This is a genomic window from Bradyrhizobium sp. 41S5 (assembly GCF_011516665.3).
GTDB classification, from domain to species: domain Bacteria; phylum Pseudomonadota; class Alphaproteobacteria; order Rhizobiales; family Xanthobacteraceae; genus Bradyrhizobium; species Bradyrhizobium quebecense.
The window spans coordinates 1,373,689-1,431,359 of the sequence record NZ_CP083721.1; the positions used below are offsets into that span (position 1 = coordinate 1,373,689).

45 protein-coding genes (1 of these 45 running past the window's edge) are annotated in these 57,671 nt (G+C 62.1%); 24 read left to right on the top strand and 21 right to left on the bottom strand.

All coding sequences use genetic code 11. The features are described 5' to 3' along the window. The first annotated feature begins 389 nt into the window (after positions 1-389). The 5 genes from HAP47_RS06480 to HAP47_RS06500 all read left to right on the top strand — a co-directional run bounded on the left by HAP47_RS06480 (position 390) and on the right by HAP47_RS06500 (position 6,872). A complete protein-coding gene (locus tag HAP47_RS06480; RefSeq protein WP_173638956.1) occupies positions 390-1,586 on the top strand; it encodes a polysaccharide biosynthesis/export family protein in 1,197 nt (398 codons plus the stop codon). A gap of 35 nt (positions 1,587-1,621) precedes the next feature. Next, positions 1,622-3,043: an O-antigen ligase family protein gene (locus HAP47_RS06485; protein ID WP_173638955.1), complete on the top strand. Its 1,422-nt coding sequence runs from the start codon at positions 1,622-1,624 to the stop codon at positions 3,041-3,043. An 86-nt stretch (positions 3,044-3,129) separates the two neighbouring features. Further along, the gene (locus tag HAP47_RS06490) at positions 3,130-3,759 is read left to right on the top strand and encodes a hypothetical protein (RefSeq protein ID WP_173638954.1); all 630 of its coding nucleotides are present in this window, start codon (positions 3,130-3,132) and stop codon (positions 3,757-3,759) included. A gap of 112 nt (positions 3,760-3,871) precedes the next feature. Beyond that, on the top strand, positions 3,872-6,109 hold the full coding sequence (locus HAP47_RS06495; RefSeq protein ID WP_210285258.1) for a polysaccharide biosynthesis tyrosine autokinase: 2,238 nt from the start codon (positions 3,872-3,874) through the stop codon (positions 6,107-6,109). A 4-nt stretch (positions 6,110-6,113) separates the two neighbouring features. Continuing rightward, positions 6,114-6,872 carry a hypothetical protein gene (locus HAP47_RS06500; RefSeq protein ID WP_173638953.1) on the top strand — a complete coding sequence of 253 codons (759 nt, stop codon included), beginning with the start codon at positions 6,114-6,116 and terminating at the stop codon, positions 6,870-6,872. A gap of 116 nt (positions 6,873-6,988) precedes the next feature. Here HAP47_RS06500 and HAP47_RS06505 read toward each other — a convergent pair whose 3' ends face one another. From HAP47_RS06505 to HAP47_RS06535, 7 genes are all read right to left on the bottom strand, one after another. Then, entirely contained in the window at positions 6,989-8,200 is a 1,212-nt protein-coding gene (locus HAP47_RS06505; protein ID WP_173638952.1) for a hypothetical protein, read from the bottom strand. Between the two features lie 117 nt (positions 8,201-8,317). Continuing rightward, a complete protein-coding gene (locus tag HAP47_RS06510) occupies positions 8,318-8,989 on the bottom strand; it encodes an acyltransferase (RefSeq protein WP_173638951.1) in 672 nt (223 codons plus the stop codon). 71 nt (positions 8,990-9,060) lie between these two features. Next, positions 9,061-9,813, bottom strand: coding sequence for a class I SAM-dependent methyltransferase (locus HAP47_RS06515; protein WP_173638950.1), 753 nt, complete (start codon positions 9,811-9,813; stop codon positions 9,061-9,063). A 33-nt stretch (positions 9,814-9,846) separates the two neighbouring features. Continuing rightward, positions 9,847-11,187 carry an O-antigen ligase family protein gene (locus HAP47_RS06520; protein WP_173638949.1) on the bottom strand — a complete coding sequence of 447 codons (1,341 nt, stop codon included), beginning with the start codon at positions 11,185-11,187 and terminating at the stop codon, positions 9,847-9,849. Then, positions 11,184-11,921, bottom strand: coding sequence for an FkbM family methyltransferase (locus tag HAP47_RS06525; RefSeq protein ID WP_173638948.1), 738 nt, complete (start codon positions 11,919-11,921; stop codon positions 11,184-11,186). The genes HAP47_RS06520 and HAP47_RS06525 overlap by 4 nt, the downstream gene beginning before the upstream one ends. A gap of 39 nt (positions 11,922-11,960) precedes the next feature. Further along, on the bottom strand, positions 11,961-13,097 hold the full coding sequence (locus HAP47_RS06530; RefSeq protein ID WP_173638947.1) for a glycosyltransferase family 4 protein: 1,137 nt from the start codon (positions 13,095-13,097) through the stop codon (positions 11,961-11,963). Further along, positions 13,094-15,163, bottom strand: coding sequence for a right-handed parallel beta-helix repeat-containing protein (locus HAP47_RS06535; RefSeq protein ID WP_173638946.1), 2,070 nt, complete (start codon positions 15,161-15,163; stop codon positions 13,094-13,096). The genes HAP47_RS06530 and HAP47_RS06535 overlap by 4 nt, the downstream gene beginning before the upstream one ends. A gap of 552 nt (positions 15,164-15,715) precedes the next feature. Here HAP47_RS06535 and HAP47_RS06540 point away from each other — a divergent pair. Further along, positions 15,716-15,982: a hypothetical protein gene (locus tag HAP47_RS06540; RefSeq protein ID WP_173638945.1), complete on the top strand. Its 267-nt coding sequence runs from the start codon at positions 15,716-15,718 to the stop codon at positions 15,980-15,982. An 88-nt stretch (positions 15,983-16,070) separates the two neighbouring features. Here HAP47_RS06540 and HAP47_RS06545 read toward each other — a convergent pair whose 3' ends face one another. Beyond that, positions 16,071-17,555, bottom strand: coding sequence for an exopolysaccharide biosynthesis polyprenyl glycosylphosphotransferase (locus tag HAP47_RS06545; RefSeq protein WP_173638944.1), 1,485 nt, complete (start codon positions 17,553-17,555; stop codon positions 16,071-16,073). 198 nt (positions 17,556-17,753) lie between these two features. On the opposite strand from HAP47_RS06545, the gene HAP47_RS06550 reads away from it, so the two are divergent. Together HAP47_RS06550 and HAP47_RS06555 are read left to right on the top strand one after the other, a co-directional pair. Further along, positions 17,754-17,918, top strand: a complete 165-nt coding sequence (locus HAP47_RS06550) for a hypothetical protein (RefSeq protein ID WP_173638943.1) — start codon at positions 17,754-17,756, stop codon at positions 17,916-17,918. Positions 17,919-18,115: 197 nt separating this feature from the next. Next, positions 18,116-18,853, top strand: coding sequence for a metallophosphoesterase family protein (locus HAP47_RS06555; protein ID WP_173638942.1), 738 nt, complete (start codon positions 18,116-18,118; stop codon positions 18,851-18,853). 45 nt (positions 18,854-18,898) lie between these two features. Here the strand turns inward: HAP47_RS06555 and HAP47_RS06560 are convergent, their stop codons facing one another. Together HAP47_RS06560 and HAP47_RS06565 are read right to left on the bottom strand one after the other, a co-directional pair. Continuing rightward, a complete protein-coding gene (locus tag HAP47_RS06560; protein ID WP_173638941.1) occupies positions 18,899-20,023 on the bottom strand; it encodes a hypothetical protein in 1,125 nt (374 codons plus the stop codon). A gap of 335 nt (positions 20,024-20,358) precedes the next feature. Then, on the bottom strand, positions 20,359-23,355 hold the full coding sequence (locus HAP47_RS06565; protein WP_231168793.1) for a hypothetical protein: 2,997 nt from the start codon (positions 23,353-23,355) through the stop codon (positions 20,359-20,361). A gap of 522 nt (positions 23,356-23,877) precedes the next feature. On the opposite strand from HAP47_RS06565, the gene HAP47_RS06570 reads away from it, so the two are divergent. Then, the gene (locus tag HAP47_RS06570; RefSeq protein ID WP_173638940.1) at positions 23,878-26,019 is read left to right on the top strand and encodes a type I secretion system permease/ATPase; all 2,142 of its coding nucleotides are present in this window, start codon (positions 23,878-23,880) and stop codon (positions 26,017-26,019) included. After that, a complete protein-coding gene (locus HAP47_RS06575; protein WP_173638939.1) occupies positions 26,003-27,415 on the top strand; it encodes an HlyD family type I secretion periplasmic adaptor subunit in 1,413 nt (470 codons plus the stop codon). Before HAP47_RS06570 ends, HAP47_RS06575 begins: the two co-directional genes overlap by 17 nt. Positions 27,416-27,436: 21 nt before the next feature. Here the strand turns inward: HAP47_RS06575 and HAP47_RS06580 are convergent, their stop codons facing one another. Then, positions 27,437-28,240 (bottom strand): FkbM family methyltransferase, encoded by an 804-nt coding sequence (locus HAP47_RS06580; RefSeq protein WP_173638938.1) that lies wholly within the window; start codon positions 28,238-28,240, stop codon positions 27,437-27,439. Between the two features lie 148 nt (positions 28,241-28,388). Between HAP47_RS06580 and HAP47_RS06585 the strand changes: the two genes are divergently transcribed. Together HAP47_RS06585 and HAP47_RS06590 are read left to right on the top strand one after the other, a co-directional pair. Beyond that, positions 28,389-29,699, top strand: coding sequence for an autotransporter strand-loop-strand O-heptosyltransferase (locus HAP47_RS06585; RefSeq protein WP_231168794.1), 1,311 nt, complete (start codon positions 28,389-28,391; stop codon positions 29,697-29,699). Positions 29,700-29,838: 139 nt separating this feature from the next. Then, positions 29,839-36,744 (top strand): hypothetical protein, encoded by a 6,906-nt coding sequence (locus tag HAP47_RS06590; RefSeq protein ID WP_173638937.1) that lies wholly within the window; start codon positions 29,839-29,841, stop codon positions 36,742-36,744. A gap of 162 nt (positions 36,745-36,906) precedes the next feature. Here the strand turns inward: HAP47_RS06590 and HAP47_RS06595 are convergent, their stop codons facing one another. Beyond that, the gene (locus tag HAP47_RS06595) at positions 36,907-38,424 is read right to left on the bottom strand and encodes an ATP-binding protein (RefSeq protein ID WP_173638936.1); all 1,518 of its coding nucleotides are present in this window, start codon (positions 38,422-38,424) and stop codon (positions 36,907-36,909) included. A 249-nt stretch (positions 38,425-38,673) separates the two neighbouring features. Here HAP47_RS06595 and HAP47_RS06600 point away from each other — a divergent pair, with 249 nt between their 5' ends. Further along, positions 38,674-39,963: an MFS transporter gene (locus tag HAP47_RS06600; RefSeq protein ID WP_173638935.1), complete on the top strand. Its 1,290-nt coding sequence runs from the start codon at positions 38,674-38,676 to the stop codon at positions 39,961-39,963. 28 nt (positions 39,964-39,991) lie between these two features. Here the strand turns inward: HAP47_RS06600 and HAP47_RS06605 are convergent, their stop codons facing one another. From HAP47_RS06605 to HAP47_RS06625, 5 genes are all read right to left on the bottom strand, one after another. Next, positions 39,992-40,702: an alanyl-tRNA editing protein gene (locus HAP47_RS06605; RefSeq protein WP_173638934.1), complete on the bottom strand. Its 711-nt coding sequence runs from the start codon at positions 40,700-40,702 to the stop codon at positions 39,992-39,994. Positions 40,703-40,776: 74 nt separating this feature from the next. Beyond that, the gene (locus HAP47_RS06610; RefSeq protein ID WP_173638933.1) at positions 40,777-41,946 is read right to left on the bottom strand and encodes an OpgC domain-containing protein; all 1,170 of its coding nucleotides are present in this window, start codon (positions 41,944-41,946) and stop codon (positions 40,777-40,779) included. A 185-nt stretch (positions 41,947-42,131) separates the two neighbouring features. Beyond that, positions 42,132-42,410, bottom strand: coding sequence for a hypothetical protein (locus HAP47_RS06615; protein WP_231168795.1), 279 nt, complete (start codon positions 42,408-42,410; stop codon positions 42,132-42,134). Further along, positions 42,398-42,745, bottom strand: a complete 348-nt coding sequence (locus tag HAP47_RS06620) for a TetR/AcrR family transcriptional regulator (RefSeq protein ID WP_231168796.1) — start codon at positions 42,743-42,745, stop codon at positions 42,398-42,400. Before HAP47_RS06620 ends, HAP47_RS06615 begins: the two co-directional genes overlap by 13 nt. Before the next feature lie 82 nt (positions 42,746-42,827). Beyond that, positions 42,828-43,019, bottom strand: coding sequence for an acyl-CoA dehydrogenase family protein (locus tag HAP47_RS06625; RefSeq protein WP_231168797.1), 192 nt, complete (start codon positions 43,017-43,019; stop codon positions 42,828-42,830). Positions 43,020-43,036: 17 nt separating this feature from the next. Here HAP47_RS06625 and HAP47_RS06630 point away from each other — a divergent pair, with 17 nt between their 5' ends. The 4 genes from HAP47_RS06630 to HAP47_RS06645 all read left to right on the top strand — a co-directional run bounded on the left by HAP47_RS06630 (position 43,037) and on the right by HAP47_RS06645 (position 47,492). After that, a complete protein-coding gene (locus HAP47_RS06630) occupies positions 43,037-43,204 on the top strand; it encodes a helix-turn-helix domain-containing protein (protein ID WP_231168951.1) in 168 nt (55 codons plus the stop codon). A gap of 60 nt (positions 43,205-43,264) precedes the next feature. Further along, positions 43,265-44,071 carry an MBL fold metallo-hydrolase gene (locus HAP47_RS06635; RefSeq protein WP_173638932.1) on the top strand — a complete coding sequence of 269 codons (807 nt, stop codon included), beginning with the start codon at positions 43,265-43,267 and terminating at the stop codon, positions 44,069-44,071. Positions 44,072-44,158: 87 nt separating this feature from the next. Beyond that, positions 44,159-46,036 (top strand): molecular chaperone HtpG, encoded by a 1,878-nt coding sequence (gene htpG, locus HAP47_RS06640; RefSeq protein ID WP_173638931.1) that lies wholly within the window; start codon positions 44,159-44,161, stop codon positions 46,034-46,036. A 307-nt stretch (positions 46,037-46,343) separates the two neighbouring features. Further along, the gene (locus HAP47_RS06645; RefSeq protein ID WP_173638930.1) at positions 46,344-47,492 is read left to right on the top strand and encodes a DUF3095 domain-containing protein; all 1,149 of its coding nucleotides are present in this window, start codon (positions 46,344-46,346) and stop codon (positions 47,490-47,492) included. Positions 47,493-47,565: 73 nt separating this feature from the next. On the opposite strand, the gene HAP47_RS06650 is transcribed toward HAP47_RS06645, so the two are convergent. The 3 genes from HAP47_RS06650 to HAP47_RS06660 form a co-directional block, all read right to left on the bottom strand. Further along, entirely contained in the window at positions 47,566-48,009 is a 444-nt protein-coding gene (locus tag HAP47_RS06650; protein WP_173638929.1) for a DUF2147 domain-containing protein, read from the bottom strand. A gap of 195 nt (positions 48,010-48,204) precedes the next feature. After that, positions 48,205-49,590, bottom strand: coding sequence for an MATE family efflux transporter (locus HAP47_RS06655; protein WP_173638928.1), 1,386 nt, complete (start codon positions 49,588-49,590; stop codon positions 48,205-48,207). Positions 49,591-49,726: 136 nt separating this feature from the next. Beyond that, positions 49,727-50,257, bottom strand: coding sequence for a GNAT family N-acetyltransferase (locus tag HAP47_RS06660; protein WP_173638927.1), 531 nt, complete (start codon positions 50,255-50,257; stop codon positions 49,727-49,729). Between the two features lie 141 nt (positions 50,258-50,398). On the opposite strand from HAP47_RS06660, the gene HAP47_RS06665 reads away from it, so the two are divergent. Beyond that, positions 50,399-50,998: a superoxide dismutase gene (locus HAP47_RS06665; protein ID WP_021078629.1), complete on the top strand. Its 600-nt coding sequence runs from the start codon at positions 50,399-50,401 to the stop codon at positions 50,996-50,998. 244 nt (positions 50,999-51,242) lie between these two features. Beyond that, positions 51,243-51,629: a fluoride efflux transporter CrcB gene (crcB, locus tag HAP47_RS06670; RefSeq protein WP_173638926.1), complete on the top strand. Its 387-nt coding sequence runs from the start codon at positions 51,243-51,245 to the stop codon at positions 51,627-51,629. 572 nt (positions 51,630-52,201) lie between these two features. Here the strand turns inward: crcB and HAP47_RS06675 are convergent. Beyond that, the gene (locus HAP47_RS06675) at positions 52,202-53,242 is read right to left on the bottom strand and encodes an IS110 family transposase (protein WP_173638925.1); all 1,041 of its coding nucleotides are present in this window, start codon (positions 53,240-53,242) and stop codon (positions 52,202-52,204) included. A 506-nt stretch (positions 53,243-53,748) separates the two neighbouring features. On the opposite strand from HAP47_RS06675, the gene tolQ reads away from it, so the two are divergent. The 5 genes from tolQ to HAP47_RS06700 form a co-directional block, all read left to right on the top strand. Further along, positions 53,749-54,462, top strand: a complete 714-nt coding sequence (gene tolQ / locus HAP47_RS06680) for a protein TolQ (RefSeq protein ID WP_016846954.1) — start codon at positions 53,749-53,751, stop codon at positions 54,460-54,462. A 34-nt stretch (positions 54,463-54,496) separates the two neighbouring features. Continuing rightward, on the top strand, positions 54,497-54,964 hold the full coding sequence (locus HAP47_RS06685; RefSeq protein WP_173638924.1) for a biopolymer transporter ExbD: 468 nt from the start codon (positions 54,497-54,499) through the stop codon (positions 54,962-54,964). Between the two features lie 52 nt (positions 54,965-55,016). Continuing rightward, positions 55,017-55,997, top strand: coding sequence for a protein TolA (locus HAP47_RS06690; RefSeq protein ID WP_173638923.1), 981 nt, complete (start codon positions 55,017-55,019; stop codon positions 55,995-55,997). A 71-nt stretch (positions 55,998-56,068) separates the two neighbouring features. Then, complete coding sequence (gene tolB / locus HAP47_RS06695) at positions 56,069-57,403, top strand: Tol-Pal system beta propeller repeat protein TolB (RefSeq protein ID WP_173638922.1); 1,335 nt, start codon at positions 56,069-56,071, stop codon at positions 57,401-57,403. Positions 57,404-57,585: 182 nt separating this feature from the next. Next, on the top strand, positions 57,586-57,671 hold the 5' portion of the coding sequence (locus tag HAP47_RS06700; protein ID WP_173638921.1) for a putative bifunctional diguanylate cyclase/phosphodiesterase. The gene runs 2,239 nt beyond the window's last position; 86 of the gene's 2,325 nt are visible here — the first part of the coding sequence; the start codon lies at positions 57,586-57,588; the stop codon falls past the right edge of the window.

Genomic DNA, 57,671 nt, shown 5'->3' on the forward strand with positions numbered 1-57,671 from the left:
CCATTCGGAAACTCCAATAGCTCCCAATCGAAGGGCGGCTACGCCGGTTCCGGCTCCAGCCGGTAATTCTCTTCGCTAGGGCGAGGTTCACGAGTTTCCCGACGCCAAGCCCAATGCATCCTGCCAGCGCGTCGATCAGGAAATCCGACACGCGTGCGCGGCGCGTTGGCGACGGGATATTCAATAGCCGAATCTGCCGCCTGTCCGCCCTTCGCCGTATAGATTCTTCAGTGCCCGGCGATCCAAATCGGCGCTGGTGTGCCAAGCTTGGTTAGCTGCTGGTTAAGCCCCGCAAGATCGTTGCAAATCAGCAACTGCCGTGACCCAAAAATCTGCTCCAATGCAGAATCACTTAGAGATTGCGCTGAGCCCATGATAGTTCCGAAGGCATGGGGACTAATTTTAAATTCAAATTTTTTGTCGGAATTGCCCTTTGCGCCACGATTGCTCTGGCCGGGTGCAGCTATTTGCCGACATCGGGGCCGTCCAGCCAAGCTGTAAAGAGCGAGGCGCCGGTCGATGAAAACAGCCTTCCGTATGCGCTGGTCCGCGTCAATTCAGACGTGGTGTCCGTACTTGCGCGCAATACGGGCAAGTTGACGGTTACCTATCCCGATCGTCAGCCCCCCCGCGAAATCAGATTTGGCGTGGGCGACGTCGTCAGCGTGACCATCTTCGAGGCCGCCGCAGGCGGCCTGTTTATCCCGGTTGAAGCGGGTGTTCGACCCGGCAACTTCATCGCCCTGCCTAATCAGACGGTCGACCACAACGGCAATATTTCGGTGCCTTATGCCGGCGCTGTTCGCGCGCAAGGGCGGACGCCTTCAGAAGTCCAGCAGGCGATTGCGGATTCGCTGAAGAATCGCGCGATCGAGCCCCAGGCAGTCGTCGCCCTCATTGATCAGCGGACGTCGCTCATCAGTGTTCTCGGCGAAGTGAACAATCCGGTTCGCTATCCCGCAAACGCTGCTGGTGAGCGCCTGCTTGATGCGATCACTCGCGCCGGCGGCCCCAAGGGACAAGGCTTCGACACTTGGGTCATGCTCGAGCGCAACGGCAAGCAGGCTACCGTGCCGTTCGGGTCGCTGGTGTACGAGCCGTCGAATAATATCTGGGTCCATCCGAACGATACGGTTTACGTCTATCGTGAGCCGCAGACGTTTGTGGCCTTTGGCGCAACCGGCCAGCAGGGTCAGTTCAATTTCGACGCCTGGCGAATTTCGGTGGCCGAGGCCGTGGGCAAGGCAGGCGGCCTGAACGATACGCTGGCTGATCCCGGAGCGATCTTCCTCTATCGCGGTGAGCGGCGCGAAATCGCCGCGATGATGGGTGTCGACGTGAGCCGTTTCACGACGCCGATCATCCCGATCGTGTATAATTTCAATATGCGCGACCCGTCGACATACTTCCTGGCGACCAAGGTGCTGATCCGGAACAAGGACGTTCTGTACACGTCGAACGCTCCAGCGGTGGAATCGGCGAAGCTGATGACGTACATCAGGCTGGTCACCGCAACGGTCAACGATCCGATAGTTGCAGCCTACAATGGTGCGGCCCTTCGGAACCTGGTTGTAACTGGTCCCTGATCCGCATGCGGTACGACCGGCGATACATCGTCGTCTTGAAGACGGCGGTGGTCGCCCTCAAACCGCGGCAGATTTCGGATGCATTTGGTGCGCTGCTGTTCGCGGTCGTGGCCATTTTGCCTTTCCCGTTTGCATCAGTGTCCTCCGTCGCCATTTCCCTTTGGTGCGGCTTGGTGGGTATAGCGGTGGTCGGGCTTGCCCTGCGACCGCCGGCCATTGCTTCACCGCTCTTTCTTGCAGCCATCATTGCCGTCGTCGTCGCGAGCTATGCGACCATCCTTTACCTTCAGGTCGTGCCCCGAGCGCCGTCCGATCCCCTGGTCCATCCGATCTGGGCCCAAGCCAGCCAGATTCTGGGAATACCCTTGGAGGCCAGCGCGTCTATTGCCAGGGGGCAGCCTTATCTCGCGATCGGCGCGCCGCTTCTGAACCTGCTGCTGTTCACGGGGGGCTACATGTGCGGCGCCGACGAGACGCTCTCGCGCCGCCTGTTCCGCACGATCGCTTGGGCGGGCGGCCTCTATGCCGTTTACGCGATTTGCTCCTACGCGCTCGAACCCAACCTGGTGCTGTGGCAGGAGAAGATCGCCTATGCCGGCAATCTCACCGGGACGTTCACGAACCGCAACGCCGCGGCGGTCTATTTCGGGTCGATCGCCATTGTATGGTTGCTGCTCACGTTCCGGCGTCTCAATCTGCGCAAGAAGCGCCGTTCCGGCAAACGCCGCCGCCCAGCGACGAGCCTCGTCAATTGGCGAGTCCTTGCGCTGCCGGGCAGCTTTTTTTGCATTTGCTTGCTGGCATTGGTCCTGACCGGTTCCCGTGCCGGGGTGGCGTGCAGCTTTGCCGGTCTGCTCGTGGCCTTTGGGCTGAATTTCAGATCGGAAATGTCGCCCAGGCTTCGCAACTGGCTGGCCTTTGGTGCTGCCGTCGTCGTCACCCTGGCGATCTACCAAATCTTCGACAGCGGTTTGGGCGAACGGTTGGAAACGGAAGGCACAGCCGGCGGTGGACGTGCCAGCGTCGTGGCCTCGGTCCTTCGCATGATTTCGGATTTTCCGTGGCTCGGAAGCGGGTTGGGCTCGTTCCGCTGGAGCTTCGCCGCCTATCGGAGTAGCCAGATTTCAGGCTGGGGCGTGTGGGATCGGGCCCATAACGTCCCCCTTGAGATTGCGGCAGAAGGCGGCCTGGTGCTGGCGGGCATCGTCGTTCTGGCTTGGATTGGCGCGATGGCGATCCTGCTGCGCGCCTGCCTCGACCCTCGACGCTCCCGTACCCTCCCGCGCGCCGCTCTGGCCGTCTCAACGGTCGCAGTGTTGCACTCCCTCATTGATTTTTCACTGCAAATCCCTGCGTACTCCGGTACCGTAGTTGTCCTGCTCGGCGCTGCTCTCGCACAAACGCAGAAACCAGTGGTAGAGCAGGTTGAGGCGGCTGAGCGGTTAACTTTGAAGTGAACCAAAGTCCGGAAAGCCTCGACTGACGTTGATGTCACGGCGCTATGCGGTTAAGATATCGTTATATTTTTGGAAGGGTTCACGGTATGTTCCGAATCGCTTTTAAGCAACAAATCACTGGCGTCGCAGCGTTTGCGATTCTCGCAATGAGCGTAACCGCTCTGGTGCCGACACCCGCGTCGGCCCAGCGTTCGCCTCAAGCAACTGCTCAATTCCTGAGCAATCCGGCAGAGCTTCTTGCCAAGAATCCCACCGGCGGCGCCGAGCTCGTCAGCGCCGTTCGCGAACTGGTCTCGGGTGACTCTGCCACACTTCAGCCGATCATCAATTTGATCGCGAATGCCAACAAGGACCAGAAGGCGGCAATCGGCGCGGGCCTGGCGCAGGCTGCCAAGGTCATCGTCCGAACCAACCCCGGTCTTGCCACGGAAATCCAACAGGCGATTCTCAACACCAAGGATCAGGACGTCGTTCTGGCCTTCGCCGCCGGCGCCGGCGACCGACCGATCGGAGCCGCAGGCGGCGGCGGTGGTGGTGGCGGTGCTGGCGGAGGTCAGACCAATCCGCTCCAGTTCGGCGGTGGCGGTGGTGGTGGTCCGCAGCCGATCGGCGGAGCCGCGACCAACACTCCGCTGTTCAGCTACACGTCGAGCGTGACCGGCTTGGGCAATACGTTTGCGAATTCCGGCGTCGTTTCGAGTTCAGTAAGCCCGTGAGAGCAATGCCGGGGAAATCCGGCATTGGCTACATTACCGGCTCGGGCCGGAATGAGCGACTGCTTGCGAAACAGGCGGCCGTATCGGCTTGCCGCATCACAATGATCCCAAAATGCTCCAGCTCCTGAAGCCCGAGGAACGCGAGATCGAACGCGCGGACTACGTGTCGCCCGATCAGATGTTCGCGGCTGCCCTTGGTTTCGTGCGCCGCCAGTATCCGATCTTTCTGGTCACGATGCTGTGCACCCTCGCATTGGGGGCGGCTTATCTCGTGGTGGTCCGATCGACCTATACTGCGCAGGCGACGATCATCATCGACACCCGAAAGCTTCAGCCCTACACCTCCCAGAACGCGCTCTTTACCGAAGTCCCGGTGGACTCGCCCGCCGTGGACAGTCAGCTCGAGCTGATCAAGTCCGATAACATTGCGCGATCAGTGCTCCGCGATCTGCATCTGGCGCAAGAGCCCGAATTCGCCCGTTATGGCGGAGGCTTCGTCGGCAATCTCCTCTACTATTTCTACCAGCTCTTCGAACCCGGCGATGAGTCCCAGGACGAGATCGAGCGACGCGCCCTGCGCGAGTTCTCGAACAATCTCTCAGCCAAGCGCGTAGGCGTTACCTACGTGATCGAGATAGCGTATCGCTCTGCCTTGCCGGGGCGGGCTGCCCAGGTGGCAAATGCCGTCGCCGAGGCCTACATCAACGATCAGCTCGATGCCAAGTATCAGTCGGCCCGCCGTGCGGGCGACTGGCTTTCCAGCCGTATCCAGGAGCTGAAGCAGCAGGCGATCTCCGCCGATCGCTCGATCGTCGACTTCAAGAGCAAGAACAACATCGTCGATGCCGGCGGACGGTCGATTTCCGAGCAGCAGGTCGCAGAGCTCAACAGCCAGCTGCTCGCAGCACGGACAGTCACCGCGGACGCGCGTGCACGCCTCGATCGCATCGAGCAGGTCATGAAATCGGACGTTCGCGACGCAACGGTAACGGACACTTTGCGAAGCGACGTCGTAAGCAAGCTGAGATCCCAATATCTGGAGATCGCCAATCGGGAGGCCGACCTTTCTGCGAAGTACGGGTCGACCCATCTGGCGGCAGTCAACCTGCGTAACCAGATGCGCGAGATCGCCAAGTCGATTACCGCCGAGCTCGGTCGCCTCGCCGAGACCTACAAGAGCGACTACGAGATCGCCAAGCAGCGCGAGGATGAAGCACAGCGCGCGCTCGATGCCGCCGTCGCCCGCTCTCAAATCGGTGGGCAGGCCCAGGTCCAGCTGAAGGAGCTCGAGAGCAACTCCCAGACCTACCGTTCGATGTACGAGACCTTCCTGCAGCGCTATACCGAATCCATTCAGCAGCAATCGTTCCCGATCACGGAGGCCCGCATCATATCGAGCGCGGGCCGGCCGTCCAAGCGCAGCAGTCCCAAGACCATTCTCGTTCTCTCGATGGCGGCCGCCGGCGGCCTGATGCTGGGCTTCGGCATCGGGCTTATGAGGGACCTGTCCGATCGCGTGGTACGCACCAGCGATCAGGTCGAGCGGTTGCTGGGAGCTGATTGCCTCGCAACCCTTCCCGTTCTTCCGGCGCTCGCTCTCCAGCCCAACGGCCCCCCTCCGTCACCGCATGAGATGCAAGCCGAGGCTGGCGCTTTCTGGGCCGTGGTCAGCTCGCCGTTCTCCAGATACGCCGAAGGCATCCGATCGATAAAGTCCGCGATAGACCTCAATAGTCGACTACGCAGCGGCCGTGTCGTGGGCCTCTCCTCGGCGCTTCCAGGCGAAGGGAAATCGACCACTGCCGCGGGCCTTGCGTTGCTCAGCGCGCAGTCCGGGCACAAGGTACTCTTGATCGACGCGGATCTTCGCAATCCGTCGCTCACGAAGTTGATGGCGCCAAAGGCCGCCGCCGGCCTCGTCGAGGTTGTCCTGGGGGAACGCAAGTTCGAAGACGTCGTTCTTCGGGAGAGTACAACCGGCCTGGATTTCCTGCCCGCGGTGATCCATGCCCCGATCGCGCACACCAGCGAGATCCTCGCGTCCGAAGGCATGCGAGCGCTCATCGAGCGCTTCAGCAACATGTTTGACTACATCATCATCGACCTCTCTCCGCTGGCGCCGGTGATCGATGTCCGCGCCACCGGACATTTCATTCCTACCTATCTCCTGGTGCTCGAATGGGGCAAGACCAATATTGATGTGCTTGAGCGAGCATTGGCGAACGCCCGGCTGGTTCGTGAAAATCTGCTTGGCGTGGTCATGAACAAGGCCGACACGAATCTTTTGAAGCGATACGAAGGATACGGGACGAGCTACTACTACGATCCCAAGTACTCGCAGCCGAGCTAGATCGTTGAGGAGCGCCGATTTCACCGGTGCAGCCGCGACCGGCATCACGTCTCTGCTTGCGGGCATCCTGGGACTGGGTGGGGTCGTTTGGTCCGCCATCACGTTGCCGACCTTTTGGCGACAACTGCCATTGGAGCAATTCTCGAACCGCATTGTTCGCGGGGAGACCTTCCCGGTCGACCGGCTGGAAGAGAAACTCCGGCTTTATCGCGAGGCTGGTAGCCCGGTCCGCTGCAATGCCACCGCGGCCCACGATACGGCTGTCGTAGATCTGGCGATTCTCCGGGAGCAGTTCGATGCATCTTCGGAAACCGACGCGCGCCTCGAGCGCAGCAGAAATATCGTCGTGGAAGCGCTGTCATGCTTACCCTCAGATCCGTATCTGTGGTTTTCGCTGTTTCAGATCGAAAGCCTCCGTATGGGACTCCGACAGGAATACCTTCGTTACCTCGACATGTCGTATCGGGTCGGTCCTAATGAGGGTTGGCTCGCGATTCCAAGAAACCGCGCAGCCTTTGCCATCTTTCCGGCCCTTTCAGAGGCACTCCAATCCAAGGTGATAGACGAGTTCTGCTTGCTTCTGCGAAGCGAGTTGTATGCGGAGGCTATTGAGATATTCCTTGGCGCGGCGCGACCTCACCAAGCCGAACTGGTGAGCCGGATGGGCGCGGTCCCAATCAGGAACCGACAGCTGTTTGCAGTTCAACTCGCGCGCAAGGGTATCGACCCTCATATTCCGGGGACGTCCGTGGTCGTTCGCTGAAACGCGCGACGCGACATGACATTCGCCCCGTCCGATCAGTGCATCCCGGGACAGCTACCTGCAGGATAGCGATCATCAAAATCGCAATGGAAGCCTGCTGCCCCCGCCAGTTGCAATCACGCGACCGCTGCCCTGAGCACGGAGTGGCTTCGGACAAATCTGATCATGATAGCGACACCTACACACATCACAGCATCCATGGCGAGCAGAACGCCCTCCTGGCCCCAGATCTTGAAGAAAACGCAAGCAATCGGCACATAGATCAACGACTGCCATACCTGCAGCCTCGCTGCTTCCCTGATATTGGACGTACCGATAAGCAAGGCGGAGAAGAAGAACTGCAAGGCGCTCAGAACGATGAGCAACGATGCCCCCGTCAGAAACAGATGATCAAGTTCGATCGTCGTATGCAGCCAGATTGACAACGCAAGATTACCGAACAGCCAGAAGCCCGTTCCTGCCAGGCAGGATCCTGCCAGCAGCATGATCCCACTGAGGCGCACGATCCGTGTGGCCGACAAATCGTCCCGCATCTTGAGCTTTGTCGCGACGATATTTGACAAGGGATACGTAAAGGCGATGACGAGCCCTCCATAGGACTGCATCAACCGCATGAATATTCCGAGTTCGGTGACAGCGTCTGGCCCTGCCATGAAACCGAAGAGTCCGGTAGCAAGTTGATATAAAATCCCTATCCCGAGGCTAATGATGGTGAAGTCGAGCGAGCTTAGCAGCAGGCGCCGGGCGATTCGGGGTTTCCACTTCCAGTCGCTTGAAAAAAGATTCCGGTTCCGGCGAACGACGTCCAGCGCATGGAAGACTGAACCCGGTAGAAAACCGAGACTGAGAAGGACAGCGGCAAAGACGATCGACGGATGGGTCGGAAATACAAAGAGCAGCAACACGAACGATAGGACATAACTCGCCAGCTGGAACAGATAGAGCCGATGCAACTGATGGTGCCCTGCATCTATTCCCTCAAAGATCGAGAGGAAGAACCAAAGGGCCAAGCCGAAAAACAGGACCAGAATCGTTGCAACAAACTCGCTGTGGTTTGCGAGAATCGCCTCATTCAGCGGCACCAGCCACATGAAAATCATCAGGGCAACTGCTGCAGCTCCAAATAACATGAGATTGAGACCTGCTGCGAGCACCACAGCAAGCGACACGGTCTCAGTCTTGAAGGCACTCGCACTCCGGCGCGTTCGAGCGACGGCATTTGCGATCACTCGTCCCATGCCGACATTGGCAAACCCGATCCACGAACTGATACTTAGAATAACAAGGAGCAGACCGAACCGCGATGGTCCCAGCTTGCTGAGAACCATCGGAGTGCCCACCAGATTCAACAGAATTGCGAGCAACCTCGCGAGCCACCCCGCAAGAGTCGATAACAATATCGGCTTCATATCGACCAGCGCATGCGTTGCAGCCCAAGTTCGCAATCAATAGATGATTGCGTCTGTGCGCGAGAAGAACTTTGCTGTCTCCGGTACCTTGCGAACATGAACCGCGGGATTTCCCGCAATGAGCGAGTAGGATTCCGGCTTTACATGACTCACAACCGAACCGGCGCTGACCAAACAACAGTTGGGAACCTTGACGCCCTTCGTAATAAGGCTGCCGGATCCAACCATCGTATAGTCGCCGACGATAATTGGCGAGCAAGTCTGCCTACACGACAGCGGCTCGATGCCGTGCGTTACCAATTGCGAGCGAACTCCTGCAAGTCCGCTGTACATACCGAATTCGATTCGATCGGAGCAATCGATATAGTGCTGGTGTGCAATCAGGCTCGCACGCTTCATTAGCAACTCCGATCGCCGCCCTGGGTTCTTCTTGAAGAATGGAGAGTTCAACTTTCGGGAAAGCCCGGTGATCCAATTGAAATTTCCAATAATCGCTCCCTCATGCATTTCGAGGTTGTCAAGGCGTCCGATGTAGTTGAAGTGACCGACGGAGGCTCCCTTCGCCAAACAAGCCTCATCGGCAAGGACAATCGAAAGGCCAATGCGAGAGTTCGCATCAATCGAAAAACCGAACAGATTTTTCAAGGCCCAGCGCCGAAGTGACCAAGGTACCAAGAACAACAAAATTTGAGTGCCCGCCTTCAACATTTCAATGCGCTCCTAAACTATGGAAACGGCCACGGCCGGTAACGGCGATATTGGATTTTGACGAACGGACATCACTTAGTACCGGAAATCGAATTCAGGGCTCCGGCATCCCATACGGCGAGTATTCGCCCGCCCGAAACCCCATCGTCCCTCAGCTGCAGCTTCGGAGCAGGAAGTCCGAATGGAGACCGCATCAGGTTGATTCTCCGGAAGTCTCCGTCCCGAATATCGGAATTGAACCACACGGAACTGTCGCTGGTCAGCAAGACGTACTTGAAGCCGGCGGACTTTATGTTGTTAAGGAGCGCAAGAGCATTTTTGAACGAGAGGTGGAAAAGTACTTCACGGCATATCACTACGTCGCCCCAGCGTTCGAGGGGTTGCTTCGTTGCATCCATACAGGCAAAGCGCCTCCTGGAATTTGCGTGGACCTCGTTGTGAGAAGCGATCAACGAAGGGACAATGTCGATACCGAGGTAATCGAACTCGCCGGCAACTCGAGACATCCAGTTAAAATCGCCGCAGCCTATATCGACGAGCCTGGTGCATTCGACATCCCGCAAGAACTGTGAGAGCTGATGGGTCAATGTGTCGGTAGCCATCGGCGAAGAACCCAAGCCTGAGAGACTCACCTGTTCCGCATTTTCGATCCAGGTTCCGTTTACGTAGATATCTGAAAATACCTGATCCAGCTGAGCCTTACGCATGTGGCTCGTGTCACGACCACGCACGCGTCTGGCGATATTGATGATTTCGTCCGCACCAAGGCGGAGCAATACGTGGCGAACAATTTCCTTGCAGGACTGCAAATGATCTAGCGGCATACGAAGGGATCCGACATTGAACTGCGCTGATGATTAGGAGACATCGGCCGCAGGCTGTAGCGATGGCTGCCCTTGCGGCAACCTCGCGTGACGCAGGCGAGTCGACGCGTACCGCCGTCTTGCCGAAGGCGTGTACGCCAGAAAGAGCATGAAGAAGAAAGAACCTATAAAACCGATATTGAAATTGTCCGGCTCAAACCACTGGATCAGCAGCGTGGTCGCGACCGCCAGCCCGCAGAGCAACGTCCTGCGATCATTGTGCTTCGTGCCAATCCAGACCAGATAGAGCCCGCGGCCGGCGACAACGAGCAGTAAAAGGCCACCGAGCAGCAGACCGAAGTCCATGAAGTAAGACAAGATGCCGCTATGGACCGCGTGCAGATTATATCGGCTGGAACGGAAGCCATATCCGAAGAACACATACTCGTCGATCGTGTCGAAGAAAACGTTCCACGATTCCGTACGACCGGTGAATCCCGAAAGAACCCCTCGATTCGGGTCGAACAGCGCCAGATCGTTCGTAACCTTGTCAATCAGCCGGTCGGTGTCGGTAAAGAAGGACAAGATCACAAGCGCGACTGGGAGCGTCATCATGAAGGCTGCGAGCATGCGAACGTTCATGATTTGCTGCGCGCGACTGAAGAGCGCTCGGTAGTTCGCAAAGGCGAGATACCCAAGGTAAAATAAGAGCGTGCCTATCATAATGGTTCGCGCACTGACTACGTAAGTTGCGCCGAAGCAAATCAGAAATACAGGCAAGCTCACACGCTTGACCGCCAAAGAGTGGAGCACCAAAGCAATATAGGCATATCGGGCATAGTGATTGGGGTGGATCAGACCGACCCATCGATACTCGTGAAATCCCTGAACAATCGCGGCGGCACTGAGGGATGCGGCCAGCGCCAGAAATCCCATCGCGAGCGCGTCGTCCACGCTCTGCGCAGGCGCCTGCCAAAAGCAGAGACAAAGCAGGAATGCTCCCAGCGTGATGACGTACTGGACAATTTGTGCTGACGACTCGATGTATTCGGCTCCAGCCACCGACGCGAGAACGATCAGGCCGGAGTAGATCAGGAGGAAGATCAGAATCGGTTGCGATCGGCGGATTGCCGCATACGCACCGTGACGGGCAAATACCAACAAGCCCAGCAAGAGCGCGGGTACCGCGATGAATAGGCTGAACCCTCCAACATCAGCCTGAGTGGTAAGGCCGCTGCGTAAATCCATCAGCTGGGCCGGCGTCGCCTTGATGCCGGGATAGCAGATTGCAATCACATAGAAACCGAAACCGAGCCCAGCCGCGTTGAATGCGCCTCCCTTGGCGAGGTTGCGCAGAATCGCGAGATTCTCTGTGACGAAGACCGGTAGTCTCATCGCGGGCCGGCCCCAGCGGGGGCAGTCTTGAGGAAAAGAAAATCCGCCTGCACCGGGCCATGCTGCGGATCAACATACTGATTATATACGCCTCCCAGCCGAAATCCATGTGCCTCCGTCCAGCGCGAGATATCGCCGAACAGCGGCTGGCCCTCATAGAGATGGATAAACGAGCACTCGATGTACAGAGCGTCGAATTGGTTAATGAGATCGGCAGATCCCTCCAGGACGTCCAGTTCACCGCCCTGAACGTCCACCTTCAGGAGCGCCGGCCCCCGGATGGCTCCCGCTTCCAGACAGTCCGACAGCCGGCGAACGGCTACCTCATCCATGCGCGCGGTCTGTTCCCCGAATATTTCGCGTTGGGCGGATCCCGGTTTCAGGAGCGACGAAGAATCGTCCTTGCTCGTGACGTAGATCTTAGCCGGCCCGGAGGTCGGGCCGATGGCGCAGGGGAAGAGCCGGACCCTGTCATCCCTGCCGAGAGCCTCGGTGAAGCGGGCGGCCGGCTCCGACAGGGGCTCGAAGGAGTAGATCTGCGCCTGCGGAAACAGCCGCCGCGCCATCACCGCGAATTGCCCCCTGTTCGCGCCGACATCCACGACCGTCTGAAAGGAAAGGCGCGACAGAGCCTCCCTGTGCTCGATGGCGGGAGCTATCCGCATGCTCAATAGCCGCCATAGCGACGGGCGAAGCGCGCAAAACACGCCTTTCTGGATGGTGATCAATTGCATTTTGCGGAATTCCTCTGCCTCAGGCGCACGATCCGGAACTCAACCGTAGGCCTGTCGATATCGTTCGGACGTTGCCCGGCCGTCGAAGGTTGCCCGGCTGTAGCGAAGGGCTCCCTCGCTCAGCGCGGACCACTCCTTTGGTCCCATCGCGTGAATCGCTTGGAGTTTCTCGACGAAGGATTCCGGCTCTGAAAGCGACAGCGCCCAGCCCGCGTTGCTCGCCGCGACGTCCGTCCAGGGGCTCCTGTCGCTGATCAGCACCGGCAGCCCGAGCGTCAATGCCTCCACGATCGAATGACCGAAATTCTCCCCCAGTGTCGGATGCAGGAGGACGTCATAATCCGCCAGCTGCGCGAACAGTTCGTCCTTGGGCAGGTTTCCCTTGAACGTCACGTCGCACCGTCCGGTCCCGGCTCGCGCCATCTCAACGCATTGTTGCGCATAAGAACTGTCGTCAACCTCGCCGAATATATCGAGCGAGGACGCGACGGTGAGGCGGCGTACCACGTCGAGCGCAAAGGTGACATTCTTTTGGACCGTCACTCGGCCAACCATCGCCATTCTGAGCTGCCCCGGCGGCTTTTCTCGCTTGGCCGGTCGAGGCGCTCCGCTCTCTACGAATTGCGAAACCATCAGCACCTCCTGGGAGCGCAGGTGGTTGCGGCGGATATCGTGCTCTTCGGCGGGAGACCCCGCGAGGTGAACGACCCCGCGATAGAGCCCGGTCAAATCGGCCAGGCGGCAGAACAGGCGCTTCTTCAGGGCGGACGCGGACATGATCACATCCATGAAGATACCGTGCGGCGTGTGGAAGACGCGCTTGCCCTTCAGAAATCCCAGGCGCTTGAGGATGAGAGTTGGAATAGCGACCAGCGGATCGAAGGCGCACTGAATGTCGACGACGTCGAAGTCCTCCCTGACGCGGTCGAAGAGAATGCGCAAGCCGGTTAGCCCGGTTGGAATATACTCCACTGTGGCAGCCCCCATCCGCTCGCGATGAACGGGCGCTTCGAACATGGCGGCACCAGTGGTGAAATCGTGGTTGAGGGTCACCAGATGGAAATCATAATCTTCCGACATGTTGTGCATGAGATTGCGGATCGCCGTGGCGGGTCCGAGATGCGACAACGACGGAAAGAAGGAACGATAGACGATCAGAACACGCTTCTTGGTCATTTGAACTCGGACAGCGTTGCAAAGCGATGCCCCGGCAGCTGCGCCCCGGCCCGATCCGGCGCACGCAATGGAATGTGCTCGGTCAAACCATGGCGATCGAGTTCGGACGAGATCAGGGCGAGGGTCTCGTCGAGTTGCGACGGCGCAATCCAGTTGCGCAAGCGCTCGAGAAGCTGGAGGCTGCCCCGGTACACGACAGCACTGTTGTTCCGGACCTCGGCCGTTGGGATATCGCCGTCAAAGGCCGTGATGGACCCGGCGCCCATGAACCTGTTTCCTTCGATCAGATTTCGTTCGGGCCGGAGAAGGTCCGAATGCTTGTAGCCGGCGATTTCGGGATAGCGGCTCGTCCAAGGCTCCTTGTCGACGGGCAAGCTGTACAAATTCCGAACACTGAGCCCGCCTGGAACTTGCATATGATCGTTTCGCCATATCTGCCACCACGATGCATATCCCAATGCAGCCCCCCAAATCGACGGCGAACTTAGAACGAAGAGGTTTGATAGTAACTTGTTATCCTTACCGCCGTTCATCAGTATCCCGTAAGGGATGCCCACGATGACGTTGTCGGTGACGAGATTCCCGCTCGAAAACTCGTCAAGATAAATCCCCCGGGCGTCGTTGAGGTATTGTCCGCCCGTCCCAAGCAAGACGTTTCGGCGAATGACGGTCCCCTGGCTGGTGAAGTCGCGCGCGCTGTAGATGAATCCCGAATCGCCCGCTTCGGTAAGGAGCTGAGCCAGAAGGTTATCCTCGATGACGTGATCGTTCCCGGAATAGATGATTCCGGACTGCGGTCCGTTGAAGATGACGCTTCGGCGCACGCTCATTCCGACCCCATCCATTTGCACCGCCGGACAAAAGGTGCGGTAAACCAGGGAGAAGTCCTGGATGCTGCTATCCTCGATCGAAATGCGACCCGGTGTCAGGCTGGCGCGGTCGCCTCCGGACAGCCACGCCCCGCGCCTGCCGACGGCGCGAATGCTCGCATGATCGATCCGGGAGTCACTGGAGTTCGTGTAGGCAATTCCATCGGCGCCCGCCAACTGGACGATGACGTTCGAAAAATCGATCGCTACGCTGTCGCGCACGGTCACGGCGGTCCCGATGGCGAGTTCGAAGACGACATCTCGGACGGTCAAATTATGAAAGCCAGAAATCGCCAGCAGGGTGTCGAGCACCGGCACCTCGAGGGTCTCGATCGGCTCCTCGGAGCAGAAGTTCAGCGTTCTCGCCGACGCGTCATAGAAAAAAGAGTTGCATTGGGCAAAGGTCGCCAGATTGTAGAAATACACCCTCTCGGGAGGCTTGCCGTCTGCTCTCAACCTGTTTCGATCCGTCAGCACGCCCTTCGAATCGACGGCAAGGGCCCGTGCATTCACGAAGAGATAGGAATCGGTGAGGTATCCGCCGATCCAGAGGTCGGGGGAGCGGCGCACCCCGTCCGGCAGATCAGCGAACGCCATGGTCGCGGTGCTGCTCCGCGGATCGCCGGCGATCTCGACCACCGGCAGGAAGCCCCTGCTGGGCCACCTTGTGGATTGCAGGCGCGTCTTGCCGTTGACTCGGATCATCAATTGCTTCGGCGATATGGTCGAGAGCTTCCTCAGCAGCTTCTGCGCCGTTTCGCCGGGCAAGTCGGAAAACGGCAATGTGTACTCGTATCGCCCGTCTCCGGAGCGCGACAGCCTGAGAAGGTTCTGTACGAAGGTCGCTCCCGATATCCTGGTGCCGCCAGGCGCGCCGCGGATGATGATGCGGGAGCCCGCGGGCGGTTCGGGACCGGAAATGGTAAGAGGCTGACTCAGGATCTGGGCTTCGGCAGGCAGGTTGATCCTGTACGTCACCGGCGTGGTGCGCTCTTTCCCATCCTTCCGCAGGAATTCGATTGCCTCAGCGAGCGAGGCGGCCCTGACCGTCCCTTCCTCACCGGGAATGCTCGTGCGCGTGCCCTCAACGTTGATGGAAACGTCGTCCGCTCTGCATCCGCTGGTCAGGACTGCCAGCAGCAACGCGAGCCCAGCAACGAGAGGGGACCTGCCCGACGGCATTACGGCAGAATTCATTTCTGATACTCGAATCGAGGGTGTAAGACTTGCCGAGCCTACCAGAGCCGGCATCCAGTAAGTTTTATCCGTGGAGGAGATCAGTTGTCTCACAGGAAGCCGGGTCGAATCTGCCTTGCACTTTGCGTGGCTGCGCAGTTTCTCGCCATTGCGAATGCACAGGCGCAGATGCAGCGATCCGGTGTCGGAGCCACGCTTGGGGTCGCTCCCCCGCCAGCCGACGATATCTCATCACGTCGGCACCGCAGCCCGACCGGAGCCGTCTGCCTGAGGCTCACCGCGGCATCTCGCTCCTTTCCCAACAATGACCGCCTGTTCAACCATTGGATCTATGCTGAGAACATCTGCGGCGATCGTATTAGGGTCCAGGTATGTTACTATGGAACGCGAAGCTGCATCGACATGGATATTGGCGGCCACGAGCGGAAGGAAGCCATCCTTGGTACGCTACCAGCGACCAAGGATTTTCGGTATGAATATTCGGAACGCTTCTAGATCTCGGAATGCTTCGAGATGGTGACTCTGGACAGGAAAATTGAGGGGGAATAGCAGATGCTGAAGTCGATCGTCGCCGGGGTCCTGCTGACGATGTCTGCGGGCGCGGCCGTCGCAGCCGATTACTCCATTATTCCGCAACCGCAGCGCGTGGCTCCGCGCCGCGCGGCGGCCGATGTATGCCACGTCGAGCGCTGCGGGCCCCGCGGCTGCCGGGTCGTCAATCTCTGCCGCTGTCCGGATCGTTATACCTGCTACGGGCTCTACGACGCATACCGGCCCTATGGCGGCACGGCTTTCCTCAGCGTCTATACCGAATACTGATCCGCTCGGCTTCGTCAGGGATGGGAGCCTGGCTCCCGTCCCGTCAGGCTTTGCACAATCGCCGTCGGCCTGCCGAAGCGAAGACACCTCACCACGCGTTGCGGTAGGTCTTGCCTGAAAACAGGGTCAGCAAAATGATCTTGAGATCAAGCAGCAGCGACCAATTGTCGATGTAGTAGAGATCGTGCTCGATCCGGTTCTGCATCTTCTCGAGCGTATTCGTCTCGCCCCTAAATCCGTTGACCTGAGCCCATCCTGTCAGTCCCGGCTTGACCGTGTGCCGCCGATCGAAGCTGTCGATGCGCGGAGTGAATAGCTCATTGTGCTTGATCGCGTGCGGCCGCGGCCCAACGACAGACATGTCACCCCGAAGAATGTTCCAGAGTTGCGGCAGTTCATCGATTCCGGTCTTGCGGAAGATGCGACCGATCCTGGTTACGCGCGAATCGCCCTTCGATGCTTGTCGAAATTCGGCACTGTCGGACACGTACATCGTTCTGAATTTGAGAACGCGGATTGCTTCGTTGTTATAGCCGTGGCGGATCTGGACGAAGAAAACCGGTCCCCTCGAATCGAGCTTCACGGCGAGCGACGAGAGCAGCAGCAGGGGGGACAACACGATCAGCCCCGCGGCTGCTGCCACGATATCAAACGTCCGCTTGACGACGAGGTCGAACACAGACAGCGGTCGGCGCGAGATGGCAAATGTGGCGATGCCGCCGATGTCGGCCGTCTGCGCGTTCGCCCAGAAGATGTCCCGATGCGTCGGCACCGCGTAAACGTCGGCGGGGATCTGCCTCAGGAGCGACAGGAGCATCCCAACGCTTCCATCCTCCTGCTTTCGATCGACGAGCAGGATGATGCTATCGGGTCGCAGAACCCTGCACCGTTCGACCAGCTTTGCGCCGATCGCGCGATCGAAATGAGCCGCTTCCCCGGACGCGGCGTCCCAGCCGAGCGGGCAGGCAACAACTTCGAAACCTCCGCCCGACTTTCTCAACTGGCCTGCACAAGCCTCGCAATCATCGCGGCGTCCGACGAGCACCACGCGCTGCCTCTGGAGCAGTCCTTCCTCAGCGGCGTTCTGGAATGCGCGATAGGCGGCCAGCCGGACCAGCCCGACCGTCATCAAGCAACTCACGAACTGCAAGATCAAGGTGCCGCGGGAATAAACGTCCGATAGCTTGAAAATAAACAGGAGTGAGGTCAGCACAACGAACGTGGTGGCCGCAGCTCCGATTCCGGCGGACGCGAACCGGATCTCCCGCTGCTTTTCCAGATGCAGGAATTGACCAGCCATCGCGGCAATGCAGACCTCCGCCGCCCCGATGAAGCAGGATGCCAGCAGATACACCTTCACGCGCAAGCCGGGAGTCGATGCGAGTTCGTGGTACACCCAAGCAGATGCGAAAGCCGTCATCGCAACGCAGATAAACTCGACAATGGCTATCGAAACAAAGGCAAACCCCGTGCGCGCCGGCAGCGAGGCTCGCATGGAGCGCCGGACGGCGTTCTGCTTGGGCTCTGAGCGGCTATGGGGGAGGAGGGCGCCCCCCTCGACAATATTCGTCACAGAAAACAACCACAAATACGAAATGTTAGTAAGAATTCGGTAACCTTACCGTATCTCTACCTGCTCTGAAAGCCGATTTCGAGGGCAGTTGCTGATCAATTTTTTCGCCGGCGCATTGAACTTTTCGCACGCCAGACATACGCCGCGCTTTCTACGAAGATGAACCAAAGATGAACCAAGTCTTGGGCAGATGTTGAAATGGTCAGCATCACGTTGCTCGCCGGTATGATCTGCTTGCTGATCGGCGACGCCTGCTGCGACGTGCTGGCCTTGCCGCCCGCGCACGTCCTAACCCGGGACATGGATACCGCGCTTGCGATTCTGACGTTGGGATCTGGACAGCGCTCCAGATGGTCGCGTTGATAAGTTTGCAGGCAGGATATTTCGCTTCCGTTCTGACAAGGCTCGCTTCGAACAACGCCCCTGGCGTAAGATCGGCGAGCTTTGGATCGCCTCGCTCGAATTTCTGATATTTCTGATACTGGTGGCGGGCTGGCAGCCCTCCCGAATACGCCTGTAGGTATCTCCACAACCGCTGGCCATATTGGTGCATCGCGACTATGCAGGCTCAGCCCGGTCAACCATTGCCGTCTGGCTTCCTCACTTCACCTCAGCTGCGCTTCTACGCGGTAGGAGACATCCACGGACGGCTGGATCTGCTTGAGAAGGTTAATGCCAAGATCGAGACCGACCTGGCCAGAAGGCCCTGTTGGCGCTCTGTTCGGGTGTTCCTGGGCGACTATGTCGATCGCGGTCTGCATTCGCGAGAGGTGTTGGACTACCTGGTGGCCCTTGAGGGGACCTGCGATACCGCCTTCATGCTGGGCAACCACGAAACGTTCCTGACGGATTTCATCCAGGTTCCGACGGTCCTGCCGACATGGCTTTCCGTCGGCGGCCTGGAGACCCTGATATCCTATGGCATCCGCCCGCCGCGCAACCCGAGCCAGGCCGACCAGTTGCGGCTGGCGGCAGAGTTCGCGGAAGCGCTGCCGGTCTCGCATCTGAATTTCATTCGAAGCTTGAGACCCTGCTTCGCCTTCGATGACGTGTTCTTTGTGCACGCAGGCGTACGACCCGGCGTGCCGCTGAGCGAGCAATCGCTGACGGATCTGTGCTGGATACGCGACGATTTTCTGCGGCATGACGGGTTGTTCGAGCGGCTCGTCATCCACGGACACACCCCGGTCCGCGCACCCGACATTCGAGCGAACCGTATCAACATCGACACCGGCGCCTACGCCACCGGGCAGCTGACCTGCATGTGGACCGAAGGCGGCCGTATGGGCTTTCTCTGAGCGGAGGGGCTCACCCGCGCAGACTTGAACCGCGGCGAAGCCCAGTCACTGCTTATGGCATTCGGAAACGAAGGTCCCGTTCGCCGCGGTCAGCCGCTCCAGGCAATGGCGCGGATCCCTGATGTCGCCGCCAATGATAAAATCATAAAGCTGTCCCTTGAGGACCAAGCCATAACGGCCTGGAGGCAGAGCAGCCCCGCCACTTTCCGGCTGAATTTCGTACATCTCGGCATTCTCTTTGATCGGCGAGACGCGATAGGGAAACGAAATGTTCCGAATGTACCACCCATCGTCAGGTGTCGTGATCGGTTTGCCGGCCGCGTCGTAGGAAATGGAGCGGGCAACCTTCGCAATGATCCGGATTTCGGCGCGCTCCGGAATATTCAAGGCCGCCTCACGCCGATAGACGATGAACTTGGGATTACCATCGCGAAGAACGGGCTGCTTGGTGATTCCCATTGTCGGCGAAATCGCGACCCGCGCGTCCTGGGCCTTGTTCGGCAATGGATTCAATTCGAAGAGCTTGTTGTCGCTCAATGCGTAGACGCCAAAATCCGAGGGCAGCAACCGCGAGGGCTTCGCTGGCTCGGCCACGGCGACAGGGTCTGGAGGCCCAGGAGGAGCCACGGCAGCCTTGTTGATCTGTGACCTTCCCATGTGCGCGATATCCTCGCGATAGACGGCCACAAGCAAGCCGCCGATCGCGAGCACAAGGATGGCCAGTGCCCCACCGATCACCGCAAGGGAACCGCTTCGAGCTCTGCGCTTGGAGGCAGAACGGTCAAGTTCGCGAGGCTCGGGGTCGGACCATATCGTCTTGGTGGCGTCCTTCGCGTACTCCATCGTGGAGTCCGAAATCGTCAAGGACACAGGAGCCGCGCCCAGAGGAACCGGCAGCTGCTGATCATTATTCCTCGAAAAGGTCTCGACACCATGGATGGCCGCTTCCAGCGCCTTCCTGGCCTTCGCCTCCTCGCTGGCAGGCATCCCTGAAGAAAGCAGTTGTTCGCTCAGCTTGTACCGCGCCAAGTCGTAAACTGTCTGGCGCAAACTATCCTGATCGGTACTGACCGACGTGATGATCCGAGACAGGACCAGCGCAAACTCAACTTCAGGCATAGGAGCGTCGCCGGCCTGCCCAGGTACCTGCTCGAGATCGCGCTTATTCATGAGAGCCGTTTCTATGCGCGCGCCACTTCGCCCTGATGCCGGCGCATTCTGCGACGAACCCAACGGAAAAAGAGGGCATTGCGGTGCGAACCCATACACATCCGAAGAGCTCCAGAGTGCGATCGATAGTCAAGTGACACTAGCAACAAATGGTACCAAGCTAAAGCCAGGTGCCGGATTGTACCTCGAGAAGGCGCCGTCGCGCCGGGCCTCCGAGTGATAGCGGGCAATGCGGTCTCGAACGCCGTCGCGATGTGTCTTGGGAAGTGATTGGCGCTGACATTGCCGGTCGCCCGGGGTGCGGATCACTGCGTCCCCACAACCCGGGGCGCGTCCTAGACGATGAAATGAAATTCCTGCCAGGCGCTCCAAGTCATGCCGTCGTTGGCGCGAACCCAGAGGTCGTCAGACACGGTGCCGCCATCGAAAGTCGTGCTGGCGAGCTGGGCCGCACTGACGTTGATTGCGATGTTGGCGGGCTGCGCAGTCCCGCCGATGCTCCAATGGCCGCTGCTGGCCGACGGCGTCGAATCCCAGAATTGATACTGGCTCATGCTGTCCCCGTCGGCATCCGCGACCGAGAACAGGCTCGATGCGGCCACGCTCTGGTTGGCGGTCGCATGGAAGTCGGATGCGGAGACGACCGGAGCATGGTCAATCGGTGCGGTGACGTGAAATTCCTTCCACGGCCCCCAGGCGAAGCCGTCGTAGGCCCTTGCCCAGAGATCGTCTGAACCGGAGCCGCTCTGAAAGCTTGTGTTCGAGAGCTGGGCTGCCGTCACATCGATCGCGACATTGGTGCCCTGAGCTACTCCGGCGACCACCCAGTGCCCGCTGCTGGGATCAGACGTCGAATCCCACAGCTGATAGTTCGTGATGGTGTCTCCATCCGCGTCGGCGGTCGAGAACAACGTGGAGGCCGCGATATCCTGGCCGTGGCTCGCTGAAAAGTCGGCGGCCGACACGATCGGAAGATTGTCGACCGGCGCGTTGACGTGAAACTCCTTCCAGCTGCTCCACATCATGCCATCGAAGGCGCGCACCCAGAGATCGTCGGAGCCCGAACCGCTCTGGAACGAAGTGTTGGCCAGTTGGGCCGCGCTCACATCGATGCCCTGGCCTGCCGGCTGGATGGCCCCGGCCACGACAAAATGCCCGCTGGCAGGATCGGCGGTCGAGTCCCAGAACTGATAGTGGGTGATCGTATCGCTGTCGGCATCGCTGACCGTGAACAGGCTTGAAGCGGCGATGTCCTCACCATGCGTTGCGGTCATGTCCGACGCGCTCACCACGGGCGCATGGTCGATCGGCGCGTTGACGTGGAATTCCTTCCAGGCTCCCCATGTCATACCGTCATTGGCTCGCACCCACAGATCGTCCGAGCCCGAGCCCGACTGAAACGAGGTGCTCGTCAATTGAGCGGGCGCCACATCGATGGCGATGTTGGTGGCCTGCGCCACTCCGCCGACCACCCAGTGACCGCTGGCAGGATCGCTCGTTGAATCCCAAAGCTGATAGGCGGTGATCGTGTCGCCATCGGCGTCGGACACGCTGAAGAGACTGGATGCGGCGATATCCTGGCCGTGGGTTGCCGACACGTCGGTTGCGCTGACCACCGGTGCATGATCCGGGCCTGGCGTGGTCGTGAACGGGACCCATGCTCCCCACAGCGTTCCATCGTAAGCCCTGACCCAGAGCTGGTCCGGAGCCGAGCCGAATTGGTAGGTGGTCTGGGCAAGCTGCGCGGCAGTGATGTCGATTTCGGCATTGGTGGCCTGAACGGCACCATTCACCACCCATGCGCCGTTGCCGTTGCTGTCCCAGAGTGCGTATTGGGTGATCGTATCGTTGTCTGCGTCGGAGACGCTGAACAGGCTCGAAGCCGCGACCGACATTTGCCCGTGGGCTGCCGTGAAGCTGGAAGCCGAAGCAACGGGAGCATGATCCAGAGTTGGCGTGGCTGTGAACGGAACCCATGCTCCCCAGAGATACCCGTCATAGGCCCGCACCCAGAGCGTGTCCGGGGCCGTACCGAACACGTAGCTCACTTGCGAGAGGCTAGCGGCCGAGACGTCGATCTCGGCGTTGGTGGCTTGCGTAGCGCCATTGATCGCCCAGTGCCCGTGGCCCTCGGTGTCCCAGAATGCATATTGGGTGATAGTGTCGCCATCCGCGTCACTGGCCGAGAACAGCGAGGATTCAGCTACCGAGAGCTGCCCGCGCGAACCAGTCACGTTGGTTGCCGTGACCACAGGCGCATGATCGGCCGGAGAAATCACGAAGGATTTCCAGTCGCTCCAAAAATAGCCGTCGAAGGCTCTCACCCACAGCGTGTCCGAACCAGGTCCGGCCTGGTAACTCGCTTGGGCCAATTGCGACGCGCTGATGTCGATCTCGGTGTTGGTGCCCTGGACTGTTCCTCCCACGGTCCAGTGACCGTTGCCATTGGTGTCCCAGAACGAATATTCGGTGATGGAATCGCCGGTGGCGATGTTCACCGAGAACAACGATGAGGCCGCGTAAACCTGATTTCGGGCGGCGGACTGATCGCTGGCGGTGACGACTGGTGTCGTCCGGATGCTGTATCCGAGGTCCTTCAGAACTCCGACGTCCAGGTTGGAAATCGCGTACTGGTAATCGGCGTAGAAGACGATTCCGTTCATCAAGTCCAGCGTGAGCGGGTCCTTGACGGTCGACGGGGTGGCGTAGAGGTCGGATTGCTGGTTGCCGAAATGGTAATAGTTCTGGGTCGTGCTGTCTGTGGTCAGGGGCACCGGGCCGCCGTAGGCGGCCTCGGCATTTGCACCGACAAAGTAGGCGCCGGTCGCGGTCTTTTGAATCAGGCTGTCGAACGTGGACTCGTAGGCGCCGGCCAACTGGCCGCTCTGGTCGTACCAGCCCGTCATGCCGAAGCCATGCATGAGCTCATGAAGAAAAACGTTGATCGGATTGATCACGTTTCCAGGCACCTGACTGGACCAGTTCAAGCCATAGTCGAGGTCGATGTACTGGAAGTAGCCAGGATCGATGTTGATGGTGATGTCGCTTGTCGTTCCAGGCACGTGCTGTCCGGTGGTCAGCTCGTACTGGCTTGACGGCTCATACACCGCGAGCCCGCCATTCGTGCCCACGTTGTAGCTGGAGGTAGGCCCGCCGTCGGCACGGCCAACGGCGGTGGGCAGGATGTTGAGGGACACCACCATGGTGCCAATGCCCAGGATATATTGCTGCCAAATGTCGAGGGCCTGCTCGAGGTCGTAAACCAGAGATGCGTCGGCAGATCCGCCTACGTTTGATGAATCGTTCAATGTTACGGAATAATTCCAAGTCATCTTGGTCGAGCTTTCAATCTATGGTAGCGTGGAAATAATTGATAATATTCATGCTGACCGGTCACTGGGTGGTTAATAGACGACAAATGGCCGGCCCCGGACAAAGCGGCGCGTGAGGCTGTTCGTGTCCAGCGCCTCTGGCGCGATTGGCTCGGGTCATTTCTTATACGCGATAAGGTCGCCGCGATCATCCCTGGGATCCCGGTGACAGCCATATCGCGTGCCGCGATCCGTAAGACTACGGGGCCTGGTTCGGCTTTCCGAACGGTTCCGCGATGGACTCCAGGATCGGCATGATGTTGTTCGCGAATTCGGCTTGGCCGTTGATAACGCCAATTGCATCTCGGCGAAGAGCCATAGTACTCTGCCTGTCATATTCATTTGCTGCTCTGCCGGTTCGTTGCGAATAGTCAGTTCGCGCTGACGACGACGCCGAGGAGCAGGGGCGGGGCGCGCTCACGGCAATCTCGGCTCACCTTCGACTGCAGTTATTTTCAGCTACCGAGCAGATTAAATCGCGAGATGATTGAAACGCGGAGCGGTACGACAGCAGACAGCGGGATCGTTGGGCTCGCGATGCTGCTGCGTTTTCACGGCCTCCCGGCCGATGTCGACCAGATTCGTCATCAAGTCGGCAGCGGCCCGTTCGGAACGCCGGAGATGCTGCGGTACGCGCGCTCGACCGGCGTCAAGGCGCGCGAGCTGAGCACCAACTGGTTAAGGCTCGAAAAGGTCCCGCTCCCTGCCATCGCGCTGTTGCGCGACGGCGGCCATCTGATCCTCGCCAAGGTGGGCGCCGACAAGATCCTCGTTCAATCGCCTCTGTCAGAGCGCCCGGAGTTGATCACGAGGGCCGAGCTGGAAGCGGTGTGGACCGGCAAGCTGATCCTGGTGAGCCGGCGGGCGGGACTGGTCAATCTTGCGCGCCGCTTTGACCTGTCGTGGTTTCTGGGGGCGATCCACAAATATCGGTACCATTTCGTGGAGGTGTTGATCGCCTCCTTTTTCTTGCAGCTGTTTGCACTGGTGTCGCCGCTGTTCTTTCAGGTGGTGATCGACAAGGTCCTGGTTAATCACACACTCAGCACACTCGACGTGCTCGTCGTGGGGTTGATCGGCATCGCGGGTTTTGAGACGGCCCTCGCGATACTGAGAACCTACCTGTTCTCCCACGTGACCAACCGGATCGATGTCGAACTGGGAGCCCGCTTGTTTCGGCACCTCATCGGGCTGCCCATTGCCTATTTTCAGGCCCGCCGGGTCGGCGACTCGGTTGCGCGGGTCCGCGAGCTGGAGAACATTCGCAACTTCCTGACCGGCTCCGCGCTGACGGTCGTGATAGACCTGTTCTTCACCGTCGTTTTCATCGCGGTGATGTTTATCTACTCGCCGATCCTGACCTGGATCGTGCTTGGGTCCTTCCCGCTCTATGTCGGCATCTCGGCCGGTGCGACGCCGATGTTCCGCCAGCGGTTGGATACCAAATTCGAGCGCGGGGCCGAAAACCAGGCCTTTCTCGTCGAGAGCGTGACCGGTGTCGAGACCATCAAGGCCATGGCGCTCGAACCGCAGATGCAGCGCCGCTGGGAGGAGCAGCTTGCCGGATACGTGGCGGCCAGCTTCCGCGTGCTCAGCCTGGCGAATGTCGCGAGCCAATCGGTCCAGTTCGTGAGCAAGCTCGTCACCGCGGTGATCCTTTACGCCGGCGCCAAGCTGGTGATCGACGGAAGCCTCACGGTGGGCGAGCTGATCGCGTTCAACATGTTCTCGTCACGCGTGAGCGCGCCGGTTCTGAGGCTGGCGCAGCTCTGGCAGGACTTCCATCAGGCCAGGCTCTCCGTCGCGCGGCTTGGCGACATTTTGAATACGCCGGCCGAGCAGACGTTCAGCCCCGGTCGCGCCGTGCCGCCGCCCATCAAGGGGCAGGTCACCCTGGAACACGTGTCCTTCCGCTATCGGGTCGATGGGCCCGAAGTGCTGCACGACATCAACATCAGCATTCCGGCTGGCCAGGTCGTCGGCATCGTCGGTCCGTCCGGTTCGGGCAAGAGCACCTTCACGAAGCTCGTTCAGCGCCTTTACGTTCCGGAGAAGGGCAGGGTTCTTGTCGACGGCATCGACCTTGCGATGGTCGATCCGGCGTGGCTGCGTCGCCAGGTCGGCGTCGTCCTGCAGGAAAACGTGTTGTTCAATCGCAGCGTACGGGAAAACATCGCGCTCGCCGATCCGGCCGCTCCGATGGAGAAAGTGGTCGCCGCGGCTCAGCTTGCGGGAGCTCACGAATTCATTCTGGAGCTGCCGGAAGGCTACGACACCGTCGTCGGCGAGCGCGGCTCCAGTCTGTCGGGAGGGCAGCGGCAACGCATCGCGATCGCGCGGGCCCTTATCACCGATCCCCGCATCCTGATCTTCGACGAAGCGACGAGTTCGCTCGACTACGAAAGCGAAAGAGTCATTCAGGACAATATGAAGCGGATCGTGAAGGGACGAACGGTTTTCGTCATTGCACATCGTCTGTCCGCTGTCAGGCGCACGGATCGGATCATCACCATTGATCGCGGCCGGCTCGTCGAACAGGGATCCCACGAGGAGTTGCTCAGCACAGGCGGAAGATACGCGTCGCTGTACCGGTTGCAGGCGGGGATCCATGAAGTCGGCTCGTGAAGTGGTCGCGGTCGGGGGCAAAACCCGGGACGAGCTGGCCTTCCTGCCGGCCGCGCTCGAAATTGTCGAGACGCCGCCGTCTCCCACCGCCAGGCTCACCGCCGTCTTGCTTGCTGCCCTGTTCTGCTGCGCCGTGGCGTGGGCGGGTCTCGGCAAGATCGACATCGTCGCCTCCGCACCCGGAAAGATCGTACCGGGCGACCGTGTGAAGCTGGTTCAGCCGCTCGAGATCGGAGTGGTGCGGGCCATTCACGTCCGCGACGGCCAAACCGTCAAGGCCGGCGAGATTCTGATCGAGCTGGATCCGACCAGCAATCAGGCGGAGCTTCAGCACCTGAAAAACGATCTTCTGTCGGCACAGCTTGATATTTCACGCACCCGCTCTGCGCTTGCCGGAAATACCGACGCGCTTGACGGCGTACCGGACGACACGCCGCCCGCGTTGGTTCAAATGCATCTGGAGTACTTGCGCAGTCAGGATTCCGAGCAGCGCGCCAAGTTGTCCGAACTGGATCGGCAGCGGGTGCAGAAGGTCGCGGAGACCAGGACAATCGACGCCAGCATCGCCAAGATTGAAGCTCTGCTGCCGGTGCTGCAGGAACGCGTCGGGGTTCGCAAGTACCTGGCGGACCGGGAATACGGTTCAAAGCTGCAATACTTGCAGGAGCTCCAGGAGCTCGTCGGGATGCAACAGGACATCCTGGTGCAACGGAGCAAGCTCCAGGAGGCCAATGCGGCGGTCGCGGCGCTCGAAGAGACGCGCGCCAAGCTTGTCTCGGAATACCGGCATCGCCTGTACGATGACCTTGCCAAGGCGACGCAGAAGGCCGGAAGCCTCCAGGACGAGGTCTCCAAAGCCGAGCACCGGACCAGCCTTCAAAAGCTTGCCGCACCGATCGATGGCGTGGTGCAGCAACTGGCCGTGCACACTGTCGGCGGCGTCGCAACCGCCGCCCAGACGCTCGCGGTCGTCGTACCCAGCGATAGTCTGATTGAAATCGAAGCGATGGTTTCAAATCGCGATATCGGCTTCGTGCACCCGGGTCAGGACGCCGAAATCAAGGTCGATACGTTCAACTTCACGCGTTACGGACTGCTGCACGGCAAGATCGTCAGCGTCTCGCGCGATTCCGTGTCCCGCGACAGGCCGCGGGATCCAGCCCGCGAGCCCAATGGCGGAGCGACGGAGGACAGCAGCGAGCCCAAGGGGACGGGGCCGGTGTATATCGCGCATGTCTCGATCGACCGGACCAAGATGGTCGTCGATGACAAGGAGATCAATCTTTCGCCGGGAATGACCGTAACCGTCCAAATCAGGACGGGCGCCCGCAGCGTCATGAGCTATTTGCTGTCTCCGATCATGCGCTACCGGCAGGATGCTCTCCGCGAGCGGTGAAGGAATTCGGCGGTCAGGCCGTCATGACGTGGTTCGCGATTCCACGTGGCTCAGGGTCGGGTCGGATTCATGGATCGCAAGGCAGTTTTGCCCCGCGTCGTAGGTCCGGTATCCATGATCGTTCAGCTTGCGAACCAGTGCGGCCTTGTCGGTCTTGATGAATTCCGCATGAATGACGGGATGATGCTGCCGGATCGTGGCGCTGGCTCCTTCCAGCACCTTCAACTCCATCCCTTCGACGTCGATCTTGATCAGATCGCAGCGGCTCAGATTCAGGGAGTCCAGGGTGATCATCGTTGTCTCGGAGCCCTTGGCCTCGGAATAATCGATCTTCTGGCCGATCTGCTCCGTGCCGGGGCGTTGCGTCACCTCCAGACTTCCGAAGCTGGCGGGTTCCTGATGGCTTAAGGTCGGCACCCAGGTCTTGCCGGTTTCCGACGAAATAACCGCGTGCATCGCCCGCGCGTTGAAGCAGTTGTTGATGGCGATGTTGCCGGCAAGGGCGTAGTAGACCCGTTCCTGCGCCTCGATGGCAACGACCGAGCCCCAGCCGTTCATGTGCTTGGACCATTCGATGGTGTGAACGCCGATGTTCGCCCCGCAGTCGATGGCGACCACGCCGTCCCCTCGGTAGGTTCTTCGCAGTGCAAGAAGACCCTTCGTGAGCTCGATCTCCGTGACGTCGAACGCGCCGTGCTCGAGAATCTGAATCCCGACTCCAAAAGTGTGGTCGCCCGCGGTGTGGTAGTCTAGCCGGTTGACGATCAGCGGGCCATGCGCCGACGCTGCGATCACAAACGGGACCTTGCTGGGATTGCGGCTCATCGCTTGTGTTTCTTTGTTTCTGCGGCTCCGGAGCGGCCGCGAGAGAAGTGTGCGCTAAGGTTTTCGTCCGTTGACGCGATTGTCAATCTCGCTTACCGTCTGCCGGTATTTTTTAGCTTTCTTTATATTTTCAGGGCAGGGGATATTCGTGAATGCGATTGCCGTCGCGCCGGTGATCGGGCTGAAGCGTCCGATTGACCAAGTGGCCGACCAACCCAAAGTCATCGTTGATCGGTCGACCAGCGCCGTACCTGCCAAGTCGGAAGCCGTTGCGCCGGATGCCGAAACGCCCAAGCGTGCCTATCCGGCAGCGGCAGAACTTCCCACTCAAGTCGGTCCGAAGGGCCTGCGCTTCGACTTCAACGACGGCGCCCGGGTCGTCTGTCCCGAAGCCGAAGGTCCTTGGCGCGTGCGTCTCTGGGACGCCGAGACCGGCAACGTTCTCTTCGAGACGCAGTTCGCGGGCGGGCGCGTCAACAGCTCAAAGCGCTACTACATTCGTTTCCGCATCGAGGTCTTGCAGGGCGAGGATGTCATTTTCTCGCATGAGTACAACGCGACGGATCGTCACGTCCTGATACAGCTTCCGGTCGGCACCCTGGGCGACACGATCGGCTGGTTTCCCTATGTGGAAAAGTTCAGGCAAGCGCACAATTGCAGGCTGACCTGTGCAATGGCGGAGAAGCTGATTCCGCTGTTTCGCGATGCGTATCCGGAGATCAACTTCGTCACGCATGAGGAAATTCAAACCGACCGATATTACGCTACGTACAGCGTCGGGTTGTTTTTTGACGACAAGAATTTCGTCTACCAGCCGTGCGACTTCCGCTTTGTGGGGCTGCACCGGACTGCCGGATACATCCTCGGCGTCGATCCGACCGAGGTGGCGCCGCGCATCTCGCTGGCCGATGATCAAAGGCCCATTCCCGAGCCTTACGTTTGCATCGCGGTGCAGAGCACGACGCAGTGCAAGTACTGGAATAACCCGAACGGCTGGCGCGAGCTGATCAGCTTCCTCAAGCAGGCCGGCTATCGCGTGATCTGCATCGATCAGAAGCCGACGCATGGCCACGAGCTGGTATGGAATCACATTCCGAACGGCGCGGAGGACTGGACCGGTGACCGCCCGATTCAGGAGCGGGCGAATCTGCTCAATCACGCGGACTTTTTCATCGGCCTTTCCAGCGGACTTGCCTGGCTGGCCTGGGCGGTCGGCACCCCGGTCGTGATGATCGCGGGCTTCACGCATCCGACAAATGAATTTGCTACGCCGTATCGCGTGATCAACTATCACGCCTGCAACAGCTGCTGGAACGATCCAGCGGTTCGATTCGACCACAAAGACTTTTTCTGGTGTCCCCGCCACAAGGGAACGCCGCGTCAGTTCGAGTGCACAAGGCTGATCACCGTGGACCATGTGAAGTCGGTGATCAGGACGATTCCTGGATTCAAGCTCTAGCCTATTTCAAGAACTGACCATTTTTTTGGGGGGGCGCGCTGCCATGAGCACCACTTTTGTAAGCTCGGGTGTTACCAGCTCAGGACTGATCGAAACGGGGGGCAATACGCTCGAAGTCCTCAGCGGGGGCTTCGCAAGCGTGACAACGCTGTCCGGCGGCCAGCTCCTGGTCGATGGCGGCGGCTACGCGGTTGGGACAACGATTTCCAGCGGCGGCAGTGCCGTCGTCGGCGCCGGCGGCGCGGGCGATCGCTTCGCCGTCTCGAGTGGCGGCACGCTCAACGTGGCGGGGACCGTCAACAGTTTCACCGCGGTGTTCACCGGGGGCGTCGAGAACATCGAGGCCGGCGGGTTCATCTCCGGTCAGATCGGATCCGGAACGGGAATTTCGGGCGGCACCGTCAATGTTCTAGCCGGCGGCTCTGCTTCATTCCTGTCGGTTTCGAGCGGCGGCGTCTTCAACGTAGCCGGCACGACGCTCAGCATGATCGGGGTCCGTAGCGGCGGTGTCGAAAACGTACTGGCGGGCGGTTTCATTTCGGGGGCAACAAACTCCGGGACCGGCGTTTCCGCCGGCGGCATACTGAACCTTCAAGCCGGCGGGTCCGCCGTCCACGTTGGTGTTTCGAGCGGCGGCACGTTCAACGTTGCCGGCAGTGTGCTGAGCAACGCGGCCGTCTACGCCGGTGGCGTCGAGAACATCCTGTCGGGCGGGTCGATCTCCGGAGCGAGCGGATCCGGGACCGGCGTTTCGGGCGGTACGTTGAACCTTTCGGCCGGCGGCACGGCGGCCTATGTCGGCGTCTCGGCCGGTGGCGTCTTCAACGTCGCCGGTACGGTGCTGAGCTCTGTCGGTGTGTATAGCGGCGGCGTCGAGAACGTGCTGTCGGGCGGTGTGGTGCAGGGTGTGTCCGGAGGCTTCGGCACCGCGATCTCCGGCGGCACGGTGAACGTGCAGTCGGGCGCTACCGCGACCGCAATGTTCGTCTATACCGGCGGTGCGCTGAACGACAGCGGTATCGTCACCAATCAATTCGTGCTCAGCGGCGGTGTTGAGACCGTTTCGTCGGGTGGCCTCGCGTCGGGCGTGCAAGTTTCAGGCGGAGGTCTGCTCGACATTCTCGCCGGCGGCTCGGCGACGAGTGTCGGCGATTCCGGGCGGGTCATCGTCGAAGCCGGCGCCACCGCCGACCACGTTACTGTTTCGAGCGGCGGCGTGCTCAGCGTCGGCGGCACCATGACCAGCAATACGGGCGTCCTGGCGGGCGGCGTCGAGACGGTGCTGTCCGGTGGACTGATCAGCGGGGCCAGCGGCTCGGGGACGGGCATTGCCGGCGGTACGGTAAATCTTCTGGCCGGGGGCTCAGCGGTCTTTGTCGGCGTGTCGAACGGCGGCACGTTCAATGTGGCGGGCACCGTGCTCAGCAACGGCATGGTGTTTGCCGGCGGTGTCGAGAATGTGCAGTCCGGCGGACTGATCTCCGGAGCCATCAGCTCGGGGACCGGGGTTATCGGTACGCTGAACGTTCAGGCCGGCGGCTCGGCGGCGTTCGTCGGTGTTTCGAGCGGCGGCACGTTCAACGTGGCGGGCACCGTGCTCAGCAATGTCGCTGTCTACGACGGCGGTGTTGAGAATGTTCTCTCGGGTGGTGTCGTCACCGGTGTGACCGGCTCCGGGACGGGCATATCCGGCGGTACCGTTAATGTCCTTGCAGGCGGTGCGCTGGATCACCTGACGGTGTCGAGCGGCACGCTGAATGTCTCCGCCGGCGGCACGGCGCACAACATTACGGTGTCGAGCGGCGGCACCATGAATGTCGCAGGCACGATCACCAGCAACACGCTGGTCTCGAGCGGCGGTATCGAGAACGTGCTGTCCGGTGGACTGATCTCCGGAGCCACGAGCTCCGGGACCGGAGTGCTCGGCACATTGAACCTTCTTGCCGGTGGTTCGGCCGTTCACGTCGGTGTGTCGAGTGGCGGTACGTTCAACGTGGCTGGCACTGTCCTCAGCATGGCGGCCGTCTATGACGGCGGCGTTGAGAATGTTCTCGCGGGTGGTGTCGTCACCGGGCTCCCGGGTTCCGGCACGGGCGTTTCCGGCGGCACCGTCAACGTATCTTCCGGCGGTGCACTGGATCACCTGACAGTTTCGAGCGGCACTCTGAATGTCTCGGCCGGTGGCACGGCACACGACCTTACGGTGTCGAGCGGCACCTTGAATGTTGCAGGTACGATCATCAGCAACACGCTGGTCTCGAGCGGTGGTATCGAGAACGTGCTCTCCGGCGGGTTCATCTCCGGCGCATCGAGTGCGGCAACCATCATTTCCGCTGGCGGCATCGTGAACGTCCTGGCCGGTGGTTCGGCTGTTCACATCGGCGTGTCGAGCGGCGGCATCTTCAATGTCGCGGGCAAGGTGCTGAGCAACACCGGCATCTACGCCGGCGGCGTCGAGAATGTTTTGTCCGGTGGATCCATCTCCGGCGCGAGCGGATCCGGGACGGGAGTTTCGGGCGGTACGTTGAACCTGTCGGCCGGCGCCACCGCCGCCTTTGTCGGCGTGTCGAGCGGCGGCACCTTCAATGTTGCGGGCACAGTGCTGAGCAATGCCAGCGTCACCAGCGGCGGCGTCGAGAACGTGCTGTCCGGTGGATTGATCACCGGCGCCGTCAGTTCGGGCACCGGAGTCAGCGCAGGCGGCGTATTGAACGTTCTGGCCGGCGGCTCGGCGGCTTTCGTCGGCGTCTCCAGCGGCGGCATATTCAATGTGTCGGGCACCGTGCTCAGCCGCGTGGGCGTTTATGCCGGCGGTGTCGAGAACGTCTTCTCGGGTGGTGTCGTCAACGGGGCCGTGGGCTCCGGGACGGCCGTCTCCGGCGGCACGGTCAACGTCTTGTCGGGCGGCGCACTGGATCACCTGACGGTTTCCAGTGGCGGCGTGTTCAACGTAGCTTCCGGAGCCACGGCGCACGACATCGCGGTGTCGAGCGGTGGCACGTTCAACCTTGCCGGAACGACGACGAGCAACGTCTTCGTGTTTGGAGGAGGTACTGAAGTCGTATCGTCGGGCGGCTCCACGGGTCCGGTGACGATTTCGGGCGGCGCGGTCGAGTTGCAGGCCGGCAGCGTCGCGAGCGGCGGCATCACCTTCAGCGGGGCCGGCGGGCAGCTCAAGATCGACGGCACGTCTTTGGCCGGCACCACCGTCAGCGGGCTGGTGCTGGGCGACAGCATCGATCTCGCAGGCCTCAGTTTCGTATCCGGCGGGTCGGCGACCTTGCTTCCGGGCAATGTCCTGCATGTCACGGAGGGGGCTTCCTCGTTCGATGTGCAGCTTGATCAGACGCCTGGCGTGCGGTTCAACGTCAGCGCGGATTCCGGCAGCGGCACGCTGGTCACGACGCGCGCCGATGTCGCGCCGGTCACGTCAACGTCCAATGTAACGGCGATCTTTGGCGAGAGCTCTGCGCTCGCTTCCAGCCTGTTCTCGGTCACGGACGCCGATGGCGATCCCATCACCCAATACGCGTTCTGGGACACCCAAGGTAACGGGCACTGGGTCTTCAACGGCGTCGTCCAGGCTACCAACGCCGAGATCGATGTTGGGGCGGCGAACCTGTCGCAGGTGAGCTACGTGTTCGGTCCAAGCGGTTCGACCGATACCCTCTTCGTTCGGGCCAATGACGGCACGGTTTGGAGCGGCTGGACTCAGTTTACGGCAAAGGCGTTTGTCGACACCGCGCCGACCGTGAACGCAGCCAACGTCACTGCGGCGCACGGCCAGACGTCGATTGCCGCATCCAGCCTGTTCACGGTGAGCGATCCGGATCCCGACACGATGACCCAGTACGCGTTCTGGGACACCGGCGGAAGCGGCCACTGGGTGGTGAATGGCGTCGCCCAGGCCGCCAACACCGAGATCGATATTACCGCGGCGCAGCTGTCGCAGGTGAGCTACGTGTTCGGGCCGGCAGGATCGGCCCCCGATACGCTGTTCATCAAGGCGAACGACGGAACGTTGTGGGGAGCTTGGCAGTCGTTCACGGCAACACCGGGGATCGATACCGCTCCGGTCGTTACGGCCACGAACGTCACAGCGGCCCATGGGCAGACGTCGGCTCTAGCCTCGAGCCTGTTCTCGACCTCGGATGCCGAGAGCGATCCGATCACCCAGTACGCTTTCTGGGACACCGGCGGCAACGGTCACTGGGTGGTGAATGGTGTCGCCCAGGCCGCCAACGTCGAGATCGATGTTGCGGCGGCGAACCTGTCGCAGGTCAGTTACGTATTCGGGCCCGGCGGCTCAATGGCCGATACGCTCTACGTGCGGGCCAATGACGGCAGCCTGTGGGGAGCCTGGAAGTCGTTCACGGCAGCGCCGGGGGTTGATACCGCTCCGGTCGTTACGGCCGCGAACGTGACGGCGGCCCATGGGCAGACGTCGGCGCTTGCGTCGAGTCTGTTCTCGACCTCGGATGCCGAGAGCGATCCGATCACGCAGTATGCGTTCTGGGACACCGGTGGAAATGGCCATTGGGTGGTGAATGGTGTCGCCCAGGCCGCCAATGTCGAGATCGATGTTGCCGCGGCGAACCTGTCGCAGGTGAGCTACGTGTTCGGGCCCGGCGGCTCGATGCCCGATACGCTCTACGTGCGGGCGAATGACGGCAGCCTCTGGGGGGCCTGGAAGTCGTTCACGGCAACACCGGGGGTCGATACCGCTCCGGTCGTTACGGCCGCGAACGTGACGGCCGCCCATGGGCAGACGTCGGCTCTCGCCTCGAGCCTGTTCTCGACCTCTGATGCCGAGAGCGATCCGATCACCCAGTATGCGTTCTGGGACACCGGCGGAAGTGGCCACTGGGTGGTGAATGGTGTCGCCCAGGCGGCCAACACCGAGATCGATGTTGCCGCGGCGAACCTGTCGCAGGTCAGTTACGTGTTCGGTCCCGGCGGCTCGACGCCTGATACGCTTTTCGTGCGGGCAAACGACGGCAGCCTGTGGAGTACCTGGACATCGTTCACGGCAGGGCCGGGGGTCGATACTGCCCCGGTCGTTACGGTAGCGAACGTGACGGCCGCCCATGGGCAGACGTCGGCTCTCGCCTCGAGCCTGTTCTCGACCTCGGATGCCGAGAGCGATCCGATCACCCAGTATGCGTTCTGGGACACCGGCGGCAGTGGCCACTGGGTGGTGAATGGCGTCGCCCAGGCGGCAAACGTCGAGATCGATGTTGCCGCGGCGAACCTGTCGCAGGTCAGCTACGTGTTCGGACCGGGCGGCTCGACGCCCGATACGCTCTACGTGCGGGCGAATGACGGATCGAAGTGGAGCAGCTGGGCAGCGTTCACGGCAACACCGGGGAACGATACTGCTCCGGTCGTTACGGCAGCGAACGTGGCCGCGGTTCACGGCGAGGCGTCGACTCTCGCCTCGAGCCTGTTCTCGACCTCGGATGCCGAGAGCGATCCGATCACGCAGTACGCGTTCTGGGACACCGGCGGCAATGGCCACTGGGTGGTGAACGGTGTCGCCCAGGCGGCCAACACCGAGATCGATGTGTCCGCGGCGAACCTGTCGCAGGTCAGCTACGTGTTCGGCCCCGGCAACTCGACGCCCGACACGCTCTACGTGCGGGCGAACGACGGATCGAAGTGGAGCACCTGGACCGCATTCACGGCAACACCGGGTCCCGACACGGCTCCGGTCTTGACGGCGGCGAACGTGGCCGCGGTCCACGGTGAGACGTCGACGCTCGCCTCGAGCCTGTTCTCGACCTCGGATGCCGAGAGCGATCCGATCACCCAGTATGCGTTCTGGGACACCGGCGGCAATGGCCACTGGCTGGTGAATGGCGTCGCCCAAGCGGCCAACGCCGAGATCGATGTTGCCGCGGCGAACCTCTCGCAGGTGAGCTACGTGTTCGGCCCCGGCAACTCGACGCCCGATACGCTCTATGTGCGGGCCAATGACGGCAGCGAGTGGGGCGGCTGGACCGCATTCACGGCAACGCCGGGTCCCGACACGGCTCCGGTCGTGACGGCATCGAACGTCAGTGGCATTCACGGCCATTCGGTGGCGGCCTCGACCCTGTTCTCGACCTCGGATGCCGAGAGCGATCCGATCACGCAGTACGCGTTCTGGGACACCGGCGGCAATGGTCACTGGGTGGTGAATGGCGTCGCCCAGGCGGCCAATGCCGAGATCGTTGTTACCGCAGCGAACCTCTCGCAGGTCAGCTACGTGTTCGGCCCCGGCGGCTCGCCGTCGGACACGCTCTTCGTGCGGGCCAATGACGGTAGCGAGTGGAGTACGTGGAAGTCGTTCACGGCCACCGCAACCAACCAGGCGCCGACGGTCTCGGTCTCCGACGTCGTGACGGTCTCGGGACAGACCTTTGCTGCTGCGAACCTCGTCACTGCGACGGACGCCGACGGCGATGCCATCACGAAATATGCGCTGTGGGATTCCAACACCAACGGGCGTTGGAACGTCAACGGAGTGAACCAGCAAGCGAATACCGAGATCGACATCACTGCGGCGCAGCTTTCCCAGGCGACCTATCAGGCCGGCTCGGGCACCGACCAACTCTGGATCCGGGCCAATGACGGCACCGCGTGGGGAGCCTGGCAGTCGTTCAACGTGACGGGAGAGAGCCCGAGCAGCGCCACCATCGTCCCGAGCGGCACCCTCGAATTGACGGGGGCGTCGAATGCCTCCGTGGCGTTCCAAGGGTCGACGGGGACGCTGAAGCTCGACAATTCCGCGAGCTTTGGCGGAACCGTCGCCGGGATGACCGGTTCGGACGCGATCGATTTCGCGAACATCAATTTCGCGAACGTTCACACGCCGACCTTCAGCGGAGACTCAACGCACGGAACGCTCACGGTGACGGACGGCACCATCACGGCGAGCATTGCGCTGCTGGGCAACTACATGGCCTCGACCTTCACGACCTCGAGTGACGGCCATGGCGGTACCCTGGTTGTCGATCCGCCGGCGATGCAGGTCAGCCAGCTTGCGCAGCCACAGCATGCGTGAGGCCTGAAGATGAGGGGCTGTGTGGGCCTGTCGCGGGCCCACCGCAACCAGATCCCTCGACCAGCAGAAACAAAAAGGCCCGCCTCTCGGCGGGCCTTTTCGTGTCTTGCGACGCTTCTGGAGTTCCATGCAATACCGAACGCTTCGTCGCCCAACGACTGATCACGGCGGCGAGCTGCTGCCGGCTGCTTCTGCCGGCACCTCGTCGACATTCGGGTCGGCCGCGGCCGTGGCCCAGGCGAGCTCGACGAGTGTCACGATCCGCCGGCCGGCACCGTCAAGCTGGCAGACAATCAGGCCCTGCTCCTCGATGTAGGTCAGAAGATGCCGGGCGCGGCGCAGCGAGTGCGTGCCATAGGCGCGGGCGATCGCTGCATCGCTCGGGCAGGGCCAGCCTTCCTTCGCGGCACGCGCGATCATCATGAAGACGCCCTGCATGTCCTCGGGCAGGATGGCGGCACGCAGCGAGACATCCTGCCACGCGTCGTCCTCCGCCATCTCGGTGCCGAGCCCGGCGCGGGCGCGCGTCAGCATGCGGCGGAAATCGGTCAGCTCCGGCACGACGGCACCGAAACCCTCGATGCGGCAGCGGACCACGAACTCCTGATAGAGCACGCCGATGGCGCGGAAGCCCGCGTCGGGCTCGGCGAGGATGGCGCGCAGGATGCGATCCAGCCGCTCACGCCGTTCGGCCAACTTCTCCGCGCTGAGTGGCGGTTCGGCAGCCTCGGGATCGGTCTCCGGTGCCGGCTGCTTGGCGGCCATAAGTTGGCTGAGCAGGTCGGGCGGCGGTGCCCGGCGCGGCGGCCTGGCCGCCGTTTCAAGCGGCGGCGCTGCGAGGATGATGGCGCGCGCGTCTTCGAGCGCCGCTTCAGGCAGCGGCATCAGCCGCGGCGCGGCGTTGCGCGGTTGGGTGTCCGTCGGACCGATGCGCAAGCCCAGCGGACGGCGGGAGAGTGCGGGTCCCAGCGCCATGAATTGTCCGCGCTCCAGGTCGCGGAACGCCTCCGCCTGCCGCCGCTCCATGCCGAGCAGGTCGGCGGCCCGCGCCATGTCGATATCGAGGAAGGTCCGGCCCATCAGGAAGTTCGATGCTTCGGCGGCGACATTCTTGGCGAGCTTGGCCAGCCGCTGGGTCGCGATGATCCCGGCAAGCCCGCGCTTGCGGCCGCGGCACATCAGGTTGGTCATCGCGCCGAGCGAGAGCTTGCGTGCCTCGTCGGAGACTTCGCCCGCGATTGCCGGCGCGAACAGCTGCGCCTCGTCCACCACCACCAGCATCGGATACCAGTGATCGCGGGCAACCTCGAACATGCCGCCGAGGAAGGCTGCGGCGCGCCGCATCTGATTCTCGGCGTCGAGCCCCTCGAGATTGAGCACGGTCGAGACACGATGGATGCGCACGCGCTCGCCGGCGACCTGCAGGCTGCGCTCGGTATGGTCCTCGGCATCGATGACGAGGTGGCCGAATCGCTCGGCCAGGGTCACGAAGTCACCCTCGGGGTCGATGATGGTCTGCTGCACCCATGGCGCGCTCTGTTCCAGCAGCCGGCGCAGCAGATGGGATTTTCCGGAACCCGAATTGCCCTGCACCAGGAGGCGCGTGGCCAATAGCTCCTCGAGGTCGATGGCCGCGGAAGCGCCGGCCGTCGTTTGTCCCATCTCGATCGCTACGGTCATGTGCCCCGACTCAAATTGTCCTTGCGGCACGCGGCTTAACAAGCCGATCGCGCCCCGTCGAGCGAACCGCGGCATGATCCCCAGGCGCGAGCCGATCTCCGCCGTGACGGCTTTGGGCGGTCGCAGCGGTGCGTCGATATGAACGGCGCCGCCATTCTCGTGTCGGATACCTCCGTCCCGTTTGCTGGAGGTGTCCCTTCGCGCAAACCTCGCCATAGTCCACAGCACAAAAGAAACGTGCGAGGAAACATGACTGAGAGCATCGATGATGCCGTTGCGCCGTCGGTCGCTGCGACTGGTGCGGTGTCGCCGCGAAAAGTGTTTTGGGCGACCTGGTTCGGCTGGATGCTCGATGGCTTCGATTCCTCGATGTACGGCTACATCCTGGTCAGCGCGCTGAGCGAGCTGTTGCCGGCCAGCGGCATCGAGCCGAGCAAGGCCAATATCGGCATCTATGGCGGGCTGCTGTTCTCGATCTTCATGCTGGGCTGGGCCTGCTCGATGATCTGGGGCTGGGCCGCGGACCGTTACGGTCGCGTCAGGATCATGTGCTGGACGGTGCTGGTGTACTCGCTGTTCACGGCGCTATGCGGGCTTGCGACCGAGATCGTGATGTTCGCATTGTTTCGCTTCGTTGCCGGCTTTGGCATCGGCGGTGAATGGGCCGCGGGCACGCCGTTGCTGCAGGAATCCGTACCGGAGAATACGCGGGTGCGGCTCGCGGGCTGGCTGCACACGGCCACGCCGACCGGACTATTCCTCGCCGCCGCCGTGACGCTCGTGATCGGCAGCACGCTCGGCTGGCGCGGCATGTTCCTGCTCGGCATCCTGCCGGCGCTCCTGATTGCGTACCTGCGCAGCAACATTCCCGAACCCGAGAGCAGCGCGTCGCGCGAGCGGCCGTCGGTCTCGGCGTTGTTTGCGGGAGATCAGGCGCGAACCACCTGGGCGGCTGCACTGATGATGGCCTGTATCATCTTCGGCCTGTGGTCGTCGAACTTCTGGGCGCCCACCGTGATTTCCACCAAGCTGGTCGCGGCGGGAGCGACGCCTGCGCATGCGCAGGAGATGGGCGCGGTTGCCGGGCTGATCACCAATGTCGGCACGCTGATCGGCTGCCTCCTCGTGCCATGGCTCACCAATTGGCTCGGCAGCCGGCGCCGCACCGCGGTGCTGTTTTTCATCGGCGGGCTGATCTCCGTCGTGGTCTGCTACGAAGTCGCGATCGAATGGCTCGATAGTCTGGTGCTGTTCATGGCTTTGCTCCCGGTGCTCGGCTTCTTCACCAATGGCGTGTTCGGCCTTTTCACGATCTGGCTGCCGGAGATGTTTCCAAGCGGGCTGCGCGGCTCGGGTTCCGGTTTCGCCTTCAGCATGGGCCGCGTGCTCGGCGCTGCCGGCCCGACGCTGATCGGCGCGCTCGCCGCCCGCACCGGGAGTTTTCCGCTGGCGATTTCGATGCTGTCGCTGATCTATCTGATCGGCCTGCCCTTGATCCGGCTCGCGCCGGAGACGGCCGGCAAACCGCTCGCGAAATAGCACGCGCGCACGATTTGCCTGAAGCATGTCAGACCGCAACCTTGATCCGGCGATTCTGGCGGCCCTTGTTGTCGATCTTGACGATGCGCGCAGGGCGGGCCTGCCCGGTCGACGCCAGATGGGTGCCGCCGCAGGCCTGCCGGTCGAGACCGAGGATCTCGACGATCCGGACAAGGCCATCCTCCCCGACCGGCGGGGCGACGGCCTTGCTGCGAAACAATCCGGGTATGGCTTCTGCTTGCGTATGTGCCATGAAGGCGGCGCTTACCGGAAGGTCCTGCCGGATGATGTCGTTCAGCGGTGCGTCGAGCGCCCGCAGGGCCTCGTTGTCGGCGCCCGGCAGATCGAAATCGACCCGGAAGCTGCCGTCGGCATTGAGTTGCGCCCCGGTCAGAAGCGCGCCGCCGAACTGCGTATAGACCAGCGCGTTGACGACGTGGGCGAGCGTGTGCAGTTCGCACATCAACGCGCGAAATGCCGGCTCGACCTCGAGCATGACCTTGCCGGAGATCAGGCTGTCGCCGGGGACCATGTGCCAGAGGCCGCGTTCGTCACGTGCGAGGCCGGTCACCGGCAGCACGCCGCCGGACCATCTCAGAAGTCCGCGGTCGGCAAGCTGTCCGCCGCCGCCCGGAAAGAACGGCGAGTGTTCGAGCAGGATTGCTCCGGGCCGCGCGTCGAGCGCGTCGGCTTCGAGCCGCAGGATGTCGGGATGGTCGTGAGTAAAGGCGCGGGACATCCGGTCACCCTAAAGCGCTTTCGCGCGAAGCGGATACTGTTTTGTGTGAAGAAAACACCTTGCGCACCGGCCGGCTATTCCGCCGGCTTCGCGGCTGCCGGCGCCTGCGCAGCCACGGGCGGCTTCGGCGCCTTGTCGACCTTCTTCGACCAGGAGCGGTAATAGGCGAGCACGGTCATCAGCACGATGCCGATCGCGCTGACCAGGATCTGCATCCAGAGGCTTCCGGAGACCTCGGCCAGCACCACATGCGCGACCACGGCAAGGAACACGCCCGAGCAGAACACCTCGAGCGACTGCTGACCGCATTTGATGATCGGCTGGAATATCGGCCATTCATATCCGGCCCATTCGCGCGGCAGGAAGCGCGTGACGAAGAAGGCGAGCACCACGAAGTGCAGCACGCGATAGGGCGCGAGGTTGGTCTTGTCGTTGGGATTGAAGGCGTCATAGAGCCAGGGCGGCATCGCCTGGCCCAGCTCCGGAAAGCGACCCGCCAGCGTCATGATCAGCGCAAACAACAGATAGGCGCCGCCGAGCCAGAGGAAGGCGCGCGAGCGGATCAACGTGATCGATTCGCTTGCGCCGCCGAGGGCGAACCAGCCGCCGAACACGAACAGGAACTGCCAGCAGAATGGGTTGAAGTACCACGAGCCGCCTGGATAGGCCGGCAGATTCCAGCCGAAATGCCGTGCGGCGAGATAGAGCAGGAACGAGATCGCCAGCGTCAGATTGAGCTTCCGCAGCATCGCCCACAGCACCAGCGGATAGACCAGCATCAGCGCGATGTAGAGCGGCAGCACGTCCATGTTGACCGGCTTGAACGCCAGGATCAGGCCCTGATAGAGCGTCTCCGCCGGGTTCTGCATGAAGCCCGCGACGTTGAATTCATTCTGCAGATTGGGATCGTGGTAGCGTTGCGCGAGATAGCCGATCTCGGCGATGTAGATTACGAACAGCAGGACATGCGCGACATAGATCTGCCAGGCCCGCTTGATCAGCCGGGTGGCGCCGATCACGGTGCCGCGCTCCAGCATCATCCGCGCATAGACAAAGGACGCGGTGTAGCCGGAGATGAAGACGAACAGATCGGCCGCGTCGCTGAAGCCGAAATTCTTCTGCGTGATCCAGTTCACGGCATTGTTCGGGATGTGATCGAGATAGATCGCCCAGTTGGCGAAGCCGCGCAGCAGATCGAGGCGATAGTCGCGGCCACGCGGCGGCAGAACAGCCTTGACGTCCATCGGTTCGCTCCCATCCCCAGTGCCCGCGAGTCCAACCGCGGGTCGCCCATGGCATCATACTAGAACAGGATTTCGACGGTTGTGTATTGGTTTTCTGGAAAGGATCATCTCACGACAGGACAAACAGCGCTGAATTTGGATCAAATCGTTCACGCCGCCGAAGCCAGGGCCCCGTACCGGCTCTGCTAACGCTGAACGAACCCGCTGTGCAGCGTGGTGAACAGCGTTCTGCCTTTCTTCATCAGATCGTATTTGCGTCCGTACAGCAGCCAGACCGCGGTCAGGTGGCACATGCCGCCCATCATCAGCGACATCGCGGTATAGGGATCGAGGTCGCGGCGATAGGTGTCGGCGCGGATCGCCTGCTTGATCAGCTGCACATAGCGCAGCGCGTATTTGTCGACCGCCTTCTTGACCCGCGGCTCGGCGGCAAGGACGCTCGGCCATATCTTCAGGAAGAGCACGCGGCCCAGCTCGGGTTGTCCTTGATGTACTGGAAGTTGGTCAGGAAGATGATGCGAAGCTGCTCGACGGGGTCGCCGCCCTTCACCAGCAGCGGCTCGGTCTTCTGATACAGCGCTTCGAAATTGCCCTCGGGCACATCCAGCACCAGCGCGCGCTTGTCCTCGAAAGAATCGTAGATGCTGGAGAGCGGTACTTTCGCCACCGAAGCGACCTCGATGAGCGAAGTGCCGTCGATGCCCCGCTGGCCGAACAGCCTGGTCGCTGCCGAGAGGATCTGCTCGCGCCGATCGCGGCTGCGTTGTTGCTTGAGCTTGAGCGTCGTCCCCGAAGCCACTTCCTTCCCCATCCAGCAAAAACAGTAAGACAGCGGAAGTGGATCACCAAGAACTATTGCAACATAAAGTGGAAGACGGTTGTCAGATTGGCGCGTTCCGCCGTTCATGGTTGCGGAACGCGTTGCGGGCGATGATCTGCCGCATGATCTCGGACGTGCCACCCAGAATGCGGACCACCGGGGTTTCCCGCCAGATGCGCTCGATCGGCAGGTCCCTGGAATAACCGGCACCGCCGAACAGCTGCATGGACATGTCGGCCACCCGCTGCACCATGTCGGGAGGAGCGCCTGCTGCTGGCGCGCCGGCTGCTGCTGCACGAGCAGGGCGCCGGCCGCAAGGTCAGCGATATCGCCTATACGGTCTGCTTCAACGACCTGTCCTATTTCCACCGCGCGTTCCGCCGCAAGTTCGGCGCAGCGCCAGCGGAGATGCAGATGGAACTGGGGCGCCGGCATTGAACGCGTTGCGCTGCTGACGTAGATCAGGGGATCAGCTTCACCCCAACGCGTGTGGTCTCAATGCCTCTCTGGACTTGCGAACAATGCGGCGCGCAATTTCCTGAAACCGCGGCGCCGCCATCGTCCTGCCCGATCTGCGAGGACGAACGGCAATATGTGAACTGGAAGGGGCAGGCGTGGCTGACGCGCGAGGAGCTCGCGCAGCGGCACAGGCTGGTCTGGCGCGACGATCTTGGCCTCGTCGGATTGGCGCTTGAGCCGTCATTTGCGATCGGGCAGCGCGCGTTACTGGTGCCGGACCGCGGCGGCTGCGTGCTGTGGGACTGCGTGCCGCTCGCGACCGCCGAGGCGATCGCGCATGTCAGGTCGCTCGGCGGGCTGAAGGCGGTCGCGATCTCGCATCCGCATTATTATGGCGCGGTCGCCGACTGGAGCGCGGCGTTCGACGACGCGCCGGTCTATCTGCACGGCGACGATGCGCAATGGGTGACGCGACCGTATCGGTCGATCGTGCCGTGGCAAGGCGACAGCCATCGCATCTCCGACGACATTCTCCTGGTGCGTGCCGGAGGCCATTTCGCCGGTGCCACCATGCTGCATTGGCGCAAGGGGGCGGACGGGCGCGGTGCGCTCCTCACCGGCGACATCGCGATGGTGGCGATGGACCGCTGCTCGGTCAGCTTCATGTATTCCTACCCGAACTACATTCCGCTCAACGCATCCGCGGTCCGCCGCATCGCGCGCACGGTCGAGCCGCTGGCGTATGATCGGATCTACGGCGCCTGGTGGGGCAAGAACATCACAACCGATGCCAGGGCGGCGTTCGACCGTTCCGTCGCGCGCTATCTCGCTGCGATCTCGGGCTGACGGTTCCCTCCCGCTCGTCTTGCCACGCGGCGCGATCGCGCTATATCAGGGCTTTCCCGCCACTTACCATTTGTCCGAGTTTTCCGCATGACCACAATCGCCGCCGCCGAATCCCAGCCGTTCCAGGCCGAGGTTGCCGAATTGCTGCACCTGATGGTGCATTCGGTCTATTCCGAGACCGATATCTTCCTGCGTGAACTGATCTCGAACGCATCCGACGCCTGCGACAAGTTGCGCTATGAGGCGATCGCCAATCCCGGCCTGATCACCGACGGCACGCCGCCGGAGATCAGGATCGTCCCGAACAAGGCGGCCAATACGCTGTCCGTGGTCGATACCGGCATCGGCATGGAGCGGGCGGAGCTGATCGACAATCTCGGCACCATCGCGCGCTCCGGCACCAGATCGTTCCTGTCGAAGCTGACCGAGGCCAAGGACGGCGCCAATCTGATCGGCCAGTTCGGCGTCGGCTTCTATGCCGCCTTCATGGTCGCCGAGAAGATCGTCGTCACCAGCCGCCGCGCCGGCTCTGACGAGGTGTGGGTATGGGCGTCGGAAGGCGGCAGCGGCTTCGAGATTGCGCCGGCAAGCGAGGAGGCCGCCCAGCGCGTCGCGCGCGGCACCGAGATCGTGCTGCATCTGAAGAAGGACGCCGCCAAATATCTCGAGAGCTACGAGATCGAGCGCATCGTCCGCGAATATTCCGACAACATCCAGTTTCCGATCCTCTTGGTGCCGGAGGAGGGCGAGCCGCGCCAGATCAATTCGGCGAGTGCGCTGTGGCAGCGCTCGAAATCCGAGCTTTCGCCTGAAGACTATGCGCAGGCCTACAAGCAGATCGCGGGCGCGTTCGACGAGCCGGCGATGACGCTGCATTATCGCGCCGAGGGCCGCCAGTCCTATGCCGTACTGCTGTTCGCGCCGTCGCAAAAGCCGCTCGACCTGTTTCAGGTCGAGCGCAAGGGCAAGGTCAAGCTCTATGTCCGCCGCGTCTTCATCGCCGACGATGCCGAGCTGCTGCCGGCCTATCTGCGCTTCATCCGCGGCGTGATCGACAGCGAGGACCTGCCGCTCAACATTTCGCGCGAAATGCTGCAGAACAATCCGCAGCTCGCCCAGATCCGCAAGGCCGTCACCAGCCGCGTGGTCGGCGAGCTGGAAACGCTCGGCGAGAAAGAGCCGGAGACCTTCGCAAAGATCTGGGACGCATTCGGCCCGGTCATCAAGGAAGGCCTGTGGGAGGATTTCGAGCGCCGCGAGAAGCTGTTGGCGCTGGCGCGCTTCACCACGACGTCGGGCGAGAAGCGCTCGCTGAAGCAGGTTGTCGACGACTTCAAGCCGAACCAGACCGAGATCTATTATCTGGTCGGCGACAGCGTCGAGCGGCTGAAGTCGAACCCGAAGCTGGAATCGGCGCGCGCCCGCGGCATCGAGGTGCTGCTGCTCACCGATCCCGTCGATGCATTCTGGACCTCGGCGCCGCTCGATTTCGGCGGCAAGCCGCTGAAGTCGCTGAGCCAGGGCGATGTCGATTTCGGCCTGATCCCGCTCGTTGACGACAAGTCCGAAGACAAGAAGGATGAGCCCGCAGCCGATGCTGCGACGACGATCGCCGTGATCAAGGATGCGCTCGGCGCGCGCGTTTCCGACGTCCGTGCCTCGCAGCGGCTGACCGCGAGCGCGTCGTGCCTGGTCGCCGGCGGCGATGCGCGCGACCGCGCGCTCGAGCGCTTGCTCGCCCAGCAGAACCGCGGCGAGATCACCAAGCCGATCCTCGAGATCAATCTGCGCCATCCGCTGGTCGCAGCGCTCGCGACCGACACCGCGCAGGCGAAGGATCTGTCGCTGTTGCTGTTCGAGCAGGCGCAGATCCTCGACGGCGAGATGCCCGACGACCCCGCCGCCTTCGCCAGCCGCATGAACCAGCTCGTGCTGCGCGGCTTGGGGAAGTGGGGGCACTCGTAGCCCTCTTATCCCGTCATGCTTCGAGACGGCCGCTGCGCGGCCCCTCCTCAGCATGACGGGACCAGCACTCTGCAGTAGTCGCGAGGTCCGCCGGATTTCGCTGCGCTTCATCCGGGCTACGGTTTCGCAAACGACGCAAGCTGACGGCGCCGTACACCGGCGCTTGTGCATCCTTCGAGGCTCGCTGCGCTCGCACCTCAGGATTACGGAACTTCGCTCCATCCGGGCTACGCTTCTAAAACTCGGTCCCAATCGGCCGCGTATCTGCTAGAGAGTCTTGTAGAAGCGGAAACAACGCGGCGTTGCGATGGCTGGCGGCAGCGAGATCTTCTACGGCGGCATTCCGGTGTTTCGCGGCTTCGCGCGCCTGATGGATCCGGCGCTGTATGCGCCGTTGCCCGACGACTGGACGGTCGGTGTCGCCGATATCGTCGAGTCCACCAAGGCGATCGCGGCGCAGCGCTACAAGGCGGTCAACATGGCCGGTGCCGCGGTGGTCGCCTCGGTCACCAACGCGCTCGATGGCCGCGAATTCCCCTTCGTGTTCGGCGGCGACGGCGCGAGCTTCGCGGTCGCGCCCGTCGATCTCGACAGAGCACGCGACGCACTCGCCGCGACCGCGCGCTGGGTGCGCGATGATCTCGATCTGGTGCTGCGGGTGGCCTTGGTGCCGATCGCGGCGATCCGCGCCGCGGGCGCCGACGTGCGCGTCGCGCGCTTCGGGCCGTCACCCAATCTGTCATATGCGATGTTCTCCGGCGGCGGTCTTGCGTTTGCCGATGCCGCGATGAAGCGCGGCGAGTTCGCGCTCGATCCGGCGCCTGAGGGCACGCAACCCGATCTGTCCGGCCTGTCCTGCCGCTTCGAGGTGATGCCGTCGGCGCGTGGCGTCATCCTCTCGGTGCTGGTACTGCCGGCGAAGGACGCCGATCCCGCAGCCTTCCGCAAGGTGATCGAAGACATCGTCGTCCGGATCGAGAAAAGCCCCGATGCGGGACGGCCGGTGCCGCCGGGCGGCCCGCCGCTGCGCTGGCCGCCGCAAGGCATGGAGTATGAAGCCCGCGCGCGGCGCGGCGGATCGCTCGCGCTGCGGCGTGCCGCCGTTCTCGTGTTCACGCTGTGGGCCTACACGCTGATGCGGTTCAACATCCCGGTCGGCACGTTCGCGCCGAAGCTCTATCTGCAGCAGGTGGTCGAGAATTCCGACTTCCGCAAGTTCGACGACGGCCTGCGCATGATCCTGGACTGCACGCCGGAGCTCGCCGCCGAACTCGAGCAGCGCCTGGTTGCCGCCGCCGCGCAGGGCATCGTGCGCTACGGCCTGCACGAGCAGGATGCCGCGATGATGACCTGCTTCACGCCGTCGGTGATGCGCGCCGACCACGTCCATTTCATCGACGGCGCCCGCGGCGGCTACGCCTCGGCCGCCACCGTGCTGAAGACGCGCGCGGTGTAAGTTGTTGCAACATCGGGATTCTGCTCCTTTCCCCCCGCAAGCGGGACAGGTGGAGGAAAATCCTGCCTCGCGTTTACCGCCCCACGCGGGTCCAGGTCTCGCCGCCGCATAGCGCGCCGACGCAGCCTTCGACGCGCAGCGTGCTCTCGCCGGTCACCGAGATGCTGCTCGCATAGGTGCCGCCATCGTCGGCATTGTAGATCTGGCCCGACCATTTGCCCGCGGCAACCGGCTGCATGCCGGAGAACAGCGGCAGCCCGATGATCGGCCGGTTGGCCAGCGACGGATTGGGATTCTTGTTGTCTACCTGCGGCTTGCCGGTCATCGGATCGATCGGGTCGCGCAGGCTGACCACCACGCCGCAGATGCCGCCGCCGCATTTGCTGACCTTGACGCGGGCATCGCCGGCCTGGGTCTGCCAGACGCCGAAAGGCTCGGGCGCGCCCTGTGCATGCGCAGCAGGCACGGCGAGTGCCGTCGCAATGATTGCGATCACGAATCCGAATTTGCAGGCCATGACGTGGTTCCCCAAGAGGTCGGCCTGCATAACAAGTCGAAAGATTTCTGCAATGTAATAATCGCGCGATCAGGCGGGCACGATCCGGAAAATTTTGCAGCCTTTTTTCGAGGCCGCCATGCTCCGGCAAGGCTCGGAAGGGTGGCGGTGCCTTGTCGCGACCGAATGCGCAGCGCGAGCCCCGGCCCTCCGGGTCTAGCCCCAGCGGGTCAGCTTGATCGACACGATGGTCGCGAGGCCGAATGCCACCATCGCACCTCCGACCAGCGCAAACAGCGTCCATGCCGGGGCGCTCGCGGTGGCGAGCCACCAGCCGCCGATGCCGACCAGCAACAGGCGGATGGTCCCGGCCAGCACGGGGCCGCCGACCTTGGCCGCGCCTTGCGAGGAAAAATACAGGCAGACGCCGACGCCGAAGAAGCCGAAGGCCGGGCCGGCCAGCGCGAAATAGGACGAGGCCGCGGCGGTCACGCCGGGATCGGTGGTGAACAGCGCAATCCATAGCGTCGGCTTGAGTGCGACCACGAGTCCGACCAATCCGACGACAAGTCCGGCAACCATGCCGGCGGTCCATGCCACCTTGCGGGCCCGCGTCACCAGTCCCGCACCAACAGCCATGCCGACCATCGGCACCGAGGCGACGCCGACCGCGAATGCGATCGGGATCAGCAGGAATTCCAGCCGCGAGCCCATGCCGTATCCCGCCAGCGTCTCGGTGCCGAAGCTCGCCAGGATCTTGGTGAAGATCAGGATGGTCAGCACGCTTTGCAGCGGCGACAGGCAGGAGATCGCGCCCACTTTCAGGATGTCGAGGAACATCGCGCGCTGAAAGCTGAAGGCGGCGAAGTCGAGCTTGAGCCGGCTGCGGCCAGAGGCGAGATACCAGGCGAGGAAGATCGCACCACACGTGAACGCCGTGAGCTGGCCCGCGGCGACGCCACGCATGCCGAGGCTCGGCATGCCGAATAGCCCGAGACCGAACACGCCGCCGACCGCGATCTGGATCATCGACACGGTGATCAGTGTCATCGAGGGGACGCGCATGTCGCCGGTGCCGCGCACGACGGAGGCGAGCGTGTTGACCAGCCAGATCGAGATCGCGCCGGAGAACAGCACCTGCGAGTAATGCATCGATTGTTCGAGCACGCCGCCGCGTCCGCCGAGCAGCACATAGAAGTGGCGGCCGAAGCCCAGCATCATCACGGTGAAGAATAATCCGGCGCACCCACCGATGATCGCCGCATGCAGCGCCAGGTCGGCGGCGCGGTCGCGATCGCCGGCGCCGAGCGCGCGGCTGATCGCCGACGAGACGCCGCCGCCCATCGCGCCGGCCGACATCATCTGCGTCAGCATCGCGAACGGAAACACCAGCGCGATCCCGGCCAGCGGCTCGGTGCCGAGCCGGCCGATATAGGAGGTCTCGGCGACCGCGACCAGCGTCGAGCCGAACATCGCGATCGTGTTGGGGACCGCGAGCTTGAGCAGCGTCGGCAGGATCGGCGCCGTCAGCAGATAATCGACTGGTACCGCAGGTGTGGCCGCGGCGGAGTTGATGTCGTCGATCGAGGCATCGATGGTCATGCGTCGGCGGCTCACTTCGGAGGCGGGAGAGGGCGCACTGCAATTCGACGCCAGTGAACCAGGCTCGCAATCAATAAATGATGATCGACATGTTACGAGTTCGGGCCCGTCCTCGCCACCCGCGCTCGCGCAGGGGTCACCACGGCAGGCCGCATAGGTCGATCTTGCCCTGGCGCGGCGCGCGGACGATGTCGTTGACGAACGGCGCCATCGCCTCGAAGCGGATCTGCCCGGAAGGCTGTTCGCAAGTCACCTCACCAGTGAAGGGATGCCAGCCGCGGGCCTGATAGAATGCGAAATTGTGCGGCTCGCAGAATAAGATTGCAAATTTCACCGCGTCATTGGCACGAATGGTGTGCACGGCGGCATCTAGCGCGAGTGATGCATAGCCGCGCCGCCGGCAGTCCTCGCGGGTCGCAACCCCGCCGATGCCGGCGACATGCACCTTGTGGCCATTCCAGGTGATCGTCCGGAAATAGATGCCGACATGGCAGGCCAGCCCGCCGTTGTCGGGCGCATCGAGCAACACGCGCAAATCCGCGTGAGCCCATTTGGTGTCCGCCCACTGCTTCTTCTCCATGATATCCGGGCTCCAGACCGCCCGGAGGAGCGGCTCGGCGCGCCGCCATGACGCATCTCCGTTGAGAATGTCGATTTCGATGCTCATCGTCTCAAGTCCTAGGTCTTGGTCCTCGGCTGCGCCGATCTGTCATACACGATCTGAAAATGCGGTGTTTCTCCGCCGTGGAACCTTCTATAAGGGGGACCCGTTAAGTGTAGTCTCCCACCCTCTGTTGGACATTACCCCATGACCTTCACGCTACCCGATCTGCCCTACGCCCACGACGCCCTTGCGCCCTACATGTCCAAGGAAACGCTGGAGTTTCACCACGACAAGCATCACCAGGCCTACGTCACGAACGGCAACAACGCGATCAAGGGGACCGAATTCGAAGGCAAGTCCCTCGAGGAGATCGTGAAGGGCTCGTTCGGCAAGAACGCGGCCGTCTTCAACAATGCCGGTCAGCACTACAACCACATCCACTTCTGGAAGTGGATGAAGCCGAATGGCGGCGGCAGCAAGCTGCCCGGCCGGCTCGAGAAGAAGATCAACGAGGACCTCGGCGGCTTCGAGAAGTTCAAGACCGACTTCGCCGCCGCGGGCGTCGGCCAGTTCGGCTCCGGCTGGGCCTGGCTGCAGGTCAAGGGCGGCAAGCTCGAGATCGCCAAGACCCCCAACGGCGAGAACCCGCTGGTCCATGGCGCGGTGCCAATCCTCGGCGTGGACGTCTGGGAGCACTCCTACTACATCGACTACCGCAACCGCCGCCCGGACTATCTGAAGGCGTTCGTCGACAGCCTCGTCAACTGGGATTACGTCGACGAGCTGTTCGGCAAGGCCGGCTGAGCGCGGGTCGCAATTCGGCTCGATCCTCTTAACCTCCCTGGAGGGGGAGGGTCGACGCGAATGAAATGAGCGGCGGGGTGGGGTGACGGTCTATCCACGCGCGACACTGTCCGTGTTGAGGGATCACCCCACCCCGTTTCGCATTCCGCTTCGCTTCATGCGAACCGACCCTCCCCCTCCAAGGGAGAGTGAGCTCTTGAGCGGCGCGTATTGTGAGCTTCTCGACACACCAGCGGGGGCATTGGTGGGTAACGCGGCAAGCTATCTCCTCGTCTTCTTCGGCGGCGGCCTCGGCGCAACGCTGCGGCATCTGATCAACGTCACCTGTGCGCGCTGCATCGGCACCGCGTTTCCCTACGGCACCTTGATCATAAACATCACGGGCTCGACCGTGATGGGCCTGATTGCAGGCTACCTCGCCTTCAAGGGCGAGGCCTCGCAGCCCTGGCGGCTGTTCCTGATGACCGGCATCCTCGGCGGCTACACCACCTTCTCCGCCTTCTCGCTCGACACCGCACTGCTCTATGAGCGCGGCGAACTCGGCCTTGCCGCGCTGTATGTCGCCGGCTCGGTCGCGTTGTCGATCGCGGGCCTGTTCGCCGGGCTTGCGATCGTCAGGCATTTGGCCTGAGGCGGATTCCTCTGCTCGTCATTCCCGGGTGCGCAATTGCGCACCTGAGGGCTCGCGAAGCGATAGCCCGGAATCCATTCCACCACCTGTTCTGCGGTTAAATGGATTCCGGGCTCAGCCCGGAGCCTGTCATCGGGCGCGCGTTCGCGCGACCCGTTGGTGCTGCCCCGGAATGACGGGGGATGGCGGTGCGTCCCCACCCACTGTCATCGCCCGGTCGAAAGCCGGGCGATGACACCGAGATGAGGCACGCAATGACCTGCGTCGTATCGCGCGAGAACCATCCACGTCGTCCTGGCGAAGGCCAGGACCCATATGTGGACGGCCCCCGTGGCACAAGAGCTTTCTGGGATTGATCGGATCGCTTGCATCCATATGTCCGGCCTGTTGAGTGCGATCGAATGGATCGCTGGCCAAGATGGTTTGCGCGATGCGAGTTCCAAACAACCACGCGACCTGTTGGCGGCCGATGGGTCCTGCGGATTGTCTCGCATCGTTGCTCGATCGATCGCTCCATCTGCTCTTGCAGCTCCGGGTCGGCTGACGAGCGAGCCCGCCGGCCGGCCAATCTGTTAAGCGGTACCCGTCGTAGCGGCATTCAGCCGTGCGGCGTCATAACTCTCGCCCGTCACCATCAGCTTCCAGGCGATGCGCGCCACCTTGTTGGCGAGCGCTACGGCCGCAAGCGGCGGCGGCTTGCGCTTGATCAGCGCCAGCAGCCAGCGCGAGTGATGACCGCGTCCGCGCCTGGCCTGCTGGATCACCGCCGTGGCCCCGACGACCAGCAAACGGCGCAGGTCCTCATCGCCCGCCCGCGTGATCTTGCCAAGCCTGGTCTTGCCAGCGGTGGAGTGGTCCTTGGGTGTCAATCCCAGCCAGGCCGCAAAGTGACGACCGGAGCGGAACGCGCCCGGATCAGGTGTCTTCATCACCAGCGCGGTTGCAACGATCGGACCGACCGAGGGGATCTGAGCCAGGCGCCGGCCCGTGGCATCGCCGCGGTGCCAGGCCATCAGCTTGGCCTCAACCGCCTCCAACTCACCCTCGAGCCTGACGCGCTCCCGGCCCAGCACCACAAACAGTTCGCGCGCCAGAGCGGGAAGCGTCTCGTCCTGCGCGATCCGCGCCAGCAGTGGTTCGATCGCGTCCAGTCCCTTGGGCGCGATCAGGCCGTACTCCGCCGCATGGCCGCGTATCGTATTGGTCAATTGGGCGCGCCGGGCGATCAATCCGTCGCGGACCCCCATCAGCATCAGCGCAGCCTGCTGCTCGGCCGTCTTCACCGGTACGAAGCGCATGCTCGGCCGGCTCATCGCCTCACACAGGCCTTCTGCATCCCGCCCGTCATTCTTGTTCCGCATCACGTAGGGTTTAACCAATTGCGGCGCCATCAGCTTCACCTCATGGCCCAGCCTGGAAAGCTCTCGCGCCCAATATTGCGACGCCCCGCAGGCCTCCATCCCGATCACGGTCGGCGGCAATTTGGCGAAGAACTCCAGCACCTGTCTGCGCGACAGCTTCTTGCGCAGTACCACCTGCTCCGTCGCATCAACCCCATGCAACACAAAAATATACTTCGACGTATCCATCCCAATGCGGATAATCTGGCTCACGGACGGTCTCCATGTCTGAGATTTGCAACAACCTCATTCTGGCACACTGATGCCGTAGGGGGCCGTCCACACCATCAACCCTAAGTATCAGCCGTTGCCCCACGCTGGAGCCACGATCCCGTTCGCAACCAAATGCGGTGGTTATGGGTCCCTGCTTCCGCAGGGACGACAGGGGAGGAGGCATGCGGCATCAACCCACTATCCACCGAATCCATTCATCTGTGGAACCCGCCAACCGGCTCCGCCAGCGGCATTTCCCGCCTCCAAATTTCCCTTTGGTAACCTCGCCTTAACCATGATTAGCGTTTGGTTAGGGTCGGAATGCCGCGTGAAAAGCCCTCGTTTTGACATGTTGGCAGGGGAAGCAGGGCCCGGCTTTGGACGGCCCCCCATGCGACAGATGCAAGAGGCTTTCGCGCAGTTTCGCCGCGCCTGATGCGGCCGTGGAATCGGTGCCGATTGGCGGCCCGCCTGATGGGGACACTTGCGTTGAGAGGATATTGCCGATGAATCCCGCCGACGTGGCTCAGTCAACTCTGCCACTGGCATCGAGCGATGTGTCGCTAATCGCGCTGTTTTGGCAGGCTCATTGGGTCGTCAAATGCGTGATGTTGGGACTTTTGTCCTGCTCGGTGTGGGTCTGGGCGATCGCGATCGACAAGATCCTGCTCTACGCCCGCACCAAGCGGGCGATGGACAAGTTCGAGCAGGCGTTCTGGTCCGGCCAGTCGATCGAGGAGCTCTACCGGGCCCTTTCGGCCAAGCCGACCCAGTCGATGGCGGCCTGTTTCGTGGCGGCGATGCGGGAGTGGAAGCGCTCCTTCGAGAGCCAGTCCCGGTCCTTTGCCGGCCTGCAGGCCCGGATCGAGAAGGTCATGAACGTTTCGATCGCCCGGGAAGTGGAGCGGCTGGAACGGCGCCTGCTGGTGCTCGCCACCGTCGGCTCGGCCGGCCCCTTTGTCGGCCTGTTCGGCACCGTCTGGGGCATCATGTCGAGCTTCCAGTCGATCGCGGCCTCGAAAAACACCTCCCTGGCGGTGGTGGCGCCCGGTATCGCGGAAGCGCTGTTTGCGACCGCAATCGGCCTGATTGCCGCAATTCCGGCGACTATTTTCTACAATAAGTTCACCTCGGAGGTGAACCGGCAGGCTGCGCGCCTGGAGGGGTTCGCCGACGAGTTCTCCGCCATCCTGTCGCGTCAGATCGACGAGCGGGGCTGAGATCAACGATGGTCACTGTTGTGAGCGCACGATCATGGCGATGAGCATGGCAGGGTCCGGCGGTAGTGGCAGACGCCGCCGCGGGCGCAAGCCGGTCATGGCCGAGATCAACGTCACGCCGATGGTCGACGTGATGCTGGTGCTGCTGATCATCTTCATGGTCGCCGCGCCGCTGATGACGTCGAACATCGACATCGACCTGCCGGTCGCGAGCGGCGGCAGGTCGATCTCGTCGAACCAGCCGCCGCTGACGCTGTCGGTGAAGCGCACCGGCGGTGGCTGCAACTCGAATGTCGAGCTCTATCTCGGCGACGCGCCGGTCACGGCCGCCGACTTTCCGGCCAAGATCAAGGCGATCGGAGACGCCCGGTCGGATGCCGAAAAGGTGGTCTATCTCCGTGGCGACAAGGATGTCTGTTACACGGATATGATGAAATTGCTCGGGGAGGTCCGGGCCGCAGGATTCAAGGCGAATATCGTCATCATCCCGGAAGGCGGATAGAGCATGATCCGGAAAAGTGGAGACCGGTTTTCCGATCAGATCATGCTCCAATATGAGGCCATGTGCGGCAAGGCACGGGGAGCCTGATTTGAAGGTCAAGGTCGACAAGACTCTGGCGGCATCGATTGTCCTGCACGTCCTCGTGGTCGGGTGGGGCCTCGTGTCGTTTTCGACCAGGGCGTACGTGATGCCTGAAGAGGATACTGTTGCCGTCGACGTGATCTCGCCCGACCAGCTCTCCCATGTCATGGCCGGCCTGAAGGACGGCAAGAAGGAAAATCCCAAGCCGCTGGTCGAGAAGGTCGCCGAGGCCAAGCCGATGGATGATGCCGTCGGCAAGATCGATGAGAAGAAGCCGCCTGTCGTGACCGATACCGCGCCGGCGCCGACGCCGAAGGTGGAGAAGCCGGAAGACAAGAAGCCGGATCCGCCAAAGAAGGTCGAGAACAAGCCGGAGAATAAGCCAAAGGAAGAGCCGAAGCCGGTCGAGAAGAAGCCCGATCCGGTGAAGCCCGACCCGATCGCGGAAGCGATCAAGAAGGAAGAAAAGAAGCCGCCGCCGAAGCCTGTCGCGCAGGCCGCCAAGCCGCCGCCGGAGCAGAAGCCGAAGGATCGCGTGTTCGACCAGAGCAAGATCGCAGCGCTGCTCGACAAGCGCGACCCGACGCGGGCCGCGGCGACCGGCGATGCGCTCAATGCCAACGCTGCGCTCGGCACGGCGAAGGGCAAGGCCGCCGACAACTCCGCGACCTGGGGGGCGATGTTCAAGCAGCAGGTCGAGCGCTGCTGGAAGAAGCCCTATGGCGGCATCGAGGCGATGCAGACCGAGGCCGTATTCGAGATCAAGCTGAAGCGCGATGGCACGCTCGAAGCCGCGCCGGTGCCGGAAGGTACACCGGCAACGCCCTATTTGCGCGTCTATCAGGAGAGCGCGCTGCGGGCGATCATCGAATGCCAGCCGTATCGATTGCCGGCGGCCTTCTTCGAGGAATGGAAGTATTTCGCGCCGGTGTTCACGGAACGGAAGACCTGAGGACAACCGCGTCGCCTGGCCAACGGCAAGCAAAGTTACCGACAATGACCAACACGAATGATTTGCGGACCATGAAATTTCGCCTCGACCGTCGACAGATGATCTCCGGAATCGCCGCTCTCGGCGCGCTTGCCGGAAGCCGGTGCGCTTTCGGGCAGGCCGGCCCGAAGCGCATCCCGATTCCGGAAGGCGAGTTCGCGCCGGTGCCGATCGCGATCCCGAACTTCGCCGCCGGCACGCCCGGCGACGCCGAAGTCGGCGTCGGCGTCACGCAGGTGATCACCAACAATCTGAAGCGCAGCGGCTTGTTCGCGCCGATCGATCAGGCCGCCTATCTCGAGAAGCAGATCAACATCGACGCGGCGCCGAACTTCAACAACTGGAAGAGCATCAACGCGCAGGCGCTGGTGACAGGCCGCATGACGCGCCAGGGCAACGGGCGCGTGAAGGCGGAATTCCGGCTCTGGGACGTCAACACCGGCCAGCAGCTCGCCGGCCAGCAGTACGACACCTCGGCCGAATACTGGCGCCGCATCGCGCACATCATCTCCGACCAGATCTACGAGCGCATGACCGGCGAGAAGGGCTATTTCGATACCCGCGTCGTGTTCGTCGACGAGAGTGGCGCTGCGGATCGCCGCGTCAAGCGCCTCGCGCTGATGGACCAGGACGGCGCCAATGTGCGCTATCTCACCCGCGGCACGGACCTGGTGCTGACGCCGCGCTTCTCGCCGTCGACCCAGGAAATCACCTACATGGAGTTCGGCCAGGGCGACCCGCGCGTCTATCTGCTCAACATCGAGACCGGCCAGCGCGAGATCGTCGGCAACTTCCCGGGCATGTCGTTCTCGCCGCGCTTCTCGCCCGACGGCCAGCGCGTCATCATGAGCCTGCAGCAGGGCGGCAACTCCAACCTGTTCGTGATGGATCTGCGCTCGAAGTCGATGACGCGACTGACCGACACGCCGGCGATCGACACCTCGCCATCCTATGCGCCCGACGGCACGCGGCTCTGCTTCGAGTCCGATCGCGGCGGCAAGCCGCAGATCTACGTAATGCCGGCAACCGGCGGCGCGGCACAGCGCATCTCGTTCGGCGACGGCACCTATTCAACGCCGGTGTGGTCGCCGCGCGGCGACTACATCGCGTTCACCAAGCAGGGCGGCGGGCAGTTCGCGATCGGCATCATGAAACCGGACGGCTCCGGCGAGCGCATCCTGACCTCGGGCTTCCACAATGAAGGGCCGACCTTTGCGCCGAACGGGCGCGTCGTGATGTTCTTCCGCGATCCCGGCGGCAACAGCGGTCCGTCGCTGTTCACCATCGATGTCTCCGGGCGCAACGAACTGCGGGTGCCGACCCCCGGTTTTGCCTCCGACCCCGCCTGGTCGCCGCTGTTGTCGTGAGGTTCGCGCATGGCTGCGCCGGGGAACCCCGGGGCGGTCGGCACTTCTTACCTAGCGCACTGAAACTTATGCCGAATTTCGGCTATCAATGGGTCGCGGCAACGACTCGCTAACGATGTTCCCTCAGAAAGACTTCACCTGCGATCAGTAAGAGTGCGAGCTGAAAAGGACGCGCGCTCTCAATGCAGTTTGCAAGCCAGACGGGAGAACCGGACAAGTCGATGTCGCCGACGATCTCCGCGGCGCTGGTCGATTCCCTGTTCATGAA

Excerpts from the sequence above, each read along its gene's own strand:
- HAP47_RS06580 (WP_173638938.1), bottom strand. The coding sequence starts at position 28,240 with ATGAGCCGCAATCCCAGCAAGGTCCCGTTTGTGATCGCAGCGTCGGCG.
- HAP47_RS06565 (WP_231168793.1), bottom strand. The coding sequence starts at position 23,355 with ATGACTTGGAATTATTCCGTAACATTGAACGATTCATCAAACGTAGGC.
- HAP47_RS06570 (WP_173638940.1), top strand. The coding sequence starts at position 23,878 with ATGATTGAAACGCGGAGCGGTACGACAGCAGACAGCGGGATCGTTGGG.
- HAP47_RS06520 (WP_173638949.1), bottom strand. The coding sequence starts at position 11,187 with ATGAGACTACCGGTCTTCGTCACAGAGAATCTCGCGATTCTGCGCAAC.
- HAP47_RS06535 (WP_173638946.1), bottom strand. The coding sequence starts at position 15,163 with ATGAATTCTGCCGTAATGCCGTCGGGCAGGTCCCCTCTCGTTGCTGGG.
- HAP47_RS06645 (WP_173638930.1), top strand. The coding sequence starts at position 46,344 with ATGGCTGGCGGCAGCGAGATCTTCTACGGCGGCATTCCGGTGTTTCGC.
- HAP47_RS06550 (WP_173638943.1), top strand. The coding sequence starts at position 17,754 with ATGGTCAGCATCACGTTGCTCGCCGGTATGATCTGCTTGCTGATCGGC.
- htpG (WP_173638931.1), top strand. The coding sequence starts at position 44,159 with ATGACCACAATCGCCGCCGCCGAATCCCAGCCGTTCCAGGCCGAGGTT.
- HAP47_RS06505 (WP_173638952.1), bottom strand. The coding sequence starts at position 8,200 with ATGGTTCTCAGCAAGCTGGGACCATCGCGGTTCGGTCTGCTCCTTGTT.
- HAP47_RS06515 (WP_173638950.1), bottom strand. The coding sequence starts at position 9,813 with ATGCCGCTAGATCATTTGCAGTCCTGCAAGGAAATTGTTCGCCACGTA.
- HAP47_RS06480 (WP_173638956.1), top strand. The coding sequence starts at position 390 with ATGGGGACTAATTTTAAATTCAAATTTTTTGTCGGAATTGCCCTTTGC.
- HAP47_RS06665 (WP_021078629.1), top strand. The coding sequence starts at position 50,399 with ATGACCTTCACGCTACCCGATCTGCCCTACGCCCACGACGCCCTTGCG.
- HAP47_RS06540 (WP_173638945.1), top strand. The coding sequence starts at position 15,716 with ATGCTGAAGTCGATCGTCGCCGGGGTCCTGCTGACGATGTCTGCGGGC.
- HAP47_RS06595 (WP_173638936.1), bottom strand. The coding sequence starts at position 38,424 with ATGACCGTAGCGATCGAGATGGGACAAACGACGGCCGGCGCTTCCGCG.
- HAP47_RS06650 (WP_173638929.1), bottom strand. The coding sequence starts at position 48,009 with ATGGCCTGCAAATTCGGATTCGTGATCGCAATCATTGCGACGGCACTC.
- HAP47_RS06660 (WP_173638927.1), bottom strand. The coding sequence starts at position 50,257 with ATGAGCATCGAAATCGACATTCTCAACGGAGATGCGTCATGGCGGCGC.
- HAP47_RS06625 (WP_231168797.1), bottom strand. The coding sequence starts at position 43,019 with ATGGTGCAGCGGGTGGCCGACATGTCCATGCAGCTGTTCGGCGGTGCC.
- HAP47_RS06685 (WP_173638924.1), top strand. The coding sequence starts at position 54,497 with ATGGCGATGAGCATGGCAGGGTCCGGCGGTAGTGGCAGACGCCGCCGC.
- HAP47_RS06510 (WP_173638951.1), bottom strand. The coding sequence starts at position 8,989 with ATGTTGAAGGCGGGCACTCAAATTTTGTTGTTCTTGGTACCTTGGTCA.
- HAP47_RS06495 (WP_210285258.1), top strand. The coding sequence starts at position 3,872 with ATGCTCCAGCTCCTGAAGCCCGAGGAACGCGAGATCGAACGCGCGGAC.
- HAP47_RS06530 (WP_173638947.1), bottom strand. The coding sequence starts at position 13,097 with ATGACCAAGAAGCGTGTTCTGATCGTCTATCGTTCCTTCTTTCCGTCG.
- HAP47_RS06560 (WP_173638941.1), bottom strand. The coding sequence starts at position 20,023 with ATGAATAAGCGCGATCTCGAGCAGGTACCTGGGCAGGCCGGCGACGCT.
- tolQ (WP_016846954.1), top strand. The coding sequence starts at position 53,749 with ATGAATCCCGCCGACGTGGCTCAGTCAACTCTGCCACTGGCATCGAGC.
- HAP47_RS06600 (WP_173638935.1), top strand. The coding sequence starts at position 38,674 with ATGACTGAGAGCATCGATGATGCCGTTGCGCCGTCGGTCGCTGCGACT.
- HAP47_RS06555 (WP_173638942.1), top strand. The coding sequence starts at position 18,116 with ATGCAGGCTCAGCCCGGTCAACCATTGCCGTCTGGCTTCCTCACTTCA.
- HAP47_RS06490 (WP_173638954.1), top strand. The coding sequence starts at position 3,130 with ATGTTCCGAATCGCTTTTAAGCAACAAATCACTGGCGTCGCAGCGTTT.
- HAP47_RS06525 (WP_173638948.1), bottom strand. The coding sequence starts at position 11,921 with ATGCAATTGATCACCATCCAGAAAGGCGTGTTTTGCGCGCTTCGCCCG.
- HAP47_RS06605 (WP_173638934.1), bottom strand. The coding sequence starts at position 40,702 with ATGTCCCGCGCCTTTACTCACGACCATCCCGACATCCTGCGGCTCGAA.
- HAP47_RS06610 (WP_173638933.1), bottom strand. The coding sequence starts at position 41,946 with ATGGACGTCAAGGCTGTTCTGCCGCCGCGTGGCCGCGACTATCGCCTC.
- HAP47_RS06575 (WP_173638939.1), top strand. The coding sequence starts at position 26,003 with ATGAAGTCGGCTCGTGAAGTGGTCGCGGTCGGGGGCAAAACCCGGGAC.
- HAP47_RS06635 (WP_173638932.1), top strand. The coding sequence starts at position 43,265 with ATGCCTCTCTGGACTTGCGAACAATGCGGCGCGCAATTTCCTGAAACC.
- HAP47_RS06655 (WP_173638928.1), bottom strand. The coding sequence starts at position 49,590 with ATGACCATCGATGCCTCGATCGACGACATCAACTCCGCCGCGGCCACA.
- tolB (WP_173638922.1), top strand. The coding sequence starts at position 56,069 with ATGAAATTTCGCCTCGACCGTCGACAGATGATCTCCGGAATCGCCGCT.
- HAP47_RS06690 (WP_173638923.1), top strand. The coding sequence starts at position 55,017 with ATGAGGCCATGTGCGGCAAGGCACGGGGAGCCTGATTTGAAGGTCAAG.